Genomic DNA, 55,350 nt, shown 5'->3' with positions numbered 1-55,350 from the left:
CCAGCTTCCAGATTGCCAATATCCAGGCCGGCACCGGCGCCTCCAACGTCATTCCGGGGGAGTTGCAGGTTCAATTCAACTTCCGCTTCAGTACACAACTGACCGACATGGATATTCGTGAACGCGTCAAGGCCCTGCTCGACAAGCACGGTCTGGACTACGAGCTGACATGGACCCTCTCAGGCCAGCCCTTCCTGACCGATACCGGCGCCCTGCTGGAGGCCACAGTGGCGGCGGTAGCGGCGGTCAACGGCCAGCAACCGGCCCTGCTCACCACGGGCGGTACCTCGGATGGGCGCTTTATTGCCCCCACAGGGGCCGAAGTCATTGAACTCGGCCCCGTCAATGCCACCATCCACAAGGTGAACGAGTGCGTGAAGGCCGAGGATCTGGATCTGCTGGCAGAGATGTACCAAGGGGTACTCGAGAGATTGCTGGCATGACCCAGGAACAACTGCTGGGGCTCGACGAGAGTCACCTTGTTCTGGTGGGACGCGGGCCTCATCGCCTGACCGCTGCCACTGCAGCGGCCTTCAACGACATGCAGGTGGCCGCCGCCCATGAAGGGCACAACCTGCAGGCGGCCTCCAGCTGGCGCAGCTTCGAGCGTCAGCTCGCCATCTGGAATGGCAAGTGGCGCGGTGAGCGCCCCCTGCTGGATGCCAACAACCAGCCTATGGATACGCTGCAACTGAGCGAGTGCGAACGGCTGCACGCCATATTACGCTGGAGCGCCCTGCCCGGTACCAGCCGCCATCACTGGGGCACGGATCTGGACATCTATGATCCCGACTGCCTGCCTGCCGGTACCAAGCTGGCGCTGGAGCCCTGGGAGTATGAAGCCGGGGGCTGGTTTAGCGACCTCGGCGACTGGCTGACCGACCACATGAATGACTTCGGCTTCTTCCTGCCTTATGCCAGACCCGTGGGTAGCGGCAGCGGTGTCGCCTACGAACCCTGGCATATCAGCTTCGCGCTGGAATCCAGAGAGCAGCGGCTGGATCCGGATGCGCTGGCGCTTTGCCTGCAACAGGCGGATATTGAAGGCAAGTCGACCATATTGGCCCATCTTGACGAGATTTTGGCCCGTTATGTCACCACCTGTCCTGACGAAAGGAAAACCCCATGAACCTCTGGCTGTGGATTGGTCTGCCACTGCTCTTCCTGCTTGGCATGTTTCTCAATGCCATCAAGGACATGAAGCGGCTGGAGAAACAGCTGCCCAAATACAAGGACAAGATACGGGAAGTCAAGGATGACGAGGACAACTGATCGCCCTCTCAGCCCGCCAGGGGCGCCACTATGGCGCCCCTGCTGCTTTTCACGAGGGCGGAATTCCCCCTCCCCATACTGATGCAGGCTCAGTGATCCCGTTCACATAGAACAGGACTTCCTTCTCCCTTCCTTCCCGCCATCTTCAAGGTAAAAACCCAGTTCCTGGCAGCACTGAAAATGTAAAAAACTGCAAATAAATGCACAATTAAGCCACACTGCGCCCAACAAACTGCATATAATGTGCCTGTTTTGCATTTTGACAGAAGGAGTTCGCCATTGGATGCCGTCGCCATCAACAGTTTCTTTTTAGTCGCGGCCTTGTTGGTGGGAGCCAGTGTCCTGTTGAGCGCGCTCTCCTCTCGTCTGGGCATCCCCATCCTGGTGATATTTCTCGCGGTCGGCATGCTGGCTGGGGAAGATGGTCCTGGCGGCATTCACTTCGCTGACTACTCGGTCGCCTATCTGGTAGGCAACCTGGCGCTCGCCATCATATTGCTCGACGGCGGCATGCGTACCCGGGTTTCTTCTTTTCGGGTCGCACTTTGGCCCGCGCTCTCGCTGGCAACCGTCGGCGTAGCCATCACCACAGGGCTGACCGGTCTGGCCGCCGCCTGGTTGTTCGACCTCAACCTGATGCAGGGCATGCTGATCGGCGCCATCGTCGGTTCTACCGATGCGGCGGCTGTCTTCTCCCTGCTCGGCGGGCGCAGCCTCAACGAGCGGGTCAGTGCCACCCTGGAGATAGAGTCCGGCAGCAACGATCCCATGGCAGTGTTTCTCACCGTCACCCTGATCGAAATTCTTGCCACCAACCAACAGGGGCTGGACTGGTTCTTCCTGCTGCTGCAGCTGGGCAAGCAGTTTGGCCTCGGTGCCGGCATAGGTCTGGGCGGCGGCTGGCTGTTGTGGAAACTCATCAACAGCGCCAGGCTGGCTCCGGGCCTCTATCCCCTGCTGACCGTCAGTGGTGGCCTGCTCATCTTCGCCCTCACCACGGCCATCGGAGGCAGCGGCATCCTCGCCATCTATCTCACCGGCCTGCTGCTCGGCAACCTCTCCCTGCGCAGTCGCAGTACCACGCTGTCGGTACTCGATGGCCTGACCTGGCTCAGCCAGATCGGCATGTTCCTGGTGCTGGGGCTGCTGGCCTCCCCCCACAAGCTGCTGCCCATCGCCCTGCCGGCGCTGGCACTCGCCGCCTGGATGATACTGTTCGCCCGTCCCGTCTCTGTCTGGATTGGCCTCTTGCCGTTCAAGAACTTCGCCCCCCGCGAGCGCTGGTTCATCTCCTGGGTGGGGCTGCGCGGCGCCGTGCCCATCATACTGGCGGTCTTCCCCATGATGGCCGGGCTGCCCAACGCCCAGCTCTACTTCAATGTCGCCTTCTTCGTGGTACTGGTCTCTCTCATACTGCAAGGCAGCTCGCTGCCGCTGGCATCAAAGCTGGCCAGGGTTGAGGTACCGGCACCGCCGTCACCCATCAACCGATCCGGGCTTGAGATAGATCTGGACAGCCAGTGGGAGACCTTCGTCTACCGCCTCAGCGCCGAGAAGTGGTGCATCGGCTCGCCCCTGCGGGATCTGCGCATGCCCAAGGGTACCCGCATCTGCGCCCTGTTCCGGGATCAGGAGTTGCTGCACCCCTCGGGCAGTACCTGCCTGCAATCCAATGACATCCTCTGCGTCATAGGACACGAGCGAGATCTGCCGGCTCTCGGCCAGCTGTTCAGTCAGGCTCCTGAGCAGGATCTGGGTCCGCGCTTCTTCGGTGACTTCCTGCTGGAGGCGGCCGCCAATATGGTGGACCTGGCACCGCTCTACGGGCTGGATGTGAGCGAGGTGGCGGATCAGACACTTGGCGATTTTCTTGCCGACCAGTTGGGCGATAATCTGGTCGTCGGCGACCAAGTCGAATGGCAGGGCCTGATCTGGACAGTGGCCGAAATGGAAGAGGGCAAGCCCCGCAAGATAGGGGTGCGCTTTCAGGAAGAAGACCCGGTCTGACGCACATCGTCTGACCCGCCTTTGCGAGCAGGGAGTTCATTATGCCTTACCAAACCGAGTTGTCTGGCCTGCACCCCCCGTTTCCCAACCTGGGATTGATAGAGGGATTCTTTGGCAAGGGCTGGAGCTGGGAAGCCCGCGCCCACTACGCTCAATGGCTGCCACGCCACGGCTACGGCTTCTACATCTATGCCCCGAAAGAAGATGGCTATCTGCGCAAGCACTGGGCCCTGCCCTGGCCTGAAGCCGAGCTCGAGGCTCTGCGCCAGCTGGCCCGCCAGTGCCGCGACAACGGCCTCGCCTTCGGGGTGGGCTTGAGCCCCATGGGTGCCCACCACGACTATGAACGCAAGCGCCCGGCCCTGTTGGAGAAGGTGCGCCTCATCGACGAAGCGCTGCAGCCTGACATACTGGCTGTGCTGTTCGACGACATGAAGGGGGATACCCCGGATCTGGCCCACCACCAGCTCACCATAGCCCACGACATTGCGGCCCACAGCAAGGCCGGCCGTCTCATCTTCTGCCCCAGCTACTACTCCACGGATCCCGTGCTGGAAAAGGTATTCGGCGCCATGCCCCCCCGCTATCTGGAGGATATAGGCCAGCAACTCGACCGCCGTTTCGAGATCTTCTGGACAGGCCCCAGGGTCTGCTCCAGCGAATACCCGGCCCCCCACCTCAAACAGGTGACCGAGCTGCTCGGGCGCAAACCCTTTTTGTGGGACAACTACCCGGTCAACGATGGCAGCAAGGCCAGCAGCTTCTTGCACCTGCGCGCCTTCGAGAATCGTCCGGCAGAACTTGTGGATCTGGTCGCGGGCCACGCAGTCAACCCCATGAAGCAGGCGGCGCTCTCTGTGCTCCCGCTCGCCACCCTGCCCATGAGCTACCGGCTCGGCAAGCAGTATGATGCTGACAAGGCGCTGCACGCCTCCCTCAATGCCACCTGCGGGCCGCAGATTTCGGCGATGATAGAGGCAGACCTGCCGCTGTTTCAGGACATAGGGCTGGCCCTGCTCACCCAGGAGCAGATCGCCCATCTCAAGCGCCGTTACCTGCCATTTCAGGATCAGGTGTGTGTAAACGAAATCTTGCGCTGGCTGGCCGGTGAATATGTGTTTGATCCTGACTGCCTGACCGACTGAGACAAGCCACGCCAGATGCCACAGGAGGCTGCATGGACGCATCCCTGATCTACCAGAACCTGGCGGTGTTTGCCGCCTTCTTGCTGATCTACAGTCTGATCGCAGGTCGCTTCGAATCCCGACTGATCAATGGCCCCTTGCTGTTCCTGCTGATGGGCTGGCTGCTGGGACCTGGCGGGCTCGGTCTGCTGTCACTCTCGGTCAATAGCGAGGGGATCAAGCTGCTGGCAGAGCTCACCCTGGTCATAGTGCTGTTCAATGACGCCGCCAACACCAACTGGCAGGTATTGGCGGCCAACCGCGCCCTCCCCATACGATTGCTGCTCATCGGCCTGCCACTCACACTGCTGGGGGGCACCCTGTTCGGCCTCTGGCTCTACCCGGATCTGCCGCTGCTGGAGCTGGCCATCCTCTCCACCATTCTCGCCCCCACAGATGCGGCGCTCGGCAAGGCCGTGGTCAGCAATCCGGCCGTGCCCGCCCCCATCAGGGAGGGGCTCAATCAGGAGAGCGGCCTCAACGACGGCATCTGCGTGCCTGTACTCTTGCTCCTGCTCGCCCTCATCGCCCCCACCGAACAGCACACAGGCACGGGCATGCTGGCCATGACCTTGCTGCTGGAAGAGATAGGCATAGGCCTGCTGGTGGCCCTGGTGCTCACCAGCCTCACCATACGGCTGCTGAAAACCTCCTACCTCAACGGCTGGCAACTGCCGCTCTGGCGCCAGCTCACCATGCCGGGGCTGGCCCTGCTCTGCTTTGCGCTTGCCCAGACCCTGGGGGGCAGCGGTTTTATCGCCGCCTTCGTCGGGGGGCTCTTGATGGGCCGCAGACTGGGGGAGCACAAACACGCTTACATGGATAGCTGCGAAGGGTATGGGGACCTGCTCTCCGTGGTGATCTGGATGGTGTTCGGCGCCACCCTGATGCCCATGCTGCCGATACTGCTGCACTGGCAATACTGGCTCTATGCCGCCGCCAGCCTGACCCTGCTGCGCATGCTGCCGGTCTGGCTGAGCCTGCTGGGCACGGGTCAATCCTTTGAGCTCAAGCTCTTTATCGGCTGGTTCGGACCAAGGGGGCTCGCCAGCATTGTCTTTGCCGTCATGGTGTTGCAACACGAGCCCGCGCTGCTGGGACAAGAACCCATCATAGCCACTGTGCTCTGCACCATCATACTGAGCGTCATCTTGCACGGTATCAGTGCCAACCCCTGGGTCAGGCGCTTCAAGACGGCGTAAATACCCGACAGTGGCCAAAGGTATGGCAGAGGGGATAAACAACCTCATCGCCATTGCGGTATAAAACAATACCCCCAGTCAGGACCGGGGGTATTGTGGATAGACCAAGACATGTATGAGCGGCGTATTTCAAGGTGCCATGGCAATCAAGGCTGACTTGGTCCCCTTGTAGCCGCCCCCATCATGACCGGATATTGCCCTCTGTTGCGCGGTAAACCAGAATGCCTGGCTTGTTTTTCACATAGTCAATAAAAGGCGAATCCACTACCTTCATATTCGTCGAAACAGAAGAAGCATTGCGAAGTACGGGGCCATTTTCACCCCGAATGAAAATACCGGTATGGGTCACATCCAGACCGGCAATATTGGTATAGATACCGATATAATCGCCATCTTCCAGCAAGCTCAGCATGTCTTCGTCCACGCGATCACCAGGAATATAAGTGATGTCGCGGTTCTTCACCGCCAGCCCCGGAATATAGTGACTGCCATCCTCTTTTTGATTCAATACTTTGGCGGCGGTCACCACATAGTTGCCGACCAGATGGGTCACATCCTTCACCTGATTGCCACCATGGACCCAATCAGAGAAAAAATGCTTTCTGGTCAGGTAGTTGACTTCACCATTTACATAACGAGTGTACATGACATTCTCGATGAAATTATGCACACTCGTTGAGTGTCGCAGTGACTCAACGTAATCCAGATAGGTGAAGCAATCCAGCTCACCAAAATCCACCACCAGTTTTTCCTGCCGGTCGCTCGATCCCACCAGCCGATTGGCAACATAAGGATTCTCGAGAAACAGTTGCGAGAAATCCTTTATTGACTGACCCGGTGCCACATTCTGATGTTGAGCAAACATCCTGGTGAGTTGCTGCTCCTTTATATTGTAAAAATCCAGGTTTTTCCCGTTGCCGGCCGCAACCCCACCAGAAAAAGCGAGCAAAGCGGCGCCTATTACCTTCACCATTGAGTACCATCCTTGACCATAAAAACGAGCAGCAGGGGGTACCCCTGTCGCGAACAGCGTCGACAATATGCATCTAATGCCATTCGAGACTGATGAATTAAGGGCCAATTGAAAACAAAAAAAATGTAAGTAAATGTACCCGGCTTGCCAGATATTGGCCTGATACAAACTCACGCTGGTATGAATACCCGCTGGTGGAAAATAACCTCGATGGCGACCAAACAGAGAAGCCCCGACACGGCCGGGGCTTCTCTGTTGGCTTTCGTTTTGGGTTTTCGTTGCTCGTCATGGCCTTGCTGTCACTGTCTGACGAGACACGTTACCCGCCCCATCACGGGACTGCGTTCACTGGGCAACAAGCACTCAGCCGAGCGCCAGCCAGACACCGACACCGAACATCAGGGAACCGGCGATCCGGTTCATCAGGGTCACGTTGCCGCTCTTGGCGAGGAAGTGGCGCAGGGTACGGCCACCGCCCGCGTAGAGCAGCAGACAGGAGAACTCGATCACCAGGATCAGGGCAACCAAGGCACTGATCTGGGGCGTCATCGGCTTGGCTGCATTGATGAAAGGAGGCAGCAGGGAGACCATGAAGGCCCACCCCTTGGGATTGGCGATGGCAGTGACAAAACCCTGCATGGCCAGACCAAGGGGGCGTGTCTCCTGTCCGGCCGACAGATCCGCCGGTATGGCCATCTTGCCTTTGGCCTGCCACATCTGGATGCCGAGCCAGATGAGATAGGCGCCACCCACGTATTTGAAGGCAGAGAAGAGCGCCGGATAGTTGAGCATGACGGCCGCCACCCCGATCACCGACAGCACAGAGACCAGCGCGACCCCGACCAGTTCACCCCACATCATGTGGAGGGTACGGCGCACCCCCAGACTCATGCCGAGGGTCATCGCCAGCGTCATGCACATGCCGGGGGTAACAGAGACAAAAAAGAACGTAGGCACAAACAGCGCCAGAATCGCGGGATCAATCCAGTCGGACACACTACACCTCCATGGTAACAAGCTTGAGATCTTGCCTATCACACTCTTTTAACACAAGAAAAAACCTTTTCGGCCAGCATGATTTCAGCAATAAAACCTTGTGACAATAGTTGTCGCGCCTGTGTAATATGCCGCCTCACTCCTCTTTTGGGTTAGGACCTGCCATGTCGTTGAGTAACCTGTCCATCCGTCTTCAAGTGCTTGTTCCGCTTCTGCTCGCCAGCCTCTTGATGGTCCTGATGGCCGGGATCAGCAAGCAGGAGATAGACAGCGCCATTGCGGACATGAACCAGACCACCACCAGCGTGACGCGCCACAAGGACGACATCGCTGCCCTGATCCACGCCACCTACCGGATGCGCACCAACGCCATCTATGGCCTGTACGATCCGGCGCGCTTCGCCCAATTGCCAAACGATCTCAATGCGGCGGAACAGGAAATTGGGACCATCTTGTCCCGACTGGTGATCACGGGTGCCGAGCAGGACAACAGCCAGGTGGCCGCCGGCCTGCAGGCTTATCTCGGCCACACCCGCAACAACATGCTGCCGCTGCTGGCCCAGAAACATCAGGGAGGTGGCGATGCCGCCACCTACGAACAGTCACGGTTGCGTTTTCGTGAGCTGGGGGAGCAGTTGATCAAGCAGATCGACACCATGTCAGCGCGCATCAACCAGCTGATCCAGACCGAAATCGCCGAGGAAGAGGCGCACTACAACGCCACCCTGTTGCGAACCCTGCTGATGATGAGTGCCACCCTGATAGCGGCGCTGCTCGGTGGCTGGTGGTTGTCCGGCCAGATAGTACGCCCCATAGGCCAGTTGCAGGAGGTGATGCGCGCCGTCGCCCAGGGGCGCTTCAACGTGCGGGCCAACGCCGATGGCAGCAATGAACTGAGCCAGCTGGCCAAAGACATCAACCAGACACTGACCCAGCTTGGCAGCACAATCCATACCCTGACCGGTATCAGCGGCAACGTGGCCTCTGCCGCCACCGAGCTCGCCGCCGTCATGACCCAGTCCGAGACCAATGCCCAGCAGCAGCGCAGCGAGACAGAACAGGTGGCCTCCGCCGTGACCGAGCTGGCCAGCACGGCCGACAACGTCAACCACAACGCCGCCCTGGCAGATGGGCTGGCGCGGGATGCCAATAGCCGGGTCGAACAGGGGCTGGCTCTGTTTGCGGAGAGTATCGCTGCCAACAGCCGCATGGCGGGCAGCCTGGAGAGCGCCGCTGCCGTGGTGGCGTGCCTCAAGTCCCAGTCCGAGCAGATCGGCAAGGTGATCGAAGTGATCCAGAGCATCTCGGAGCAGACCAACCTGCTGGCCCTGAATGCCGCCATCGAGGCTGCTCGCGCCGGTGAAACCGGTCGCGGCTTCGCGGTCGTGGCCGACGAGGTACGCCTGCTGGCGGCCCGCACGCAGGACTCCACCAAGGAGATCCAGACCATCATAGAGCAGTTGCAGAGCCAGTCCCAATCCGCCAACAACGGCATGCAGGAGACCCTCACCATCCTTGAGCACAACCAGCAGCTCTCCGGCGAGGTGCAGGCGCTGCTCGGTGGCATCACGGAGGCGGTCAACCAGATCAATGGGGCCAATGCCCAGGTGGCCACCGCCGCCGAAGAGCAGTCGTGCGTCACCGCCGACATCAACCGCAACATCACCAATATTTACGAAATAGTGAACCAGAGTGTGGCCGGCATCAGCCAGAGTGCCGCCGCCAGTCACGAACTGTCACAGCTCGCCGAGCAGCAGCGTAAACAGCTGGCCCAGTTCCAGTTGTGACATCCGCTTGCGCGATCGACACAAAGGCCCCACAAGCGGGGCCTTTGTGTTAATGAATGGACACATTTGTTATTGTTTTAAACGGCTTTTTTATAATGTGGCTTCATTGGGGGCTGGGCTGTCGCACCAAATGTGAGTATGGTAGAGGCACGTCACTTCCCCTCACATGAGATCACCATGAAGCTGCATTTCAAGAAACCGGCCTTCATCGGCCTGGGCCTCATCGCCCTCGTCTCCGCCATCTGGCTCGACTACTACCTGCCGGAGCACACCATAGCCACCATCACAGGGGTGGAAGTGAAGCGCACCGACAAGGATGGCCCCATCAGCCAGAAAAACCCGGCAGACGGTCCCACCACGGATGTCTACTACATCTATACCGAACGCCCGGGCGAACAGATCCGGGTATTTCGCAATGAAGATACCGGCTGGGGCTGGCCTTTCTACTTCAAGTTCAACGCGGCCGATGTGCAGGCAAAAGCCAAGTCCATGGAGTTCGAGAAGCGTCTGGCCATCATTACCTCCTACGGCTGGCGCGTGAACATGTTCACCATGTTCCCCAACGTCACCAAGATAGAGAGTACGGGTCCTGAGGCCTCCACCTGGAGTTTCTTCCGCTGGTTCTGGTTCGGTATCTGGGCACTGGTGATGGGTAAAGCCGCCATCGCGACCTGGCGCTACTTCGACCGGCTCGAGGACGAGATATGACAGAGCCGAGCAAGACTCGCACCAGTTTCTACCGACGGCTTTACGTTGCCTGGCTGATAAGCAGCGGCACGGACACAATCCCGGCCATCATGGCGGCCACCGGCATGCCGCGGCGCACCGCCCAGGATACGCTGGCGGCACTGGCTGATCTCGATATCAGCTGCGGCTTCGAGCAGACGGAAGGGGCGCGCCACCTGCAGGGGCACTATCGCATCAGCGACTGGGGTCCCATCAATCCGGCCTGGATCAAGGCCCGGTTGCCCGTAATCAAGCAAACACTGGGTTATCCATAGCACTATCGCACTGCTGACTGGGGGGTCTATCCAATCCAGCCTGGATCAAGGCCCAGCTGCCTGCCATCAAGCAAACACTGGGTTATCCATAACGACTGACGGGGCACTATCGCACCGGTGACGATCAACAGAGGCCAGCCGCAAGGCTGGCCTCTTTTTATATTGCCCGGGCAGACACAGGTTTCGGCACGCGGAAACGACTTACTCCGGGAAGGGCTCTTCCGGCAGCGGTTCCTGGGTCTCAGCCTGGGTGCAGTCGATGATGGAACGCTTGGGGTTGTTGGGGTCGCGCAGCAGCAAGGGGGCCAATCCCTCATTGTGCTTCTGCTCGTCGGCAAACTCGCTGCCATAGGCATTGTGGGTCAGCCTGCGTGCATTGGCGATGGGGGTATCCACAAACAGGGCGTGCACTTCGAAAGTGGACGAGGGGATGAGAAAGCCACTGATGGGCAGACCATGCAACTCTTCATGGGTCTTGTACCAGGCAAACCCGTCCGTCACCTTGTAGGGGGTGAAGTGCTTGAGCTGAGGGTGGGCCGGCTCGCCGGTCTCGCTGTCGAGGTAGAGATGGTCGAGATCGCAGGTCGCCAACCCCTGCCACATGGATTCGAACGGCGTGGAGCAGGCCGTCAATTGCAACCCGGCCAGCAGTGCCAGCGACGCTTTGTACATTTCCCGTCCCTTCTCTCAATAGTGCAATGGCCGTCAGCCAAAAAACCGCAGTCGCTCGACCAGCAAGTCGATAAAACCCGGGCGATCCAGTCCCAGCAACACCAGCGCATTGGCCGGTTTTCCGGTGAGCTGATAGCGATCCACCACCGTCATCCCTGTGGTATGCAACCCCCGGGTCTCGATATCGACCCGGCACTCGACCCCGTGAAACAGACCGGGAGCCAGCAACCAGGCAATGGTACAGGGGTCGTGCAGCGGCGCACCAGCAAATCCCCACTTGGGATCCCTATGGTAGATCATGAAAAAGTCGAGCAGACCGGCCACGCAACGGGCCACCGGATTAGCAATGGCGCGCACCCGCGCTATGTCCTCGTCCATTACCTGCGCTTCGTGGGTCACATCGAGGCCACACATTGTGATGGGAATACCTGACTTGAAGACCATATCGGCTGCTTCAGGGTCCACATAAATGTTGAATTCCGCCGCCGGGGTCCAGTTGCCCGCCCCCGCGGCGCCGCCCATCTGTACGATACGGGCGATGTTGGGCTTGAGTTCGGGATTAGCCGCCAGCAGCAGGGCGATATTGGTGAGCGGGCCGGTCGGCACCAGGGTGACCGGCTCCGGACTCTCGCGCAAGCACTTGACCATCAGCTCAAGCGCCGTCATGGCCTGGGGCGCAAAGGCGGGATCCGGCAGCGTGGGGCCATCGAGGCCAGACTCGCCGTGGACGTTGTCGGCGATGATAAGCTCGCGGGCCAGTGGTTTGGGCGCCCCTGCCGCCACCGGAATGTCGTCACGCCCCAGCAGGGTGAGAATGCGCAGGGCATTGTTGAGGGTCTTCTCCTGTGTCTGATTGCCAGCACTGGTGGTGACCGCCAACACCTTGAGTTCGGGACTCGCCAGCGCCAGTATGAGGGCGATGGCATCATCGTGGCCGGGATCACAATCGAGAATAACGGGCAACGCCATGGACAGACTCCTTGCAACATGACAGGGAACCATACCTTAACAACCCGTGATGAGATTAACTCGGGAGGGAGTCACAAAACGGACTCAGCCCATCTTATCAAGCAGTTGCTGTCAAACTCGCCGTAATGGACGTCATCGGCTCACCCTCGATTCGCCCCGCGCAGCCGGTTCGAGTATGATCGCCCCCCGTTTCCAGCCCGTGCGCCCTATGTCCGTCATCGTCGATACCTTCATTGCCCCGCCCTGCGAGGCTGCCATCGAAATCCTGTTTGAAGATGAGCACCTGCTGCTCATCAACAAGCCGAGCGGCCTGCTCAGCCTGTCGGGCAAAAATCCGCAGAATCTCGACTCTGTCCATTACCGGCTGGTGCAGGATTATCCCGGCTGCACCCTGGTGCACCGGCTCGACTTTGGTACGTCCGGCATCATGGTGGTGGCCAGAAACAAGGCCATCAACGCCCTGCTCTGCCAGCAATTCAGCCAGCGGGCTGTGAGCAAGGCCTACAGTGCCCTGCTGTGCGATCATCTGACCGACGATGAGGGGGTGATCGATGCCCCCATCGCCAAGGATCCGGCGCTGTTTCCCCTGATGAAGATCTGCGCCGCCAGCGGCAAACCTGCTCGCTCCCGCTATGAGGTGGAAGATCGCCTCTGTCGTGAAAGTGAACAGGGGGAAACCCAGCGACTGACTCGGGTCAGACTGGTACCGGAGACCGGCCGTACTCATCAACTGCGGATCCACTGCCAGCTGCTGGGTCACCCCATCCTCGGCTGCGATCTCTACGGCGGTCTTGTACTGCCAGGTACTGAGCTGACGCCACGGCTGATGCTGCATGCCAGCGAGCTGGATTTGGTGCATCCGGTGAGCGGCAAGCCGATGCAGATCCGCTGTGCTGCGCCTTTTTAGGGGCAATGAGTAGAGGCCGTAAGCGTGAGTGTGGCGGGATCAGTGAAAGGCGTGACGGGAGAGGAAAGGTGCGAACGACAGATAAAAGATAGGGGCCGTGCTTTCGCAACGGCCCCCACCCCCCACTCGGTGTGGCTATCAGATCAGCTTGCGGGCAGCGCCCAGCACGATCTTGATGGCATCAGATTCGGTCTTCGCCATGGTCTCGGCGTTCGGGATTTCCTGCTGGGTACGGTTGACGATAACACCAGCCACCATACCGGCACGCAGGCCCTGGCTGGTGCACATGGTCAGCAGGGTGGCAGATTCCATCTCATAGTTCAGCACGCCCATGGCTTGCCACTCTTTCATGGAACCCTGGAAACGGCTCACTACGCGGCCGGATACGGTGTCGTAACGCTCCTGACCCGGGTAGAAGGTATCAGAAGAGGCAGTCACACCGATGTGCAGCTTGGAGCCCATCTCTTTGGCAGTGTTGACCAGTGCCGTGGTGCAATCGAAGTCGGCCACAGCCGGGAACTCCATAGGAGCAAAGTGCAGGCTGGCACCGTCAAGGCGCACGGAACCGGTGGTCACGATCACGTCACCCACGTTAAGGTGCGGCTGGATAGCGCCTGTGGTGCCGATACGCAGGAAGGTATTGATACCCAGCTGGGCCAGCTCTTCTACCGCGATGGAGGTGGACGGGCCACCGATACCGGTAGAGCAGATGATCACGGCCTTGCCGTCCATCTCGCCGCGCCAGGTAGTGAATTCACGATGGCTGGCCAGGTGCACCGGGTTATCCAACAGCTCTGCGATACGCTTCACGCGCTCGGGGTCACCGGGGACGATCGCCAGGGTGGCGCCTTGCAGATCAGCTTTCTTCAAACCCAAGTGAAAAACATCAGACATAGTGGACTCCTGGTTGCTCCCGGCCGACATGGTCAGGGCGCAAGTTAAGATGATTCTTGATGGTACTTTCAAACCCTCACTCCCCTCTCTGGGGAGGCGCCAACTATGGTCGAAAGCGCTTTCCAATTCCTTGAAGCACCTCACACTTCCACGCATTGAAAGTGACAAATCCAGCGCAAAACGTTTGCTAACTTGATGAATTTCTTGAAAAACGTTTTTCTGCCAAGAAAGGGGCAAGCGGCCTTGTCAATCCCTGTCTCGCCCCGGTTTATCGGTACGTGATCGAGTCCATAAAGTTGCAAACAGGATACCATTGACCCCTTCTCATCCCCACTGACGATGCTATTTTGACGTCCGCATACCACTTAATGGCTAATCATACGGAGTCCATCATGGCGACATTCAAGTTCTATATTCCCGCAATCAACCTGATGGGAGCGGGCTGTCTGCAAGAGGCAGCGGCCGATATCAAGGGTTATGGCTATCGCAAGGCGCTAATCGTCACCGATCGTGTTGTAGCCCGCCGCGAAAAATGAAAAATCTGTCTGCCTAAAACGAAAAACGTGCCCTTGGCACTTTTATCAAACTTGATGGCACAGGAATCGCCGAGTTTGATAAGCCCGTTAAACCGGTATTAAACCTCTATCTCATAGGTCGGTAAATCCGGCGCCTCTCCTGCCAGCTCCCCTCCCCTGTAAAAAGCCTTCTTGCCGATGGCTACCCCAACGCCGCGCACTGTAACGGTGCCCCCTGCCAGCGTATCCAGGGTGGTCGTGGTACTACTCATGGCTGTCACGGTACCGACCAGCAGCGGGTCGGCACCGGGTACCAGCTCCAGGAATCGCTTGAACAGGTTCATACAAATCGCTCCACGCTCAGTTGCTGGCGTACCGTCATGGCCTTGTTCTGCAAAGCAGCAGAGACCCTGACGCCCTGGTTGTACCCCTTCCAGCCATCCACTGCGAGCAGAGCCCCCGGCAGGATCAAGCCCGTATCGTCCGAGAGCGGCAGCTCGATAGTCTGGGTGCGCTTGGGCATGGTCTTGGCCAGCCCCACCACGCCCTGGGCGCGGGCCGCCACCACATCGCACACCAGCGGATGGGTGATGCTCTGGGCCAGTTGCTCGCCAGAGGTACCGTGCCGCATGACCCGCGCACTGATCCCCTGATGCCCACCGCTGACCCAGATACCGTTCGCCGCCAGCCCTGGCTGGAAGTCACTGCCCAGAGTGGTGATGATGGCGCGGGGGATCGCCACATCGGCCAGCGCCGTCTCAAGCTGCCAGGGCACAGTGGGATAGCGCGGCTTGATGACCAGATGTCGGTTGCGTTGGTGTGGCAGCACAAAGCCACCGGCCGCCTCGGCCAGGTACTTGACCACCTCGATTGGGGTCTGGTTGTCCAGGCTGAAGAAGCCGGCCGGTACCAGCCAATCCGCCGCCTGCCACTCCAATGTCCAGCCAAACGGCAGCACGGCCGCCGCCAACTGGGCCATGGTGGCCGCCGCACTCTCGCTCACCGCTTGCGCCAATATATGGGTCGGCGACAGGTAGGCAGTGCGAGAGCGGCCGGTCAGAGTGGCCGACTCGCGGGCAAAGCTCTGGCTCGACTGCCAACCATCACACACGCACTCCCATTGCTGGCCGTTGATGTGGATGCTCACCTCTTCCTCATCGGTCAGGGCCGCCGCCGCGATGCGCGGGATCTGGGCGCTGAACTGCCAGGCCCAGGAGTCGGTGTCGAGCTCGATATTCACGGCAGTGGCCGGGATGTCGAGGCCATCGCGCACGCGCACAATGCTTGCTGTGTTACTCACCAGATAAACCCTCCGGGTCGGGATAACGATGCGGGCGTCTTGCCCATGCCAGACAAACTCCAGTCTGGCATCGCCACGCTTGCGGCCGAACGCCAGTGTCTTGGTGCGCTTGTCCGGGCGCTCCGGGGTGATCGGCGGCTTGGGTGGCGGGCTTGTGCCCCACGGGGGCAGCATGGCCTCGTCCCAACCATCCAGCCAGTGCAGGTGCAGCGAGGCCCCCAACTGCCAGCGCTGGCCACCGATGACCTTGCCCAGCTTGGCCCCTTCCTGCCACTGGTCGGCCTGCCACACCTGATCAAAGCGCGGCGGGTTGCGATAGCCGCTTAACTGCCAGCGGCCGACCTGTTCCCCCTCCACCCACAGCGAACGGATAGCAGCATGGCCAGGGGGCAGGTTGTCAACCTGTTGACCATGGGCATGTCCCAGCGGCGCCCCTTCCTCAAACACCCCTCGGTTCAGCTCATAGCGGGGTGGCATCAGATCCCCGTGCTCGACAACGGCGGCCTCTAACGGCGCGGCTTCCTGCCAGTCAGCGGCACAGGTGGCGCGCTCAATGGCGGGACGTTGCCAATCACTGGCCACCCCACCGCTCACCAGATCCGCCCGCCCCCAATCACTGGCGCTGGCATGGCTCGGCCCCCGGAACACGTTCACGTCATAACCGGCATCAAAGTCGTGGATCACCGGCTCGGTGGTCACGGCCATGGCGCACTCGATGACGATGGTGCCCCGGAACTCGGCCACGGCAGCCGGGAGTTGGCTTGCCAGCGCCCCCTGGAAGATGAGCCCCACATCGACAGCCAGCGCGGGAGCGGCTATCTGGCCCGCCAGCACAGCGGGCAACACCAGCCCGGGCGAACAGGCCAGCACAGGCGGCAAGGAGGTGCTCTGCAGCACCGCCTCATAGCGCACCACCTCGGCCTGGTTCAGCTCCAGATTGCCGTTGTTCTGGCGCGCCTTGCGCAGTTCAAGCGCCGCATCCTTTCTGGCCATAGGTGGCTCCGGTGGTTAGGTCTTGGCTTACGGTTCGGTGACGGTGGCGGTGTTGATGCGCACCAGGGCTCCGGTAAACAGCTCGTTGGTGGGGATCTCCAGATCGGCGCCACTACCGGGTGGCCCCACGTCGAGATCCGCCACAAAGTCACCATCCCGATTGGCAAAGCGCCCCCAGGTGGGGGCACCGGATCCGGTAGCCATCTGCTCGGCCAGCGGCTTGAGGGTCAGCACCCCACCGGTCACCGACTGGGCACATGGCAGCTGGAACTGCAGCGTGACCAGCAACGGCTGGTCGGTGATGGCGGCACCGACTGCGGGGCGGCTGCCACCGTAGATCTTGAAGGTGGCCGGGGCGACACTGCCCTGGTCAATGGCGTCCGCCAATATCTGGGCGCGGGCGGTGCGCACCGAGTCGTGGAACGTGAGCATGGAAACCTCGCTAGACGATGTAAGGAGTGGGGGCTTGGTAATCAGCCGCCACGGCGTTGTAATCGGCCGGGCCAAAGGCGGGGTCGTCCTGGGCGACCAGCATGTAACGCCGGTTCAACCAGAGGTGATCGAACCGGTAGACCCCATCGACGGCACTGCTGTAGGTTTCCGCCACCAGATACCCATCCTGACTAAAGCAGAGTACCCGGCGCCTGACCCCCTCCCCGTTGATGGTAACCCGGTTGCTGATGTAGCCCTGGTCCACGTTCTGCACCCCATCACGGACCCAGAAATAGTCATGTCCCTTGCAGACAATGGACTGGCTCATCTGTTGCACGTTAACTGGCCCGGCATAGAGCGGCGGGGTGCCACTCCAGGCCACATCCTGCGGCTGAAAAACAGCTCTGGGCTCCTGGTTGGCGGGGGTGACGGTAAGGCTGGCCGGCTTGATGACCGGCTCGCCCAGAGCGTAGGTCTGGCGCTCGGCGATCTCACTGGCCGTCAGGATGCGGTCATAGATGGCCACATGTGATAACTGGCAACGGCCACTTGTGGCACCATTGTAGTAATAACCGCCAAGCACCAGGTAGGTGTTGGCCAGCTGCAAGAACACATCAAACGGCACCGTCATACCCACATCCAACACACCGTCTATATAAATCCGGGTGCTGTCGCTGGTCTGTTCGTACTGGATGACAACATGGTGAGCGCCATATGATAGATCTTCCCAAGTACGGGCAGATGGATAGGTGGTGGTGCCGCCGAGGGGATTCATATTTTGGTATGAACAGACTTGCACTGAGTCATGGTAAATCATGATGTAGCGGTTATTAAATCCAGTGATTGGCTGGTTGATGCCGAATACGGCATTCCATTCACCGATCTTATCCCCTGCCAACCTGAACCATCCTTCAATGGCCACTATCTTGGGCAAGGAGTTTTGTGCAATCCGTAGCACCGAGGTGTTGGATTGCATGGACGGCAGCAAGTCCGTATTCATCGGGCTTTGACCAAACATGACCGTACCCTGAACGGTCAAATGGCGAGCATTACCACTGTGATCCTGATTATCCATTAGTGGCCAGAATGCAATGGGATTGGTCGCTTTGATGGTGTCATAGAGCGTCGTCATGACTACCTCCAGGGGCCGGTCAAATCAAACCCCATCAGACCGCGCTGGCCTGCTGTTTGCTGCGACTCTGCATACCCCACCAGAATAAAGCGGATCACCTTGCCCGGCAGGGCTGGCAAATCCCGGAAGTTCTTTCTATCCCATACCGCCGGCGAACCATATGGCACGATCAAGCCAGGCTGATAACCCCGGAGATGGCTGCCCGACTCCAGCACCATGGGGGGGTCGTTGGAGACATAAAAGCCGTTGTCTGGGCCGTTGGGAATCGGTAGCCCCGCGCCAAACACACCAAACAAGCCTTTCTGCCACCAGGTCGTTGGGCCAAACAGCTGATGGTAGGGGCGAGCGATAAATTTGTGTGAGTTGTTATCGAACGCCGGATAGGGATTGCCGTAACTGGTTGTGCTGCCGGATCCAGTTGCCCAGTTCCTGGTCGCATCGCTGGCTGATGAGGTGGGATACCAGTTCAACACGGCGTGATAGCGATCCCCCGGCCGCACCGACTTGAGGTAGCCAAAGCTATACAAAAACTGGTAGTTGGCAGCGGCATAGGCTGGCAAGAAATAGAATATCTGGCTGTCACCGATGAGATCCCAGCGGCCGTTGGAGTAACGCTTGGTCGCTGGCCAACGGGCCTCCACGATGTTGGTATAGGTGTTGATGTCCGCCACATCCTCGACCATGGCCACCTTGGCCAGATAGGCGTTGCTGGTACCGGTCCAGCCGCTGAATGCAGTGTTGTCGATGCGAAAAGAGACATTGCCCGACTCGCTGACGTTGGTCGGCCGGATGATAAGCACCTTGCCGTCACCGCTCTCGTGGCTGATGGTCCAACCGAGCGGCGCCACCTTCATCGTCATGGCCGCGCCAGACCCCGACGCACCCGGGTCACCGGCATCCAGCTCGAACCACACCTGAGTGCTGCTGACCTGCATCACTCGATGCTCGCCGTTGTAGGCAGCCGGGCTCACGCCGGCAACCTCAACCACAGAGTCTTGCAGGTAGGCATGGCCACCGGAGAAGGTCGCCACCGCCCAGCCCTTGGCCGCATCCCAGGCCAGGGTGTTGATGGTGAGGGTGCCAAAGCCGGTCACCATGACCGCCTTGAGCAGCGCAGCCAGCGCCCCATCAGCGGTATCCCCCAGGCTCGGGGCGCCCTGCATTTCACTCGCGTACCATTTCACGGGATAAGCCATTGCGTCAGTCTCCATGGCGGGGCCGGCCTGTCAGGAACGGCCCCACGGCAAAAATAAGGGGTGGGGCGCGCTCTGCAAAAGAGTGCCCCACCTATTAGCGGTTAACGTTGCCGCGCAGTTGCAGCTCGAACTTGTCGCTTTCACTGGCCGCCACCGACTGCAAAATGGTGCGGATAACCCAAATCGGGAAGTTGGCCGATTTGGTGTTGAACCGCAGCACGTTGCCGGTGGCCCAACCTGTGCCCCAGCCCCGCTTGTCCAGCCGAAAATAGGGCTGGCCATTGTTGGGGTTGACCGGGGCAAAGTCGGTGTTCACGTCACCCAGCGCTATCTGGCCCACGTTCTCCCCGACCAGCACAAAGGAGGTGCTGGACTGGAAGATGATCGCCCAGCGCTCCTCTATGGTGGCCCGGTTGGTCACCACCAGAGGAAAGTCGGTGTCGTTGTACTGGGCCGTTGACTGGTCGCCGTCCACGTAGTCCTGCCATTTATTCGTCCATACCTTCTGGTCGAACAGACTGGTGTAACGGGACCACAGATCCCCCATGATGAGCGCGCTCGACACATGGGTGTCACTGGCGTCATAGGCATGGGACAAGGGCCGGGCCAGAGTGAGACGGCCGGAGATCTCCACATCGGTGACCAGGCTCATGTCCTCGATGCGATGCTCCACCGCCAACGGCTCCAGATAACCGGTCAGGTCTAATGGACTGCTAAGCGCGACGATCCCGCTGTCCAGGTTGACGCTGTAAAGCGCCTGCGCCAGTTGCTTGCCGTCCTTGTCCTCCACATGGGCATAAGCCAGCCGCTCACGGTTGGTATTGAGCTGCTGCCCCGCAGTGACCCCCATCGGAAAGGCACTGCGGCGGGTGGAATGCACCACAGCGATATTGCCCTTGCGGATAAACGGCACCCGGCCGTCAGACGGCAGCCGCACCGGATCCAGCCCTATGATGTCGGCATCGAGCGGCAGATAGCTGAACACCACGCAGTTGAACCGGATGGTGTCAGCCACCACGCTGATGGGCTTCCAGATCTTGCCATCTTCCCCCACGGCCTCGGCGTCATACCAGGGCTGGCTTTCGTTGCCGGCGGCCGTGACCTTACGGCCAAAGCGCACCTGCACGATGCCGGTCTGGTAGCTCACCCGGCCATCCATGTCGGTGGTGGTGAAATAGCCGTCCCCGTCTGCCGTGGCCTCGATACGGCGCCCGCTCGCGGTGTTGGCGCTGATGTAGAGGCTACCCGGGGCCAATGGGGCGCCCGGGGTGCGGAAGGTCACCGCATCCACCGACTGGGCGCTGAACGAGGTGGCCAGCGACAGCAGCGCAGGCTGGGCCGCCTGCCCTGCTGCCCAGTCAGCCAGCACCGCCAACCCGTTGGAATAGTCGATGGTGCCTGCCTGAATGCCAGAGCCGGTTTCAGGGTCGGGGTTGCGATAGAGCAGGCCTTGGCGGTCAACGTAGGTGCTTCCCCCTAAGGTAAAGCGCATCGAGCCCTCCAGGATCGCCTCGGCAAAGCCGGGGGTCACGTCGATACGCAGCGCCTGCGCGGTCAGGGTGGCATTCTGGGCCTGCGCACTGTTGTTGTTGCGGTAGGTCACATCCACCCAGCCCTGCTCACCATCGGGGAAGGTGTACGCCGTGGTGTGGTACTCGATCCCGGTCATGGTCCAGCGCTGCACCGCCAGCAGGTTGTTGCCATCCCAGCGGGTGCCCACCGTCACCCAGGCATAGGTCGGCTTGGGCAAGGGGGCGCTGCCGTCCGGCATGAAATGCAGGGTGCCGGCCGTGTAGTCGATGGCACCCAGCTCCACCCCGCTGGCATCGCGCAGCTTGCCCTGACCGTCATCGCGCAAGGTGATGATGGGGTCGCGGGTCTCAATCACCAGCTCCTGATCGTCCACGTCAAACTTGTGGTACAGGGCATTGAACTTGACGAACACCGAGCCCGGGGTGAGGTTGGTCGCCCCACCGCCCGAGCCGTCCAGGGTGATGGAGAGGTGCCCCACCTGCCCCGGTGTGCTCAACCGCCCCGGTTCGATATGGCGCTCGGTCACCGGCTCACCGTACTGATATTGGGCCGCATACTCCTGGCCAAGGGCTGGCAGGGTGATGTGCTCCAGATCGATGATGCCCTCGGCATAGTTGATGGTGCCGGTGATGTCGCCCCGGATCTTGCCATCCCCCACCGAATCGTTGGCGGTCAGGCCGGCGCCCCAGGTCAGGATCAGGCTCTTTGGGGTGATCCCGGTGTGGGGCAGTTGCCAGGCGCTCTTGCTGATGCTGATCGCCTGGCCGCTGCGGTTGGTGTAGTTCACCGGGGTGGCCCAGCTGAACATGATGGAGGTGTCCACATCCGGCAGCGCCCCCAGGGTCAGCATGACCGAGCCGGTGGCCAGATTGATGGTGCCCGAGCCATAGGAGAGATCCGCACCGCGCAGCTCCCCTCGCCCGTTATCCTTCAGGTCGTACCATTTCCCCTGCGCCATGAATGACACAGTGGTGGTGCCCGGTGCCGGGGTCGGCATCAGGGTGATGGTGTAGGCATAACCGCGGTTGTTCGCCTTGACCTCGATCCGCGCCGTGTCGGCAATCCGTGATGGACGGGCGGCTGGCCAGAAGCTCACCGTTTTGCTGGCCGCGCCGTAGTTCGGGCACTGGGCATTGAACTCACATTGACCACGGCCATAGTCGATGGCACCGATTATCGTGCCGGCCACCACCAGGTCGCCGCCCCGGTCGGTGATCACCGCCGCCCCGATAGTGATGGTCACTGTGCCGGGCTTGGCGCCGCTGCCAAGGAACAGGCCCCGGCTCGGGGCGATATTGGCGGCCGTGTTGAAGCTCACCAGCCCCTGGCCAGAATCCACCAGACTGGCCAGCTCACCGGCGGCGGTGAGATCCACGGCCGGGGTTTCGCTGCGGGCCGCCGGCACCAGCTGGGTAAAAATGGTCTTGGCCTTCACCTGCAGGGCGCCGAACGCCGCATCTTCCGCCATCTTGGTGCTGGTATAGTAGTTGGCCGCATCGGCCACCACGGTTTCGCGCAGGCTGGTCTTGACGTTGGTCACCACGTCATAGGGGGTCGGCTGTTCCCCCTCGAAGGTGAAGCGCAGGGGATCGGCCAGGGTGCAGGTGATGACGTTGCGGGTGAACTCTGGCACCCCCTGCACCTGGAACTTGGCCAGCTGCTGATTCACTTCAAGGACGCGCACATACTGCTCGAACTCGCCGGCCTTGTCCTCGTTGCCGACCAGCACCAGGGTCTCGCCAATCTCTGGCAGGCGCACCTCGACCCGCTGGAAGAAGCGGATCGCCCGCTGCCCTTCCAACTGGGTATCGTAGAGGAATCCCCGCCACTTGGGCCCACGCGCCAGATAGCGCTCCAGCACGTCGCGAGCGGTAGCCCGGGTGTCGTGGTGGTCTTTGGTGCTCATCAGGCACAGGCCCACGTTGGGATCGCTCGGGGGCAGCAGCACGGTGGCGTTAGCACCAAAGTAGGTATCCACGTTGTCGGTCTGGGTGGCTAGGAATACCTTGCGCAGGTTGACCACCCCATAGGCGCGGTCCAGATCTGACACGTCAGGGAAAATCGAATTGTGCTCGCCGCTGACTACCTCCTTGCCAGTGATACGGCCACCGCCATCCGGGGTGTCCGTCATCCGCTGGCTGGTCATCAGCTTGATATCTCCAGAAAGAATGGTCATGTGGTTACCTCGGTGAAATTCAGGGTCAGGGCATAGGGCTCACCCGCCTCGGGGTCAGCCATCTCGATCAAGGCCGTTACCACGACGCCGGGGCGGCGCCAGATGACGGTGCGGGCCACCCCGTCCAGCAGGGTCAGGGTCAGCAACTGACCTGGCATCGCTTCCAACGCCTTGAGGCGCTGCACGGTGGCGCGGGCGCAATGGCCCACTAGGGTAATGGGGCGCCCCTCTGGCCTTGGGGTCTCCTCCACCAGCAGCGCCCCGGAGAGGGTTGGCGTTACCACCTGTTCGACGGGAGACCAGTCAAACTCGTCGCGCCAGACCAGATCATCGGGCAGCCGCTCGCTGTTTAAGGTCACGTTCATGAGCGCAATCCCTGCTGTTTGAGAAGCTTGATAAAAGCATGGGCGTTGGCTTCATCGGCCTGCAGTTCGGCCGAGCCCCCCACCCCTTTGAGTTCTATGGTGATCCGCTCGGCCAAGGGGCGGCGTCCATCCCCAGGGGATGAGCTCGTTGGGGATGGGGGTTGAGCCGGTGGCAGGGTTTCCACCGGGGCCTTGCTGGCCACCTCCTTGGCCTGGGCCTTGCTGAGCTCCGCCTTGAGCTGGGCCCGCATGGCCTCCATCTCCTTTTGGAACTTCTCGCCGTAATACTTGCTCCACTCGCTATAGGCCGGAATGTCTTTGACCTTCTGGCTGTAGCGGGCCAGCTCCTCTTCCACGCCTGCAAGCGTGTTGGCCAGGCCATCGGCATTGCCGCGCAGGCTGTTGATATCCACGCTCTTGTAATAGAAAGATCCGGCATTGACGGTGCGGGTGTTGCCGTTGCCACCTCCACCGCCAGAGAGGCTGGTGTTGGTCTGCTCGGCCTCGTCCTGCACGCCCTTGAGCCCGGCCCGCATGGCATCGGTCGCCCCCTTGGCTCGCGCGGCGGCCTCATCAAAACCATCGCCAATCGCCGCCACTGCCTTTTTGGCCTCACCGCTGCCCCCTTTCACTTTGCTCATGGCATCGCTTGCGATGGCCATGGAGCGGGCCAGCGCATCGCCGGTGATCTTGCCTTGGGCGGCCAGCTGCTGCTGGCGCTCGATCACCGCATCGAGCTCGGCCTTGGTCTTGGCGCTGTTGTAGGCACTGGCCAGCGCCTCCTCGATGGCGGCTGCGCTGGTGCCGGTGTGCTGTACCAGCACATCCAACGCGCCCAAGGTCTTCTGAAAGCCCGCACCGATACGGCCATTGGCCCGCTCGAAGTCCAGCCCCAGCACCTCGAAGGCCTTGGCCAGCTTGGCCGGGCCATCCGCCGCCGTCTGCTTGGCCACGGCATTGATTTCGCCTAGGTAGTCGCGAGTAGCCTTGGCCTCATCCCCCAGGGCTTTGACGGCGGCGGCACCCTGTCGCCAGCTGCCGGTGGCCTCGTCGTAATGCACCTTGCCATCACGCACAGCGCGATCGAGGTCCGCCATGCTGGTGATGGCCACCCCCAGCTCAGCCGACAGTGCCGCAAACTGGCCGTTGAGACGGGCCTGAGTTTCCGAGCGCAGGGTCTGCGCCTCTCTGAGGGCAAGCTCGGCCTGCACCAGTTGGCGCAGGGCTGCGGCGAACTGGGTGATCTGGATGATGGCCTCCACCGTCACGGCGGCCAGTAACCCTTTGACCGCCGCCCCCAAGGCCCTGACGCCGATGGCCGCACCTGCCGCCACGGTACCGGCCGTGGTCATGCCACCTGCCGCCGTGGGTAGAGCGATAAACTGGGCATAGAGGCTGCGCAGATCCCCGATCCAGCCGACAATCTTGAGCCCCACCCACGCCTGAGCCAGCACGGTCAGCGCGGTGCGCCACTCAGAGAGGGTCTGGATCAGGGACTTGAGAGTTTCCCCCAGGGTGATAAAGCCATCGGAAAGACGCTGCGCCCAGGCTTGCAGGCGGCCATCCCTGGCCATCGCTTCAAACTCGGCATTGAGGGTGGCCAGCTGGCCCTTGAGCCAATCCAGCGCACCGGACTCGCTCACCAGGCGATAGAACTTGGCCAGGTTGTCCTGGGCGTTGGAGATAAGCCCGGAGAGCAGGCTCATGTTGTCACGGGCGGCCCCGGAGGATTGGGCCGCAATCTCGTTCATCAGGGCCGCAATGGTGTCGCGGCCGAGCTTGCCGGCTTCCGAGAGCTTCTGCAGCTCGGCGGTATTCTTGCCGGTGACCTGCTCCAGCAGTTGCCACACCGGCACTCCCCGTTCGATGAGTTGCAGGATCTCCTCCCCCTGCAGCTTCTGTTTGGCCCATGCCTGGCCTAGCGCCAGGGAAATGCCCTGCACCTCTTCAAAGCCACCACCGAGCTTGTAGGCTTGATCGACGATGCCCAGCATGGCCCCCGCCATGGGGTCGATGCCGAAGGCTTTCAGGCGGACAAACACCTGAGTCACTTCATCGAGCTGCAGCGGGGTATTCTTGGCGAAATCCTGGATCCAAGCGCTGGCCTCGGCCCCACCGGCAATAGAGCCCATCACCGCCTTGAGCTGCACGTCGAGACGCTCTGCCTGATCACCGGTCTTGAACATAGACACCAGCTGGGTGGTCAAGGTCTGCAGCCCGAACCAGGTACCCGCCAAGGCCAGCAAGCGGCCCGTCAGGCTACCGATCGCCCCCTGAAAGCCATTGGCCCGCTGGCTGCACTGGCTAAGTTCGCGCCCCAGCCGCTCGGTCTGGGCGACCGTCTGGACCAGTTCACGCTGCAGGCGCTGCTGCTCTTGGCCCAAGTTGCGGGTATCTAGCCCGGATTGGGTGAGGCCTGCGTGCAAGCGGGTATGGCTGGCGGCCTGAGCGACCAGCTGGCGCTCCAGCTGGCGCTCCAGCTGCTTGACCTCGGAGGCCAGCAGCCGTTCCTGGTCAGCCAGCGCCTTTGCGTCCCCCGTGCCCGCCTGTTGCTCGGCACGCAACTGCGCCAGCTTGTCACGGCTCAGCACTGTCGCCAGCTCAAGCTGGGTCAGAGCGGCTTTGGCATCATTGAACTGCTGGATCAGCGCCTGCTGCTGGCTTAAGTCTTCCAGGGTACTGGCAAGGCGGGCGGTCTCAGCGGCAGTCTCGTCAGAAATGGGGCCCAGTTCCCGCACCTCTCCCGCCAACGCAACCAGATCCTCGCGGCCGGTAACCTTGGCCGCCAGCTCAAGCGCGAGTTTCAGGGTAGAGGACGTGGGCATGAGGCATTCCTGAGAGATTCAGATATGCCTTATTGTGAAGAAGTTGGAAAATCTAGGGATTTATTGCCCATTACTAAAATCATCTTTACAACATAAAAACAACACCCTTCATGGGCTCGCTATAGAAAATCAATTGGATCCATTTTTTGATGAATTAATTTTCAATTGATGATATTATTGTCAAAAGCAATTTGATAGATAGGTCTTTGAAATGTATAGAATAGCTTCATTTTTTTTAATCTACATTATAACTGCCAACATTTCCTATGCTGTTGACATATCAAAGCCATTCATTTGCCCTGATATTAGTCCAAACACGATCCAATTAGACAGTGGAAAACTGAAGATTGGTGCATCAATTTATTATATGTCAAATGAAAATCTGTCATCTCTTGATTGGCTTACTAACTCTGAGTTCATTAGCCCTGATCGAAAAAACATCATTTATATTATGCAGGATCAGAGATCTGGGAATATCGACGTTTCATATATGAAACTATCAAATACTATCGACTCCATCATGCCAGGAATCGACATAGATAAATTCAAGGTGATAGAAAAAATAAGTTATGATATCGGCAGAGAAAAACCAAGTTATTTAAAAGGTAATAACTTGGGATGTATAAACATAAAATAAATGGTATCTACAATGAAACAAGCAATTATTTTACTCTTGCTCTTTCCCTTATCAATATTCGCTATGGAATCAGATTGGACTGTAGGGAAAGATAACTGCACTGCTTATAGCAGACCTACATATATTGATGACAATGCAATATATTTAGCAGCATCGATAACTGAATCCGGATCTTTGCGCGGTTTTTTCTTATATACAATGACTAATGGTGTTAACCCTATTGATGGGGCCCAGGCAGTTCGAATAAATGGTAACGATATGCGATTTGCAGTAACTACGCCCACAGCTAAAACAATTTTACTTGAGCCTCAAGAACCCAAAGACACTATGTATCTATTGCAGTCAGCTACAACGGGTTCACTCAAGTTCAACGACGCTGTCATTAAAACTGCAGGAGCAAAAAGTACAATTGATTATCTGTTTGAAAACTGTAGCAACTAACATGGTTTTAACTTTGTAGACATCAACATTTAAAATTAAGAATATTTCCTATAGTTCACACACGCCAACGACTCCCGACTGGTGACTTTGGCCACCGACTCAAAGGCAAGTGTCAGTGTGTTATAGATAGATTCTATTTGTACACAATTTTAATGAGGTATTCGTGCATATTTTAATTTCAACTTTCATAGCTGCTCTAATTGGAGCTATCTATTCACTAGCAGTGTACTGTTTAAAACCAGATAAATTCTGGGACTGGTTAAATGTACTTATAAGCTCTGGGCTATCATTTTTTCTTGCTGTGCTCTGTGGTATGTATCTATTCAAATTGCAGGGTACTGCCAGAGATCTCGCTGAACGTAAAGCACTACAAAACCTACTATCCGCTGAATTCTCTGATTTACTTAGAATTCTTGGTGATTCATCGAGAATGGAAATAACTCTCCCAAGTGGCAATAAAAGGAAAATTCTTATTGCTTTGGTTCATCCTCTAGCTATTGATAAATCCGCTCTTAGCAGTCTATTTTCGAAATTGGAAAGTGAGAACCTTCTCCATCTTGCTCGTAAATTAAAGATGCTTAATTTTAAATCCGAATATTTAATGAGTACTATTCAGGCTGGAGCGGATGAACAGTTTATTCTTCACGCAGCTGACAATCTTGATGAAACTCGTATTGCGATTATTAGCGACTTAGGCCATCTTGCATTACAGCTGAAACTATCCATAAACAACAACTATCCTGACTAGGATCAGTTGATCTTACAAGAACTGCTGGATTGATTAGCTCCACATATTTAAAGCTACTAACCAGATAAACGGCGGATTTCCCCGCCGTTTTTCATTTCACTATCGTCAAACAGTCTCCGGCCGGTCCACATAGAAGGGGGCGGTCTCGCCATCCAAGGCCAGCAGCTCCCCTTCCAGCTCGATCTCAATAGGTTTGTCACTGAGGAAATCCACCGCCTTCTTGGGGGCCAGACTGGCGCGGGGCACCGTCAGAATGATGGACTCCCCGCCGATCACGCTGCGCCCATCCAGAGTCAGCTTGGCCTTCACCTCAGGCTGCACGTTGCCGGCGATGCGCGAACCTGTGACGGCGTTATAGCTGCCGCTCAACGTCACCGGTCCGCCATCTGCCACGGCGCCCGCCTTGGTGGCCCGCAGCAACCCCAGGGCATAGTTGATCTCGAAGTCAGTGCCGAGCACCAAGGCAGTGGCCCCCTCCTTCACCACCAGGCCGGTGGCCGAGAGGTTGGTCTTGCCAAGCGACAACCATTTCGGATGGGCCGGCAGGGTCAGCGGCACATCAGCCAAGGTTCCCGCCCCCTGATTGATAGGGCTCTCCAGTCCCATAAAGGCAGCGGCCAGCAGGACCGGCGGGATCTCGCTGGTCTTGATAGTGACAGTGGCGGGCTTGGGCACGAAGTAGGTCTCCCGCGCCTGACCCAGCTTGCCCTTGCGCTTGCTCGGAATGCTGATCTTCTCGCTGTCCGGTTTGACCTCCAGGCTGTTGACGTCCACCGGGCCTATCACCCCGTTCGACACGTTGTTGGTGAAGGTCTCGATATAGAGATCCCCTTCCAGGTGCAATGTTTCGCTCATCAGCGTTCTCCCTTGAACTTCACTGTCGTCTTGAAGGCAAGGGGCAAATACGCCACCCCTCCCTTGTAGCTCGGCCGAACCGGTGCGGTTTCACGCCGAAAGGTACTGTCTCCGCAGGCCCGTCCGGCAACGGCCTGCAGCATCCGCCCCATCCACACACCCGCGCCGGCCTCCTTCGGGCTGGCGCGATGCACCAGCACCAACAGCCAGACCTGATCGAACGCGCTTTGCCGCCCGGATTGGGTGGTGTCGTTCTCCCGCTCGCCCTGGTAAATCACATGAATGGCAGGGGTATGCTGACCCAGGTTGGCCACCGCATCTAGGTCGGTGGCCACAAACACCTCCTTGATCCCTTTCGCCTTCAATGGCAGCAGCAGTTCGCGCAGCCGCTCACCAGCCGCCAGATAGTCGAGCTCAGGGGATGGAGTGCTGGCTTGAGTGCTCATAGAAAGCCCCCACTGCTTCGGCCAAAGACCCGGCCATCAGACTGCAACTGGGCCAGGTTCTGGCTCTCCACCTGCTCGCCATCGGCCGTCAGGCCAAGCGCCAGCTCCCCCTTGCCCACCAACTTGAGGAAGACCAGGGCGGCCTCATTGCGCTTGGCGATCTGCTCCGGCGCCTGTTCACCATAGAGGCGGTGACGAGCGATATCGGCGCAGATGGGGACCAGGGCACTCGGAATATGCGCCAGCGGCAAGGGGTAGCGCCCTGCCAGGTAGCCATCGATCAAGGCTCTGGCATCTTGCAGGGCGATGGTGATGGCGGACTGATCCAGCTCGCCGGCCGGCGTCATGGCGAGGCGCAGCAGCTCCGCCTCACCAAACCGGATCACCATGTCATTGACGCTGGCGTAGCTCATTTGCCCTTATCCTTACCACTGGCGGGCTTGGCGACAGACGCCTGGCTTTCGGGCTCTGTGCTCAGACCACCCACTGCTGCGTCCAGATCCCCGCTCGTCTGCGGTGGGTCAGCTGGCGAAAGCTCGGCGTCCTCAACCAACCGCACGACCACCAGACGCGGATCGGCCTCCAGGGTCTCGCACTGCAGAGGCGACACAGCCATCTCAGACTTGCCTGGATCAATCGGCAGGCCCGCTCGGAAATAGACCTGACGAAGCGTAGATGTAATGCCAACTCGAATAGCCTGTTCCATCTCGTGTTCCATCTCATGTTTCCCTCTTTCATATCTGGTCGAGGCCTGTTTAAACGGGGAGTTAAACGCCAATCCTGTGGCCGTTTAACCCCCGTTCAAGCAGGGAGTGACAGCCCTGGGTTACAAATAATCCGCCACTACCAGCTTCAACTTGCCCTTGAGCTCGTTGCTGCTGCTATCGGACAGCTCCCGCTCCAGCATCTTGGTCGCCAGCTTCTCCAGCGACGGCGGTACCACCAGCAGAGTCGGCTTCACACCGAGCTTGCGGCCGCCATCCGCCTGGAATTCCCGCATCCTGGAGAAGGCATCCCACAAGTTGTCTGGGGTGAGTGCCCGTTTGTTGGCGAACGCCAGCTGCCAGAAACCAAAGCCGGCGGCATCGCGGCAATCCACCCCGTAGCGGAACTCCTTGCGGGTGAACACGGCTTCATCGTCGATCTTGGTCATGGCGATGAGCTGCGGCGCCTTGCGTTCCTGGAAGATGATGGGTTTGAGGGCGCGGCTGGTATCGAGCAGGAACCAGGGCTCGCCGGCATATGCGCCATCCACCACCAGGTTAGCACTCAGTACCGGAGTCCCTGTGCCATCGGCCTTGGGATAGACAGGGTGATCGGTGTCGAAGAAATACTGGGAGTCATAGCAGGGCGTGGTGAAGCCAGCCCCGAGCAGGCCAAAGCAGAGCTCGTCGGGATGTACCCCTGCCGCCAGACCCATCTCCTGGAACAAGGGGGCATAGATACCCAGCTCATCGTCCTCGATATCGTTGCGATCGACCCCCACTGTGGCCTCGAAGTCTTCGTTGACGATCTGGTAACCGTGCGCCTTCATCGACTCGATCACCCGATCCCCGACCCACTTGCGCAGGCTGGGAAACTTGCCGAGCCAGCCATAGGTGTTGGATTTGGTGGTCGATTTGATCACAGTCGCGATCTCGGTGTACTGGGTCGGCGCCTCCCCCTTGGCGTCTTCAAAGTTCTTCTTGAAGCCGGTGAACAGGGCCTGCAGCAACGCGGGTGTAATGATGGCCATAGCTGTGTTCCTTCTCTGGATAAACGAGGTGGTGAGTCGCGCGCTTAAGCCTGCTTGGCCTTGGCGAACGCCTCATGGGTAATACCGAGCTGATCGGCGGCGTAACGGTCCTCGGCCGAGAGCACGGCGTCACCCTTCTTCTCGGGCAGGGTGACGGCGGTGGTCTGGCTGGCGGCCAACGCTGCTATGGCCGGACGCGGATCCAGCAGCGCCTTGAGGGCGGCCACCCCTTTCTGTGCGGCGTAGGCGGTCAGATACTCCTCTTCGGCGGCCACCACCTTGCCCTGGGTGCGGGCATCCTTGATCAGAGTCGCCGCATCTGTGGTATCCACCTGGGCAGTCAGGGCCGCTACCTGGGTGACCAGGGCGTTATAGGTCGCCACCGGCACGTATTGGGCCAGGTCAATCTGGCCATCCGCTTGGGTGCCCGAGGCGGTCGCCTTGAGGGCTGCCAGCGATGCCTTCTCTGCTGAGAGAGCAGCCTCCAGCTCCGGCGCCTTCTTGGCACTGGCCTGCAGGGTATCGAGGGCCGCCAGTGCGGCTGTGCCCTGCTCGGCGGTCAGCTGACCATCGGCTCCCGGCTGGATGCCGAGTTTGCCGAGCAGCGCGATCAAGTGCTCGTTCATGGATTTCTCCTTTTGTACAACATGGGATGGAGTGGCCAGCTGGCCGGGTTGGGTAGACATAAGGCTTGAAGCGGGTAGCGCACTCAGGGCCGCCAGTGCCTGCATCCCCACCACACCCGGGTCGTTGGTGATGGCAGTCATGCGCAGCTCCAGCGGGCGACCCAGGGCGTCATAGGGGAAAACGGCAGACAGGAAGCGGTACTCTTTGGCCGCCACCAGGGCGGCAGCGCGATCTGTCCAGCGCGGCTTGATAAAGAGGCCCGCCCCTTCGCGCCACTCGATTTCGTCGGCGTTGTACCAGCCAGCCGCAGGGGCAGGCTGGCCGTTCTGGTCGGTCTTGAGGGTCTGGTGGTCGTAGTCGATGAGGATGTCTTGCCCCAGCCCTTTGGCGCGGGCAATCAGGGCGGCGGCGATCTGCCCGTCCAGTTGCCAGTGGCCACTCGCCACATCGAACGGGCGACCGTCACGGGCCTTGAAGGGGCCGACCGGCAGCAGCTGGTACCAGCCATCGCCTTGGGGAGTGAGTTGCGCATCAAGCACCGCCAGCCGCTCCCCGCTGACGGGGTTGGCTTGGAGGATGGCCACGAAAGGCACCGAGTATGGGGTCTTGGATATGTTCATGCCGCCATAGTGCGGCGGCATGAAGGGGGATGGGGTTTATGGTGGGTTAGAGATATGACGACACAGGCATTCGCCGCACTTCTAGCTATCAGAAGTTATTCATATTGCCCAGAAACCGGTTAAGACAGTTACATCAACCTCAACGAAACAGCATTTTTTTCAAGGTGTTATCTTTGAAATAGTAGTGGTGAAGCAAGGCAGCAAAGGCATGTACACCCACTAGGGTAATAAACACATTACCTATCGTCTGGTGGAAATTGCCCAACTCATGCAGCAGGGGGCCCGGTTTTCCCATCAAGGGTAGATCGAACAGAATGGCGTCAAAGTAAGTAACTTTACCAGAGAGTTTCAGCCAACCAGTCACTGGTGTCAGTAGCATGAGAAGATAGAGCACGCCGTGACCTACCCTGGCGACCAGGGTCAGCCATGGGGTATGAGCCGTCACTTCCGGCACCGTCATAAGACGACGGACAAACAAACGACATAGCACCAAAACGAACAATAAACTGCCACTCAATACATGGACTTGGCCGACGAGGAAGTCCATGTAAGTAGCCCCCCGAGTCGGATCACCACTCGTAGCATAGGCAGTCAACACAAGAATCACTGTCATCCAATGGATGACGATCAGAGGGGACGGGTATTTGTCCATGATTATTCCTTAATAGCACTACTATAAATAGTAAAGTCCGTTCGAGTACCCAATGAATGTAGTCAGACTCAATTAAGCGAGACTTAAGCCGCATTGAATAATAAAGGGACCATTTGGTCCCTTTATTGATTAACCACATTTACCACAGATGCAGCAGGTTTCGCCCCGTCAGTGCACCCCATGCCACCAGGTTCATCATCAGCGTGATGAAGACGGCGGCAGAGCCGAGATCCTTGGCCCGGCCGGAGAGTTCATGATGCTCATGACCAATGCGATCCACAACTGCCTCAATGGCAGAGTTGAGGATCTCGAGTACAACAATGGACCAGGCCAGAACAAGCAAGAACAGTGTCTGTAGCAACTCGTTGCCCACCACAAAGGCCAGCGGTGTCAGCAAGAGGATCAGAAGTAACTCTTGGCGAAATGCAGCCTCATGCCGCCAGGCCGAGCTCAATCCTTTCATGCTGTAGCCCGTGGCGTGGATCACCCGGATCAATCCGGTGGCTCCTGGTTTAGCCATTCACGACCCCCTATCAACGTATTGGTTATTGTGTTGCCCTGCACGGTTGGAACATGTCCAACTGCGGGTTGTAAACTTGGCTATTCACCTCCCACAACCCCAGCACAGACGAGAAAAGGTTATCGTGGGAGTAACGCTTGCTCTCCGCGTTGGTACGCAGACAACCGATGTCCATGCCCTTCTCCTGTATGAAGCCGGGAGACATCCAGACCTGCATAGGAACCCGAGTCTGATCATCCGGGGCGAACTTGTAGGGGGTACCATGCAAATACAGCCCCATAGCACCCAGAGACTCTCCGTGATCCGACAGGTAGATAAGGGCCGTGTTGTAGTTCGACTCGTACTGCTTGAGGCGTTCGATCAACTGGGCGATCACATGGTCCGTATAACGGATGGTATTGTCATAGGTGTTTTCAAGCTCCTGATCTGTACAGTTCTCAATGTCACTTCGCGGGCAATCAGGCATGAAATGGCGGAAATTCTCAGGATAGCGCTTGTAGTAAGTGGGGCCATGGCTACCGATAAGGTGCAAGGCAACCAGCTTGTCACCCTGCATGCTGGCCACTTCTGCTTTTAGATTCTCCAGCATCACTTCGTCATGACAGCTTTGCTTGTCACACAAACTGGGGTAATCACTAGGGTTGATCTCAATAGTGGGCACCCGACTACAGACGCCCTTGCAACCTCCATCATTCTCCTTCCACAGCACACTTACCTGAGTGTGCTGAAGTACATCAAGCAGGTTATCGCTGTTACGCGCCTTGTTACCGTCGAACTCATTGCGTCCCATATTAGAGAACATGCAGGGTACCGATACGGCTGTGGCGGTCCCGCAGGAACGTATGTCGTGAAACGACACCAGCCCTTCTTCTTTGGCCGTGAAGGGATTGGTGTCCTTGTGGTAGCCGTTGAGGGAGAAGTTCTTGCCGCGTGCGGTTTCGCCCACCACTAAGAACATCAGAGTCGGCTTCCCCTTATTTGGTGCGCGTGTTGCATCGGCGCCAAGTTGCTCGAACGGGATCGGAGCTTGCAAATAGCGTTTGTACACGTATCTGGCGGTGGCATAGACGAAATTGGCCGGAACCACTTCTCTATTAAGCGTAGGATTGTTGCGTCCGACCGAGGCGTAATCCTGATAGTAGAAAGCCAACACCAGCCCGACAATGGCCAGAGAAGCCAACATCGAAGCGGCACGACCTAGCAGTCCCTTGTACCAACGTACCGGGTATTCGATCTTGATAAAAAAGATCAACACGGCGGGTAATATCCCAAGGAGAATCACCCAGAGAATGGAAGACGTATTCAGATAAGAACCTGCTTCGCCACTGTTGGTTTCAAGCACGTTCTGCACCATGTCACGATCAAAGATCACCCGATATTTCATCATGGCGTAACTCGCCATTGAGCCCACGATGAACAGGAACGCGAAGAAAGGTTTGACGAAATACCGAATCGAGAACGGCATCAATACGAAATTCAGTGCTGCTACCAGGACGATAGGGATGGAGATTGCGAAACCAATTTTGAAGTGATCAAGCCCGAGCAAAATATTGGCAAAATGTAGTAACACCGGCCAGTTATGCAATATGGAAAAACCAAATGCCACTAAAAAAACAAAGGGAACGATTCTTATTTTCATTTATAAAGGTGTCCATTTACCTGTTAATAAAACATGACGCTATAGATAGATGAATAATATTCTCAACCGGACATAACAAAACTGTCACTTTTACAGTTGTACTTGTCACCTTTCCGTTGTAGCCATGCTAGTGAGGAACTCTTAAGGAAAACTTAAGACTGATGTCTGAGGATGATTTTCAGTGATGTGAACTCAAGTAATGGATGACTCTTCTCCTGGCTGTCGTGATGCCGCTAGGAAGAAGGTTGCTTGGATCAGATTAGGAAGGGGGATACTGTTTAAAGGTGTTTAAACGCCTTTTTCTTGCATTTAACGGGGGCCAGGCATACCAGTGTGGCGCTCTGCCCCTCATAAACGCGCCCACAGGCTTAGGGCTAGTCCGCCGTCAGATAGCCTTCCAGCGTCTCCATCACACTTTGCTGGTCTGCTTCCGACAACCCCAGATAGGGGCGCTCGGGCAGGTTGATCTCGGGGCGGCCGAACTGGTGAGCAGCACCATATTCCAGCGGGGTACCGAAGTAGAGGGTCTGTGGCTCGGCCTGATAGTTGAGGGTATCGCGCAGGTCATCGTTGAGGCGCAGCACGTCATCGGCATGGCGCGGCTTGTGGGCGTGGTACTTCTCCGAGAGCGGGGCCCAGGGATCCCCTTCCGGGCTCTCTTGCGCATCCCAGCGATCCCGATGGGACAGCTGCAACCCTTCCCCGACATCGGCCAGTGGCTCGCTGAGATCGCCGGTGCGCTGGTAGAGGCGAGCCAACAATTCGTGGGCATCGGCCACGCCATGGTGGCTAATGGCGATAAAGCTACCCGCCATCAGATCTCATCCTCAAAGGTGGTCATGTAGTGCAAGGCTTCCTCATCCGCATTCGCCATGGCGGCCTCCCAGAGATCCCCCATCAGGTCGGCTTCCGCATCACGGGCTTGCTCGCATAGCGCATCCAACGCCTTGGCTTGCGCCAGGGTAAAGGGGCCATCCTTTGCCAGCAGGGCACTGGCTTGTTCCAACAAGGTCATCCTCTCTCTCCTTTGCCACTGGCTGCCGTGGCCTGGGCCAACATGGCCTCCACCCGTTTGGCCAGCTCGGGGAAATGCGCCACCATGGCGTCCCTGGCCAATACCCAGGCGGCAAACGCCTCGGCGGCGGCCTCCATCCTGGTCTTGCCGGCATACTCGGTCAGCAAGCCAACCCCCGTCAAATTCGGTTCACCGGCCCAAAAGTGGACCTGATGTCCCAGTTCGTGCAGCCAGGTCGATACCCGTTGTGCCGACTCACCTTGCCTGGCCCCCACGTTGGCCGAGACGCTCCAATGGCGGCGCAGGGTCTCACCACTGGTCCCTCTTGGCTGCCATTGCCGGGGACCGCTGTTGCTCTTGGCATCCGCCACCACCTCGGTGGCAGCCGCTTGCACCGCCTTGATATCGACCGTCTTTAAAGTATCGCCCCCCTTTACCTTGATAACCAGATGATCCCAACTTTTGGCGGTAAAGCCATTGGTCATGCTGGCGCGGCGAGAATGGTAGAAGGAGCGCACCAGGTAAGCATCCTTGCCCAGATACTCGGCAATGGCCGGGGCAACCTTGAGCCCGGCGGCCCCCTTGCCCATCTCGGCCTGCTTGATAAACAAAGTCTTGACCGGGTGCACCTTGAGGAAGGCCGCCAAGGGCTCGCGCTGAGGGGCTGGCAACTGGGCCAGCAGGTCACTCAAGCCCTGCGCACTCACCCCCTTGGCACTGGAATAGGCACTCTCCACCATCCGTTCGGGCAGCCGCTCGGCCAGCGCTGGCTTGGCTGCCTCTCGCTTGGCCACGGCCTTGGTCAGGTCTGCAGGGGTCTGGGGCCGGTAATCAAAGCCGGGGTCGATACCTCTGGGGATCTTGTGTAGCTCCCCGGTCGCCTTATCCACCCACTCATAATCGCCGTCATCCGGCGCCTTGCCGACTTCAAGGCCCCGCCGCTTGAGGTCGGCGGCCGAGAGCAGGAGTTTCTTGCACTTGCAGCCATAACCGTTGCTCGGGGAATGGGTATTCCACCAGGGGTGCTCCACCGGCAGCACCAGGTTGTTCCACTTGAGGTGCAACTCCCTCGGGTGCTCGGAGTCCCCATGGCGATAAAGGGCATAGGGGCGCTGGTGTTTGATACGCTCAATCTGATCTTCGCGCCCGGCGTTATAACTCTGGCGCAGGTTGGTCTCGAAGATGACCCGAGAACGCCACGACGCCGGGCCGGTATGATCCCAGCCGTGACGGGCCACGATCTCCTTGAATGCCTTCTGAAACGCGCCGATGGATTGGCCTTCACTGATCGCCTTGTCCACCGCCCCACGCAGATCAGCCAGCAAATCTGTCTTGGTAGCTCCCGCCACCATAAAGGCGCGGTTATGGGCATCGCGCCACACATCAGCCCAGCGCTCGCTCGGTATATCGAGCTTCTGGCGAAGGAAGGCGATCGCCTCGGCAAAGGGGAGCGAGCCATATCTGACTGGTGAAGAGCGAACCGGCATCAGCGACCCTCCTCCACTTCCAGCATGCCGAGCAGCTCGCTGGCGGCGATGGCCTGGGCCAGCAGGGCGCCCAGCTCGTCATGACTGAGTGCTGGCTCCAGTGCCAACAGGCCATCCCGGATCTCCTCCAGGGTGGTGGCCTGCATCACCAACGCCTGGATGGCATCTGTCATGCCTGCCAGCAAGGGCGCCACCTCGGCCTGCAGCCGGGCCAGTTGGGCGTCGTTGTTGTCCCCTCGCGGCTGAGCCTTGCTGGCCACAAGCGCAGCCAGCCCAGGGGGGGCAGCCTGAGCGGCGAGCTGCGCCTTGAGGGCTGCTTCCCCCGGCGCGGCTTGCTTATCGACGATAATCAGCACCTCTTCCCCCTCCTTGGGAGCCGGGATCTGCAGCTTGTCGCGCACCCACTGCGCCGGGATCTGCATCCCCATCCCCACCAGGGCACGCAGCGGATAGGCCAGATCGCGCATATCCTCCGGCTCGGTCACGTCGAACTCCAGCCGTGGGCAGCGGCGCGGCCCCTGATAGCTCTTGCCGTTCAGGGCATAGAGGGGATAGACCAGATCCCGGGTCAGGCTCGCGGCCAACTGGCGCAAGTCGGCATCTCGCACCTCCTGGCGCACCTCGTTATGGACGTTGCCCAGCGCATTGGTCGAACTCTTGCCATCAGCCTGGGAAGTCAGGGTGCCACCCAGCACGGCCTTGCTGATGGAGCGCTCGCACCACTCCATCATCACCACGAAGGGATCGGCCTGACCGCTGGCAGCGTTCTGGAACTCGATCTCCATCCCCCTCGGGATAATGCCCCCGGCGTTATGACCGATTGAGAGTACCGCCTGCAGCAGGGTTGTTTTCTCTTTCTCGGTGGCCCCCTCCGGGTATTTGCCCAGACGCACCGGCAAACCGTAGATCTCCAGAAACTCGGCCAAGTCGCGCACGCTGTAGTTCTTGAACAGGAAGGGCCAGACCAGGGTGCGGATAAGGCCGGTGCGGGCCAGATAGCCCGATTTGGATTTGGCCTTGTGAACCAGCCAACCGAACGGGTTTAGGCCTGCCCCCTCCTTGCTGCCATCGCGCAGCCGCAACTGATTCCAGTCGTCCGGGTGGGTCTGAAACCAGGCGGGATCACGCCAGACGATGCCCTTGGGCAGTTGCAGCCCCTCCACCAGCTCCCAGCCGCTGAACTCCTGGGCACTGAACCCCTTGAGCACAGCATCGGTGGCGTCAAAGATGGCATCGTCGAACCAGGTGAAGTCTTCAATCAGCTCGCGGATCATCTCGCTGTCGCGCTTCTCGGCCGGGGTAGCGTTGCGGGGTGGCTCTATGATCCAGCTCACCCCCAGCAGGGAGCGACGGCGCTTGCCAAGCTCGCTCTGCAGATGGGCATCTTTCTCCTCCATGTCTTCGGCCAATTCGCACTGAGCGATAAGGCTCCCCTCCTCCGCCTCTTTCAACGCCGCAGCAGCCTTGCCCGGCGTCAGCCCCACGGTCGGGTGCTCACTGTAGTGGCGGCGCAGCTGAGCCAGCTTGGCATCGTTCTCGCTCTGCGGCTCTTTCTGCAGGCGCAGCGGATTGCCGTGTATGTCTATGATCCCGCTCATTACCAAGCCCCCCTCTCGAATCGGTGATAATCGTCATTGCGCTTTTCGTCACGCTTGCCAGGCAAAGGGGTGAACTCGATGGCGCCCCCTTCCATCCAGCTGGCCCGTACCGCCATGGCCAACGCCACCGCAAAGTCACCGTGACGCTGCTGGCCGCCCTGGCCGGTGTTTTTGCCCTTGTCTATCTTGGGGATGCCGTTGATGACCTGGATCTTGCCCAGATCGTCCTGCACGTCCGCATGGCGCGGGATTGTCAGGTTGCCATCCTCAAACTCGGCCTTGAGCTTGGGCATCCACTCCCGATACCAGGGGTCATTGAGCATCACGCATTCGATCATCCCAGCCCCCCAGCGTAGCCGGGCAGCCTCCGCCAGATAGCCGCCGTTGCCGGTGGCATCGAAGGCCGCCGCCGTGAAGCGGTACAACCCATGCAACAGGTAAAACAGGATCTGGCGTTGGGTCTCATAGGGGGCGTTGACCAGCTCCACCACGAAGGGCACCCGTTTGCGCAAGTTGGTCGCGATGGAGAGCGGCACAAACACAGAGAGATCCCCCTTGCGGGCGAAGTCCTCCCCCAGCACATGGCGGCAACTGCGATCGAGCGCCTCCAGGCAGGGCTTGAGGTGCTCCTCGCACCAGAGCTCGGCCACTGCCTTGCGGGTCTCCTCGCTTTGCAACTCGAAGTCCTTGGGGGCGGTAAAGCGCAGAATAGGAATATCCGGCTGCATTGCCCGCTCAATCAGCACCCGCTTGATATAGGCGCCGCTGCTCTGCTTGGGCACGCAGAAATACTCCTCCAGGGCGTCTTCTTCGGTGGCGGTGTCCTTGAGCAGGCCCGCCTTCCAGGCTTCCTCTGCCTCCGGCGTCCAGGACGTTCCCTTGACCTGGCAGATCCGGCGATAGAGCCCCTGCCGGCAGGCGTCGTCCAGGGTGATGGTGTGGATGGAGTAGCGTTTCTTGCCGGCACGGCTGTCGTTGATGAGCTGGTTGAACAGGTTATCCACCCCGTTGTGGGTGCTGATGAGGCGCACCTTGGCCCCCCACATGGTCAGCGCCAGCGCGGCTTTCAGCACCTCGGCCAGCCGGTCGTGGAAAGCGGCCTCGTCAATGGTCACATTGCCCTGCATCCCCCGCAGGTTGGAGGGGTTACTGGAGAGCGCCTGCACCTTGAAACCGGAGGCGAAATAGACCACGAAGGTGAGGATGGCTTTATCCTCATCGTCGGTGAATACCTCCTCCTGGATCTCACCGGCAGCCTTGTTGAACGCCTTGGCCCACATGGCCACGGCGTCGATAAACTCGCGAGCCATCTCTTTGTTGCTGCCCACGTAGAAGTGATGACCACCGCCAGCCGCTTTTGCCTTGGAGGCCGTGAGCGTGGCATCGGCGGCCTCGGCCCAGGTGATGCCGGTACGGCGGCTCTTCTCGGCAATCTTGAGCGGGCTCTCGTCAGCGATCCAAATCTTCTGATACGGCAGCAGCACCTCGTCGGGGCTGTATTCGGTGCCGAGCTCTTGCGCCAACTGCTGGGAACGGGCAACGGCGGTCTGCGCCATAGGGCTCTCGCTCATCAGGCAATCCCCAGAATTTCACGGCGAATGGCTGCGGCAGCCTCACCGCTCAATCCCGCCTGGGTGACGATCGCCTCTGTCTTGGCGGCCACCTCTTCAGCGAAGGCCTGGCGGATCTCCTTCTCCCGCTTGTGACTCTGCATGGCGGTGGATTCGAGCCGCTGGGCCGCCAGCATGGCGTTTTTCAGCATGTCGATATCCACCGCCTCCTCCGGGTTCTGCACCTGGGCCAGCATCGCCTTGAACAGCTGGGAGCGGCCGAGCTCCAGGATGAGCTTGGTGGTCTCCCCCATCGGCTTGTCACCAAGCTGGGAAGTCAGTGCCGCCGTGGTCTCTCGCAAGTCGCGCAGGTGCTGACCCACCTGCTCCACCTGGCTGGCATGGCGACTGAGCCCCGAACGGGAGAGCTTGAGATCCTCAGGCAACCCGGCCTCTTCGATGAGACCATTTATCTCGTCCAGAATGGCGGCCTGGCTGTTGCCCTTGTCGCGCAGCAGGGCGTTGAGGGCATCGCGGATAGGCTCGGGCAGCAGCCACACCTTGCTGGCGCGGCCCCGGGTCGGTTTCTCGGCCATGGCTAATCCTCCGCCCTGGGCTTCTTGATGCCCGGCACGGTTGCCCGCCCTTCTGCCACGTCCTGGCCACGACCGGTGAGGTGGGCCACCTGCACCTGGGCGAGGTGCTCGATGCGCACCAGCCCCTGCTCTTCCAGCCAGGCCAGCAGGGTCTTTACCCGATCCCGCGTCACCCGGCCGGTACCCAGCTGATCGAGGCAGTCATTGAGGATCGACTCGTTGGCCGCGCCACCGATATCCAGCAGGGAGCGCAAGATCACCAGGCGCTGCTGGGAATCCAATATCGCTTGAATGCTCATGCTTTCTCCTTCTGTGCCGCTGCGAGTTCATTCTCCAGCAGCATGTCGGCGAGTCGGCGGGCTTGGCGCAGCTCCGGCTTGACCTCTCGCAGCTCACCGCGCAGCTCGCTTATCTCCAGCTGCAGCTTGTGCAGCTCCCGCTCGCTCGGCAGATCGATCAGCGCCTGCTCCACCCGTTGCACCCGCGCCACCAGGGCGGTGAGATCTTCCCGTTTGGCGTAGGTTTTGGAGAGCAGGATGATCACCACCAACCCCACCAAACTGGCCAGGGCATACAAGGGCCCCCAGTTCTTAACGATGAATTCCCACACGGACTGCCTCCTTGCGCTCATACAGGGTCTGGCACTCGATGCAGCGCTCGGCACCCGGTTCTGCAGCAAGGCGCGAGGGCGGGATGGCGTCATCGCAATCGCAACAGATGCCATCCCCCTGTGGCCTTGACCTTGTTTGATGGGATTGAATAAGGCGCCCGGTTCGCTCGGCATCGAGCTGCTGGGCGCGGTCTATGGGGTCGCTCAAGGTCGTCTCCTTGCAGGCCAGTTACTTGACCACATGGGTCGCTTTGAGGCGGCCCCAGATAGCAACCAGACCACCGACTGCGCTAGCCAGATCCACTATGGTGGTGGCAAGACTGGCTTGGGTGCCAACATCGACCGGCACACCGAACAGGCCGGCAATACCTGCACCGACAGCAATCAGGCCGCCAATCACGGTGCGGCTCTTGAACGCCGACTTTGCTTGGGGTAACAGAGAATCAGCCATGTTGAGGCTCCTTATGTGGGGGTTGGAACTGACAGGGGGAAAAACGGGCACGGGCCCGCAGGCGATCCAGCTCGGTGACCGAACGCCACCCCTGAGCAAACAGGGATTGACGGGTGGCGTGGTGGCTGTAAAGCGGGATCGTCTCCAGGTCTGCACTGGTGGTGTTCGGGTTGGCCAGGTACGCCTTGAGGTGGGCGCGGCGCCCATCCTTGAAGCAGGCCAGATAACGGGGGTTCTTGAGTTCAGGAATGCCAAAGCAGCCAGCGGCCTGGATCCCTTGCAGCGCCTGGCGGCGCTTCTTGATGAGGTTGGTGCTAACCAAGCTGGGTTTGCTCATGCCACCTCCCCGAACCGGGTCGAGAGCAGATAGCTTTGCAGGCGCAGCAGGCGGTTGACCCAGCCCCAGGCGTTGGCCCATTGACTCGGATCTTTGCGCACTATGCCCAGCATGTAGCTGGCGCGGATTTCCAGTAAGCCAAGCAACAGGGCGCGGCCACCATCCCGACCCGTCTTGGCGGCCAGTACCCGCAAGGTTTGCGGGCCCAGTACCCCATCGGCCAGGATGCCGAGCGCTTGCTGCAGCTGGCGCACCGAACGGCCAGGGCCGTGGTGGACTGCCCCATCGAATAGCGCAATGGCAATCAGCGGGCAGACGCTATCGACCCGATCACAGCGGGCAGGTAACCAGTAGTTGGCTCGGTAAAACAATTCGGTGTGAGCAGGTGTCAGATCGCGAATGGCGATATCCGGTTGGCCGTCTCGATCGAGGTCGGCCATGCCGTCTTTCTTGCCATCGGCGGCATCGGCGATGCCGTATTTGGTGTGGCCGCCCCGGTCGGCCGGGTGATTGGCCTCACCCCCTTCCACATCGGGACGAAGCAACCAGGCAAGTGCGGAAGAAAAGGTATCAGGCAACATAAAGGCCCCTCGATTAACTGCGTTATCCGCAGCGTACCGAGGGGCCTTATAGGCGGGGGTTTATGGTGGGTTAGTGGCAATTCAGGACCTTATCAACCTTCTTCAAGCTCAATAGAACTTGTTGGCCGTCTTGCTTTCTGGCGGAGACAGAGTGTGGTAACGTTATTCACATACCCATATGACCACTTCAAGAGATATTATCGTGGATTGGAATGTATTTTTTAGTACCATCAGCCAGACGTCCGGCGCTATTGTCGGTATATTTTCTGCATTCCTAATAACTAAAATCGTATCCAACCAAGCTGATTTCGCAAAACTTAAAAATGAGACCATTCATAATCTTATAGATTCAAGGACATTGGAAGCAGAACTTAACCTACATGATTTTCCTTGGTACAATGATGAGATTAGAGATATAGAGCTTCGAAAAATGGAGAGAGACTTCAAAGACTCTCTCGATGATAACATTTGGAATGATAACTTTATTCTCACCCCAAAAGAGTACATGTCAAAATATAATTTCTCTCCTTTTGAAAACCCCAGTGAATTATTAGATGCAGTTCGTATGAAAAGATATGAACTAAAGTTACAATTACAAAAAAGAAAGGAAAGGGAACAAAATCCTCAACCTACCCATCCTTTCGCCGCATCCATGTTAGAAAACGGATTCGTTCACGATATATTTCATCCAGTTCCATATGCACTGTTAGAAACAGAAAAAAATAAAATAGAAGCGTTAATAATAAAAGTTGAGCGTCAAGCAAGAAGGAACATTGTATTAGGCATTGAATTACGCGATGGTATAGATTCAATTAATTTAGTCACCTATTCAATCATCGCCGCTCTTATGCTTTTCTTCTCTGGCGTAATTTACCCATTAAGTTTCCTACCTTGGGAAGCTGGACGTGAGATTCATCTCTCTATTTCATCATTCTGGGGTATTTTATTTTCTCTGCAGGGATTAATGCTAACTATAATATCTATAACTTTCTCTGGGCTGATGCTCGTGTTTTTAATCATCAATCGCCGACTAAAACACAACCCAGAACTACTTTCAGATGTAGCACATTACAGTGACATATCAAATTACTCACCATTCCTGTCTAACTATATGAAACAAAAAAGAAAGCCCTAGAGGGAAGTTTTCTATTTTACAGTTTCGAATTTACGTTATAAATATGAAAACCCTATTTTGCAGGGCTTTCATATTTAGGTGAATCTCTTCATGCTTGTTAACCAAACAAGTCAGGCTGGTGCCGACGCCGAGTCAGTTGCCGCTGCTCTGCTACCACTGCATAGACCTGCGGTACAGAGAGCCCGTGCTTGCGGGCCAGCTGATCGATATTGCGGCCGTTGAACTCATCCCAGATGGCCCGGTCACGCAGGGCTGCCTTGAGGTGATCCCCGGTCGGGATGTAGTAGGCGCGGCCACCCATGTAATGAGCCTGCACCAGTGCCAGTTTGCGGGCTTGAGCACGGGCAAGGTCGGGTGTCATTCCACCTCGACCCAATTCGCAGGCCAGCACATCCACCAGTTCGGCCAGCGCCTTGGGCCATTTGGCTGTCAGTTCAGTTACCGGGATCTGGTCGAGCCGGTCCACCAGCAGCCCCAGTGACTCATGATCATCGGCAAACAAGTCGAGGTTCTTATCCATGCTGTATCTCCTCAAACGCCGCGAGGATGGCCTGATAGCCTGCCACTCGTCCGGTCTTCTCATTGATGGGGACAGTTTTCTTGGCCGTCTGCAACACCTTGACCATCTCCCGCTTGTGCCAGTTTTTGAGGGATTCCAGCACCCGGTACGCCAGCGCATCACTGAGCCAGGCCACCTCTGCGACCCCGATCCCTTTGTTTATCCGCACCGTCTGGCGCTCGACGTAATGATTGAGCGCTGTCTCGCTGCCATCGCGCAGCAGGCCATGGCGGTGCATGGTGATCCAGACTGCCCGGATAACACCTATCTCGCCCGTCCTGACCAGTGCACCGCTGACGGGACTTAAACGCTGGCTGACAGCCCCTTTAACAGGACGTTTAGCGGTCGGTTTAAAGCCTGCTGCCTTCATGGCCACCAGCACCTTGTCCAGCTCTTGCAGGGTCAGCTCGGCTGCCGAACGCTTGCCGCTCTGCTGCGTCAGCAGCTCACGATAGGTCTCTTCATCAAGCCCCAGAGCGCGCCTGCCAACCTGGACCAGCCGGATCAGACGAGTGCGGTCACTGCTTGGCTTATTGTTCTGCTCATCGCTCTTGATTGCGCTCACCTTTCCCTCCTGCCTTTGCCGTCCAGATTTGTCCTGCCGCCATCACGTCCGGCCCGCTGCGCCACTGAGGGCAACGGCTATAGAGCCACTGCTCTGCCTGCTGCTGACTCAGGGGGCCGAACTTCATCACATAGGCCAGTAGTTGCGACCAGTTAGACATGGCCATGACTGACCTCCCCCACAATAGTTCTATCCCGCTGCAGCTCGGCCACCAGTTGCCAGCGCATCTGGCAGGCTTCCCCTGCCAGAGCGAAGAGCCCTTGTGCGCGGGCCTCTTTATCAAACTGCTTGAGCTGTTTGCACACAGCTCGTTTATCAGGGGCCGCCTGTGCAATGGCTGCCGCGCTGAAAATCTTGGTAAGCCGAATATCCATCTCTGTTTTGGTCATCGCCGTGCTCCTTTATCGAGGCGGTGCAGACCTGGGCCCAGATCGTTCGGTTGCTCATCAGTACCCAGCCACCACGCTGGATAGACGGGGCAAGCCCCCGTTTCGCTTAATTGGTCAGGTGTTTGCGGGCCTTGTTCACGATGATGGTCAGCATGGCCATCCTGGATTTCTGGTTGGCGGGATGACCGTAACGATTGATGAAATCAACGGCCAGTTGCGCCTCCTCCAGAGCCTGCTGTGGATTGCTCATCAGCAGGCATTCCAGCGAGCTTTTCGCATCGGCCACACTGGTGCTCAGAAGTGCTTTCACGTTTTCCATTCTTCCTCCGGCTACTCATCAGTACCCGGCCACCACGCCGGGCAGACAAGGCGGCAGAGCCGCCCTGTTTCGCATGGGATTAGCGCTCGAACTGTAGCGGCTTTACCCCTTCATACTCGTCGGCATTGAGGGGGACGGGTCCCAGCCCCAACGCCCAGAGCAAGGCGGCTTTGATACCATCCTCATAGGTATCGTCGGGATAGCAGGTGCCTTCGGTTTCTGTGATCTGCTCACAGAGCAACAGTTGCTCTTCGGCTTTTTCCACGTTGATTTCCATTGCGCACACCTCCCTTACAACTTGGCCAGATCCAGGCTCATCTGGATGTAACGGCCCTGGCCATCCCGCTCGTAGAGCCGCAGATATTGGCTGGTACCGGTCACCTGAATGGCATCGACAGCGGCTTGCATAGCCAGCAGCCAATCCGGGTCATCGATATTGAGCTGGCGCAGGGAGAGCACCTGATTGACGTCGATATGACCGCTTTTGGATACCCGGAATGCATGGTCTACCAGGGCGCGGATCTCACTGCTGGCGCCATCGCTCCAGCGTTCAATGCACTGGTCAATCAGTGCTTTGGCAGCCTGGATCCGTTCATCAAATTTGCGGTGCTCCCCCACTGCCCGAATGAGCTTGTAACGACCATCAAAACTGAGCAGGGTGACATTGCCCTTGGTACCGCCCCACGCCACGCCGTACTGCTCGGCGGAGAGGTCTACAAAGTCGGCAATCTGCTGCATGGCGTTTATCTTGAACGCCGCAAGGCGGGAGCGCTCTTCATGGGCGGCCGCGATGATGGCCATCACCACTTCATCACGCAGCTTGTCAGCCGGAGCGATCAGGTTTTCCGGTACCCAGTGCCCCTGGGCGTTCTGACGCATCGGGGTTGTGCTGGCGGTCTGTGCTTCTTGCATGGGCTTCTCCTTAGTGGATCTTGTTACTGCCAGGCATCTGATGGCCCACATAGGCCGCCTGATCCGGGGCTGATGCGCTCGCCTGTTCTTCCTGGTGAGTCGCGCCGCAAAAGTCGAGGAACTTGGGTAACTGGCGCAGCACCACTTTGGCCAGCTCTTCGTCCTCTATGTCGATCTGGATCTTGACCATTTCCGACTCCTTACTGGCGCCAATGCAGCACGCAGCCACCAAAGCGCACCAAGGCAACCTCCCGCACCACCCCCGCCAGACACTCGCGGCTCAACACGGCACGCGCTTTCATCTCGCTGGGCAGTGGCCCCGTCACCGCCAGCAGCGGGGTATGGCAGATCTGGCTGGTGCGAACTTCACAGCCTTTCGCGGTCAGCCAATGACGCAGTTGCTCGGCGGTATTTTGCAGATTCTTCTTCATCCCATTCTCCTTGTGATCTCAATCACTGGGCCCACCGCACACCCCGAGCCCGCTGGTTTACTGGTTGTTCTTCTCGGTTCGATCGAGCAGTCGGTTGTACTTGATGCCCATGATCTTGAGCTCCTCCGCCAACAGCTCGGTCAGGATGCGCAGGGACGAACTGGCATTCTCTCCATCGCTTTTTGCCTGTCGGCGCAGCCGGGAGAGGGTGGCCTCAGCGTCATAACGGGCGCTCTTCTCTATGCCTCTGCCGCCTTGTTCGACGGCAAGGCGCATCGGTCGGCGCAGTTGCTGATCCTCACTGAGCTGGCTATGGGGACAGCCGCTATGACAGGCCTTCCAGAGCTTGATATCCATCGGTCTGGTCCCTACCTCGTCCGCTCTTCGGCGCTGAAATGCCAAGCACTGATGCACCGGTATTTCGCCCAGAATCGGGCACATCACCTTGCTGCCCATCAGCGCCCCTTCCACCAGGGTTTGCACCCTTGCCATATCGCCGGGATATTTCTGGTTACAGACCTGGCTGATAGTGGTTCTGGATAAACCAAGCTTGTCGGCCACCACGGCCAGCGAACTGGCTGCGACTTCGGCCTGTAACACCTCAAGCCACGTGTCCATGTTTTTCCTCCTCAACCAGGAACGGATAGAGCCGCTGCTGGTTCTGATCCCAACAACCGTTTTTGCGGACAATTGGGGCAAAACGACCGGTATCTTTCAGCAACTGGTACTTGGCGACCTCTCCACAATGAGGCATGGCTCTGGCTTGTACTTTTACGTAGCCGGCTTTAGTCAGTGCCTTGGCATATATCCCTGCATGGTTACTGGTTGAATCCGAGGTCATCGCTAACTCAGCCAGCGTAAACACACGACTAATTTTCATGGTGTTCCACATCTTCTGCTGGCTGGTTTTGCGCCGGCTTTTCCTCTTCTTCCGAGGGGCATAAGGTCCTTGGTTGGTGCCAAATTTTGGTGGTTCATTCACATCCGAAACTTGATACCGATTGCAGCCAAATACCTCTCTCTGACGTAAGGTCCCTTCCACTACGCAATGGAGATGTCCGCTCGCCAGCCAACGACGCATCAGCGCATATAAATTTGCTTGCTTAACGCCTGTCGCTGCGAGTAACTCAATCATGTCGAACGAGTCCTGTTTACACATCCACAACCAAGCCTCTTCCGTCTTGGACTTATCGCTGATATCAACCACTGGTATCCCTCCCGTGCTTTGTTGTTATTTGCTGGCCCTCGCGGCTACCGGTTGCGGCGCACGTCATGCAGCAGTTCGCTGGCGTCGACATCCTCCAACCGGATAATCCGGGCGTCAGAGGCCATGGCCATCTTCTCGATCTTGTCCAGCGCCGAGACGATGGTGCGCACGACACCGTTTGAGCGCTTGCGGATGAGATCCAGCAGGGCATCGTCGATCTCCACGTCTACCTCCAGCATTTCGCTGGCTATCAGGGAGACGTCCTCCAGATCGGCGGGTTTGAATTCGATCCACTGGGAGATGCGGTTAAACAGCTGCTTGCGCTGGCTGATGCGGCGGGCAATCTCTTCCATGCCCACCAGGATCAGGGGCTGCTCGGTGGCATCGTAGATATCGCGCAGGGTCTCCATGATGCGGGCATTGCCGACCACGTAATCCGCCTCATCCACGAAGATGGCCAGCTCTTCGGCCCGCACGGATTCGACGATGCTATCGACCTGAGCACGCAGGTTATGGCGCTGGGGAATGCCTATCTCTTTGGCGATCTGCTCCAGCAAACTGGTCACTGTGTCGGCCTTGTAGCAGCGCACATAGATACCGTTTACTTCGTCCTGGTTGAACAGCCACTCGACTGCCGTAGTCTTGCCAAACCCGGAGGGGCCGTGGATCAGACCAATCCCCGGCACTATGCTGGAGCGGTTGAGCAAGTTATCGAGCAGCTGCTCGGTCTTGATCATGTTTTTGACTTCAACAATCTTGTGTTTCATAGTGGTTTTGTCCTTTGTTTCTGGTTTAACGGGGCCGCACGCTAACCTTTTGCCTGGGCGCTGCGTGTGGCCCTGACTTCATCGAGATGGCGGTGAATCCGTTTCGCCATCAGCTTGTGGCTGTAGAGGTATCGGGTCAGCCACTCCTTCTCCCGCTCCGTCAGCGGGGCATCCAACTCCTTCTCTGCCAGGTAGATGGCCTGTTCGTACTCGGTCTTGAGTGCTCTGGACTCTTGCCCTGCCGTTGCTTGCTGGCGGGCGGCTTTCTCTTCTCGCCTGGCCTCAATGGCGGCAAGTTCTGCAGCACTGAACTGAGCCGGTTCAGCGGGTGCAGCAATGCCCGATAGCGCGGCCAGAGCCGGGTTATCGAGGGTGAGATCGCTGCGTTGAAACTGGGCGATATCCCGCGCCTGGGAAACGAAGTGGCGCACTACATCCTGATGGAGCTGGTCGATGCCAAAGGTCTTGGCCACATTGCGCATCTCGCGGCGAAAGCCGGCCAGCGCCTTGGCATCGGCACGCTTGGCGGCGCGGAAGGCATCTGGGCTGACACCATTGCCCAGCAGTTCGATGTTCACGGCCTCGATCCGCTCGTTCCAATCCCCTGTGCGATACAAGATGGCGCGGCCCACATCGCTGGGGTCGAGGAACACGCTGACCCGCTGGCTCTTCCAGTTGTGCTCCAGCAGCTCAGGGGCCGTGTATTTGAGCCCGCCCGCTTTGATGAAGCCCTTGGAGACGGTGGCCTCACCGACATGGTTGAGCAGCAGATCCAGCGCCGACTCGTCGCCAATGGCCCGCCGCTGATAGCGGGCATGACCATATTTCTCGTTGGGAGTCATCCCCAGGGAGCCGTGTTTGCGGTTGTGGTAGCGGGCATCGAGCCAGTTATCGAGCAAGCTCTGCAGCTCACAGGCCGTCATGGCCAGCTCGAAGATCTCCTTTTCAGCATCCGGTTTGCGTTTCTCTTCCAGACGCTGAGCAAAGCTCTTGCGCGCCTCGATCACCTGCCGGTCGGCCACGCAGTGCCCGATATAGGAGGGCAGCAACTCGATAAGGCCGTGGCTCATGGTGCGAAAGAAGCGCTCTATGTGCGGTTTCTCCCACCCGGAATAGGCGTTGGAGCGGCTGACGTTCATCCCCAGCAGGGTGCAGATGGACATGACCCGCTGGCTCACGTAATCAGAGCCGTTATCGGTGCGCATCACGCCGTTATCGTTTAGGGTGCCCCAGGCCAGCAGGGTCTTGCGCAGCAGCAGGCAGATCCCCTCGCTTGATGAGGTCTTGGCCACCAGCAGGCGCACCCGGCGGGTAAACACGTCGATCACTGCGATAATGCTGTGACGACCATCCACCAACATGGCATCTACCGGCGTACTGTCGAACTCCCACACGTCGTTGGGCTGAGCCATCCAGGGATACATCTCCTCGATCGCGCTGCGGTATTTGTTGTTGTAGGCATCGGGGTTGGTGGCATAGGTAAAGGCCACCTTGTTGTCACTCAGCCATTTGACCATCCAGCGGCGCAAGGAGGATTGGCTGGGGATGTGCCATCCCAACTGGTTCATCTCGCTGTATTGGCTGGCGAGCTCGTGCAGGGCGCCCCACTTGTTGGCCAGATGGGGTTTGGCAGTGACCAGGGCCGTCAGGAACTGGGCCAGATCCGGGCTCTGCTCCACGGTCGATGGCCGCTCCCGCTGATAGTTGCCGGCCAAGGCTGCGGGGCCTTCATCAGCCAACGCCCCCTGCCAACGGCGCAAGGTGATCAGGCTGAACGGTTTTTGCCGGTCATAGACGCTCGCAGGGAGTGACAGGCTGCGGGCACGGTAAGCCTCGATAAACGCCCGGCGCCCCACCTCCCCTTGCTGGCAAGCTTGATAAGGCGCCAGAAAAATATCGGCGGCCTGCAGGATCAGCAGCCTGGCATCAACCTTCTGACGCGCCCCCTCCCCCAGCGTCAGCAACTTGCGACCCGCATCCGGTTTGACCGGCACCTCACGCGCCAGCAACTTGGCCATGGCCTTGCCGCCAGCAGCGTGATCGGTCACGGCTTGACCTTGTTCAGCCACGGCTCTCTCAGCCAGATAGCGGCGGGTTTCTATCGGCAGCGAGCCGATGTGGTATTCGGCCCCTTTGCCTTTCTCGCGCCTGCGGCTTTGCCACTCTTCTCGCTCGGCCTTTTTGCGTACACCATCGGGGTAAGCAGGCATGCCGACCAACCCGGCCAGCGCCTGGGCGGTGTACCAAGTGCTCATTGGTCACCTCCCAGCAGATCGATCTCCAGCGACTCGGAAAGCAGCGTCATGATGGTGCGGCTTTCTCGCCGTTTGGGGCTGACCCCCATGGCTGGGGCATAGTGTTTGATGCAGCGCTGTACGGCTCTGGGGTGCAGCCCTTTGGCGCGGGCCCAAGCAGCTTGGGAATATCCGCGTTTTATGAGCTCAGCCCTGATCCACTCTGGTGTTTTCCCTGACATACTCACCCCGTTTCGGTATCATCAAGTGTCGCGGCGCGTATCTTTATCATTCATAAAAGAATGATCTTATGTCGCAATGCGTCACATATGAATGATTGATCACCCCAAAAAGATTGACAAGTCTTTTTGTGCGGAATTTTTTGTCTATCGACTCACCAGCATTAGCCACTAGCCGAGAATTCCTTGTATGTCAGAGCGTTATGAAGAAAAACCACAAGCAGTACAAAAAGACGGTGAGGTATCTTTTCTGACGACGGGAATGGATACTCTGAGCGCTCGTCTGGATGCGCTGCGAGGAAATCTGAGTTACAAGGCATTTGCCGAACTGGTGGGGATGAGTGAGTCGGGGATGCGTAAATACTTCCCTCCGTTCAATTCACTGCCCACCATCGACAAGGCGCTACGCATCGCGCGGGTGTTCAATGTGAATCTGGAGTGGCTGGCCACCGGCCAAGGCCCCAAGCATCCAGATGTAGATGCCGAGCAGATGGTGCGACGTGATGAGTTTGATGAGGAGTACGCGCTGATCGATGGCTACCATGTCACCGTCAGTACCGGCCATGGTGCGTTTAATGATGATCACGAGGTTAAACGCAAGCTGGCCTTTCGCCGCAAGTGGCTCACGTTTCGCAAGCTAAACCCGGATAACCTGGTGGTAGTCTTCGCCAAAGGCGACAGCATGGAGCCCACCATCCACTCTGGTGACTCTATCCTGGTCGATATCAGCAAGAATCAGATCGAAGATGGATCCATCTTCGTGTTGCGCCTTGGCGAAGAGCTCTATGCCAAGCGCCTGCAGAAAAACTTCGATGGCGGGATCACTATCATCAGCGATAACCGTGATGATTACCCGCTGCAGGTAGTTCCTGCGAATCAACTGGAGAACCTGGCCGTGATCGGCAAGGTAGTCTGGGCCGGACACGACTTTTTTTAAACTGTCGCGCTTCAAAACGGGCTCTAAACAGTAGCTTTAACCCCGTTTTGAAGCGCCAGCTCCTGTTTTTCATTTCCAGCGCATTCACGCCAAGAGTCACGTACCGTCTTTCATTTTGGTACCGCGCGCACCTGGCGCCTTCCGTTCCCCCTCCAAGCCTTGTCAGCCTTGAGTTTGTCCCGCGATCTCCCACTTACTTTCGGTTGCTCCCGGCTTTTTCATTCTTAGTGGTCGGTTACACGTGTCCTCAACCAGATAGGCGTGGTCGCCAAGCTCACCACCCTCTTGGCGGAACATGGCATTGAAAGCCTGGTTTTCGATGAAACCAAGCCAAACCCCACCATGACCAACGTCGAGTCGGGTCTGGCCATGATCAGGGCCAACGGCTGCGACTGCGTCATCTCACTGGGGGGCGGCTCACCCCACGACTGCGCCAAGGGCATCGCCCTGGTGGCCGCCAACGGCGGCAGCATCCAGGACTACGAAGGGGTGGATCGCTCCGCCAAACCGCAGCTGCCGCTCATCGCCATCAACACCACAGCCGGCACTGCCTCTGAGATGACCCGCTTTTGCATCATCACGGACGAGGCGCGCCAGGTGAAAATGGCCATCATCGACAAGCACGTCACCCCGCTGATGTCGGTCAACGATCCCGAGCTGATGCTGGCCAAACCGGCCGGCCTCACTGCCGCCACCGGCATGGATGCCCTGACCCACGCCATCGAGGCCTATGTCTCCACCATCGCCACCCCTGTGACCGATGCCAGCGCCATCATGGCGATCCAGCTCATCGCCAAACACCTGCGCACCGCGGTCAATCAGGGCGATGACCTGCACGCCCGCGAGCAGATGGCCTATGCCCAGTTCCTGGCCGGCATGGCGTTCAACAACGCAAGCCTGGGTTATGTGCACGCCATGGCGCACCAGCTGGGGGGCTTTTATGACCTGCCCCACGGGGTCTGCAACGCCGTGCTGCTGCCCCACGTTCAGGCCTACAACGCCCAGGTAAGCGCCACCCGCCTGAAAGATGTGGCACGCCATATGGGGGTGGATGTGAGCACCATGAACGACGAACAGGGCGCTGCTGCGGCGATTGCCGCCATCAAGCAGCTGGCGCTGGACGTGAAGATCCCGGCCGGTCTGGAGCAGCTCGGCGTCAAGGCCGATGATTTCGACGTGCTGGCCAGCAACGCCCTGAAAGATGCCTGCGGCTTCACCAACCCGAAACAGGCGAGCCACGAAGAGATAGTCGCCATCTTCCGCGCCGCCATGTAAACCGCATTGCCAATGGATAGGAAAAGGGGCCTGATCTGGCCTAATGCCGATCAGTTAAGGATCCATTGACCGATCCTGCTGATGTGTAAAAATCCGAAACCTATTGATTTGGTTTCGGATTTTTTATGCGTATCGAACAGGCCCTCGACTTCCTTCACGCCAGCAATACTGCCCAGTTTGAGTCACTATCTGACCTCATTCCCCCTGCGCTCATCACTACCCTGCTCGCCGAGGAGGATGTCGTGACCCTGCGCCGTCGCCGCATGCCCATGGAGCGTCTGGTCTGGGCTATCATCGGCATGGCCATCTTCCGCCACGTCCCCATGACTCAGCTGGTCAATCAGCTCGATATCCTCTTGCCCGGTGACCGCCCCTTTGTCGCCCCCAGCGCCTTCCTGCAAGCTCGCCAAAAGCTTGGCCACAAGAGCATTGAGCGGCTGTTTCACGAGACCGCCACAGGCTGGCACCAGCAGGCCAATCACCCCGGTTGGGCCGGGCTGCAACTGCTCGCCGTCGATGGCGTGATGTGGCGCACGCCTGATACCCCGGACAATGCCGCCGCGTTTGCCAAGCCTGGCACTCAGCATGGGGAGACTGCTTATCCGCAAGTGCGCATGCTTTGCCAGATGGAGCTGACCAGCCACCTGCTCACGCAAGCCGTCATGGAAAGTTGCGCCGTCAACGAGATGGTGCTGGCCGAGCAGCTTATCGCGCGCACGCCGGACCACTCGCTCACCCTGTTCGACAAGGGGTTTTACTCCCTCGGTCTGCTCCACGTCTGGCAAACTGCTGGCAGCGAGCGTCACTGGCTGCTGCCGCTCAAAAAGGGCACGCAATACGAGGTGGTACGCAAGCTGGGGCGCCAGGATGCATTGGTGCAGCTCAAGACCAGTCCACAGGCACGC

62 protein-coding genes, 2 other RNA genes and 2 pseudogenes (1 of these 66 only partly in view) are annotated in these 55,350 nt (G+C 58.8%); 17 read left to right on the top strand and 49 right to left on the bottom strand.

The genetic code is table 11. The annotated features are described in order from the left end of the window. From dapE to GWQ29_RS17585, 6 genes are all read left to right on the top strand, one after another. Positions 1-443 carry the end of a succinyl-diaminopimelate desuccinylase gene (gene dapE, locus GWQ29_RS17610; RefSeq protein ID WP_275919960.1) on the top strand. The gene continues 685 nt to the left of window position 1, outside the view, so only the last 443 of its 1,128 coding nucleotides appear in the window; its start codon lies off the left edge, out of view; its stop codon occupies positions 441-443. Then, positions 440-1,129 carry a M15 family metallopeptidase gene (locus tag GWQ29_RS17605; protein WP_275919959.1) on the top strand — a complete coding sequence of 230 codons (690 nt, stop codon included), beginning with the start codon at positions 440-442 and terminating at the stop codon, positions 1,127-1,129. Before dapE ends, GWQ29_RS17605 begins: the two co-directional genes overlap by 4 nt. Next, entirely contained in the window at positions 1,126-1,272 is a 147-nt protein-coding gene (locus GWQ29_RS17600; protein WP_275919958.1) for a hypothetical protein, read from the top strand. Before GWQ29_RS17605 ends, GWQ29_RS17600 begins: the two co-directional genes overlap by 4 nt. A 279-nt stretch (positions 1,273-1,551) precedes the next feature. Continuing rightward, positions 1,552-3,279 (top strand): potassium/proton antiporter, encoded by a 1,728-nt coding sequence (locus tag GWQ29_RS17595; RefSeq protein ID WP_096119210.1) that lies wholly within the window; start codon positions 1,552-1,554, stop codon positions 3,277-3,279. 41 nt (positions 3,280-3,320) lie between these two features. Next, complete coding sequence (locus tag GWQ29_RS17590) at positions 3,321-4,424, top strand: beta-N-acetylglucosaminidase domain-containing protein (protein WP_275919957.1); 1,104 nt, start codon at positions 3,321-3,323, stop codon at positions 4,422-4,424. 32 nt (positions 4,425-4,456) lie between these two features. Continuing rightward, positions 4,457-5,665, top strand: a complete 1,209-nt coding sequence (locus tag GWQ29_RS17585; protein ID WP_265422446.1) for a cation:proton antiporter — start codon at positions 4,457-4,459, stop codon at positions 5,663-5,665. 181 nt (positions 5,666-5,846) lie between these two features. On the opposite strand, the gene GWQ29_RS17580 is transcribed toward GWQ29_RS17585, so the two are convergent. Together GWQ29_RS17580 and GWQ29_RS17575 are read right to left on the bottom strand one after the other, a co-directional pair. After that, positions 5,847-6,638, bottom strand: a complete 792-nt coding sequence (locus GWQ29_RS17580) for a DUF1460 domain-containing protein (RefSeq protein WP_058395060.1) — start codon at positions 6,636-6,638, stop codon at positions 5,847-5,849. A 363-nt stretch (positions 6,639-7,001) separates the two neighbouring features. Next, complete coding sequence (locus GWQ29_RS17575; RefSeq protein WP_021137956.1) at positions 7,002-7,634, bottom strand: LysE family translocator; 633 nt, start codon at positions 7,632-7,634, stop codon at positions 7,002-7,004. 164 nt (positions 7,635-7,798) lie between these two features. Here GWQ29_RS17575 and GWQ29_RS17570 point away from each other — a divergent pair, with 164 nt between their 5' ends. The 3 genes from GWQ29_RS17570 (at position 7,799) to GWQ29_RS17560 (ending at position 10,422) form a co-directional block, all read left to right on the top strand. After that, positions 7,799-9,421, top strand: coding sequence for a methyl-accepting chemotaxis protein (locus tag GWQ29_RS17570; protein WP_265422447.1), 1,623 nt, complete (start codon positions 7,799-7,801; stop codon positions 9,419-9,421). A gap of 177 nt (positions 9,422-9,598) precedes the next feature. Next, positions 9,599-10,129 carry a DUF1523 family protein gene (locus GWQ29_RS17565; RefSeq protein WP_005312938.1) on the top strand — a complete coding sequence of 177 codons (531 nt, stop codon included), beginning with the start codon at positions 9,599-9,601 and terminating at the stop codon, positions 10,127-10,129. Next, a complete protein-coding gene (locus GWQ29_RS17560) occupies positions 10,126-10,422 on the top strand; it encodes a winged helix-turn-helix domain-containing protein (RefSeq protein ID WP_265434624.1) in 297 nt (98 codons plus the stop codon). Before GWQ29_RS17565 ends, GWQ29_RS17560 begins: the two co-directional genes overlap by 4 nt. A 201-nt stretch (positions 10,423-10,623) precedes the next feature. Here the strand turns inward: GWQ29_RS17560 and GWQ29_RS17555 are convergent, their stop codons facing one another. Beyond that, positions 10,624-11,094 carry a hypothetical protein gene (locus tag GWQ29_RS17555; protein WP_021137959.1) on the bottom strand — a complete coding sequence of 157 codons (471 nt, stop codon included), beginning with the start codon at positions 11,092-11,094 and terminating at the stop codon, positions 10,624-10,626. A 33-nt stretch (positions 11,095-11,127) separates the two neighbouring features. After that, entirely contained in the window at positions 11,128-12,063 is a 936-nt protein-coding gene (gene rihA, locus GWQ29_RS17550; protein ID WP_275919956.1) for a pyrimidine-specific ribonucleoside hydrolase RihA, read from the bottom strand. 175 nt (positions 12,064-12,238) lie between these two features. Between rihA and GWQ29_RS17545 the strand changes: the two genes are divergently transcribed. Continuing rightward, positions 12,239-12,970, top strand: a complete 732-nt coding sequence (locus tag GWQ29_RS17545) for an RluA family pseudouridine synthase (RefSeq protein WP_275919955.1) — start codon at positions 12,239-12,241, stop codon at positions 12,968-12,970. Positions 12,971-13,108: 138 nt separating this feature from the next. Here GWQ29_RS17545 and udp read toward each other — a convergent pair whose 3' ends face one another. Next, on the bottom strand, positions 13,109-13,864 hold the full coding sequence (gene udp, locus GWQ29_RS17540) for a uridine phosphorylase (RefSeq protein ID WP_042657049.1): 756 nt from the start codon (positions 13,862-13,864) through the stop codon (positions 13,109-13,111). Positions 13,865-14,256: 392 nt separating this feature from the next. On the opposite strand from udp, the pseudogene GWQ29_RS17535 reads away from it, so the two are divergent. Then, positions 14,257-14,382 (top strand): annotated as a pseudogene (locus GWQ29_RS17535) (L-threonine dehydrogenase); the annotation flags it as partial. A 116-nt stretch (positions 14,383-14,498) separates the two neighbouring features. Here the strand turns inward: GWQ29_RS17535 and GWQ29_RS17530 are convergent. From GWQ29_RS17530 to GWQ29_RS17495, 8 genes are all read right to left on the bottom strand, one after another. Beyond that, entirely contained in the window at positions 14,499-14,723 is a 225-nt protein-coding gene (locus GWQ29_RS17530; protein WP_256684027.1) for a hypothetical protein, read from the bottom strand. Further along, positions 14,720-16,672, bottom strand: a complete 1,953-nt coding sequence (locus GWQ29_RS17525; protein WP_275919954.1) for a hypothetical protein — start codon at positions 16,670-16,672, stop codon at positions 14,720-14,722. The genes GWQ29_RS17530 and GWQ29_RS17525 overlap by 4 nt, the downstream gene beginning before the upstream one ends. A gap of 27 nt (positions 16,673-16,699) precedes the next feature. After that, a complete protein-coding gene (locus GWQ29_RS17520) occupies positions 16,700-17,104 on the bottom strand; it encodes a hypothetical protein (RefSeq protein WP_275919953.1) in 405 nt (134 codons plus the stop codon). 10 nt (positions 17,105-17,114) lie between these two features. Continuing rightward, positions 17,115-18,236, bottom strand: coding sequence for a LamG-like jellyroll fold domain-containing protein (locus GWQ29_RS17515; RefSeq protein ID WP_275919952.1), 1,122 nt, complete (start codon positions 18,234-18,236; stop codon positions 17,115-17,117). A 2-nt stretch (positions 18,237-18,238) separates the two neighbouring features. Next, complete coding sequence (locus GWQ29_RS17510) at positions 18,239-19,432, bottom strand: hypothetical protein (RefSeq protein WP_275919951.1); 1,194 nt, start codon at positions 19,430-19,432, stop codon at positions 18,239-18,241. A 94-nt stretch (positions 19,433-19,526) separates the two neighbouring features. Continuing rightward, entirely contained in the window at positions 19,527-23,141 is a 3,615-nt protein-coding gene (locus GWQ29_RS17505; RefSeq protein ID WP_275919950.1) for a curculin (mannose-binding) lectin protein, read from the bottom strand. Beyond that, on the bottom strand, positions 23,138-23,506 hold the full coding sequence (locus GWQ29_RS17500) for a hypothetical protein (protein WP_275919949.1): 369 nt from the start codon (positions 23,504-23,506) through the stop codon (positions 23,138-23,140). Before GWQ29_RS17500 ends, GWQ29_RS17505 begins: the two co-directional genes overlap by 4 nt. Then, positions 23,503-26,331 carry a tape measure protein gene (locus GWQ29_RS17495; RefSeq protein WP_275919948.1) on the bottom strand — a complete coding sequence of 943 codons (2,829 nt, stop codon included), beginning with the start codon at positions 26,329-26,331 and terminating at the stop codon, positions 23,503-23,505. The genes GWQ29_RS17500 and GWQ29_RS17495 overlap by 4 nt, the downstream gene beginning before the upstream one ends. Positions 26,332-26,980: 649 nt before the next feature. Here GWQ29_RS17495 and GWQ29_RS17490 point away from each other — a divergent pair. After that, the gene (locus GWQ29_RS17490; RefSeq protein WP_275919947.1) at positions 26,981-27,409 is read left to right on the top strand and encodes a hypothetical protein; all 429 of its coding nucleotides are present in this window, start codon (positions 26,981-26,983) and stop codon (positions 27,407-27,409) included. Between the two features lie 163 nt (positions 27,410-27,572). Then, a complete protein-coding gene (locus GWQ29_RS17485) occupies positions 27,573-28,157 on the top strand; it encodes a hypothetical protein (RefSeq protein ID WP_275919946.1) in 585 nt (194 codons plus the stop codon). Between the two features lie 105 nt (positions 28,158-28,262). On the opposite strand, the gene GWQ29_RS17480 is transcribed toward GWQ29_RS17485, so the two are convergent. The 21 genes from GWQ29_RS17480 to GWQ29_RS17380 all read right to left on the bottom strand — a co-directional run bounded on the left by GWQ29_RS17480 (position 28,263) and on the right by GWQ29_RS17380 (position 43,476). Further along, positions 28,263-29,012 carry a hypothetical protein gene (locus tag GWQ29_RS17480; protein ID WP_275919945.1) on the bottom strand — a complete coding sequence of 250 codons (750 nt, stop codon included), beginning with the start codon at positions 29,010-29,012 and terminating at the stop codon, positions 28,263-28,265. Next, positions 29,012-29,458, bottom strand: coding sequence for a hypothetical protein (locus GWQ29_RS17475; protein WP_234593669.1), 447 nt, complete (start codon positions 29,456-29,458; stop codon positions 29,012-29,014). Before GWQ29_RS17475 ends, GWQ29_RS17480 begins: the two co-directional genes overlap by 1 nt. After that, positions 29,455-29,871, bottom strand: coding sequence for a phage protein Gp36 family protein (locus GWQ29_RS17470; RefSeq protein WP_275919944.1), 417 nt, complete (start codon positions 29,869-29,871; stop codon positions 29,455-29,457). The genes GWQ29_RS17475 and GWQ29_RS17470 overlap by 4 nt, the downstream gene beginning before the upstream one ends. Continuing rightward, complete coding sequence (locus tag GWQ29_RS17465) at positions 29,868-30,176, bottom strand: hypothetical protein (protein ID WP_275919943.1); 309 nt, start codon at positions 30,174-30,176, stop codon at positions 29,868-29,870. Before GWQ29_RS17465 ends, GWQ29_RS17470 begins: the two co-directional genes overlap by 4 nt. Before the next feature lie 108 nt (positions 30,177-30,284). After that, positions 30,285-31,193 (bottom strand): Mu-like prophage major head subunit gpT family protein, encoded by a 909-nt coding sequence (locus tag GWQ29_RS17460; RefSeq protein ID WP_234578044.1) that lies wholly within the window; start codon positions 31,191-31,193, stop codon positions 30,285-30,287. Positions 31,194-31,237: 44 nt separating this feature from the next. Next, the gene (locus GWQ29_RS17455; protein WP_345893364.1) at positions 31,238-32,461 is read right to left on the bottom strand and encodes a phage protease; all 1,224 of its coding nucleotides are present in this window, start codon (positions 32,459-32,461) and stop codon (positions 31,238-31,240) included. A gap of 118 nt (positions 32,462-32,579) precedes the next feature. Beyond that, the gene (locus GWQ29_RS17450; protein WP_275919941.1) at positions 32,580-33,092 is read right to left on the bottom strand and encodes a cytochrome b/b6 domain-containing protein; all 513 of its coding nucleotides are present in this window, start codon (positions 33,090-33,092) and stop codon (positions 32,580-32,582) included. A 139-nt stretch (positions 33,093-33,231) separates the two neighbouring features. Next, positions 33,232-33,612, bottom strand: coding sequence for a diacylglycerol kinase (locus GWQ29_RS17445; protein ID WP_275919940.1), 381 nt, complete (start codon positions 33,610-33,612; stop codon positions 33,232-33,234). A 25-nt stretch (positions 33,613-33,637) separates the two neighbouring features. Beyond that, entirely contained in the window at positions 33,638-35,251 is a 1,614-nt protein-coding gene (locus GWQ29_RS17440) for a phosphoethanolamine--lipid A transferase (protein ID WP_275919939.1), read from the bottom strand. Positions 35,252-35,625: 374 nt separating this feature from the next. Further along, positions 35,626-36,066 (bottom strand): phage virion morphogenesis protein, encoded by a 441-nt coding sequence (locus tag GWQ29_RS17435; RefSeq protein WP_275919938.1) that lies wholly within the window; start codon positions 36,064-36,066, stop codon positions 35,626-35,628. Beyond that, positions 36,066-36,266, bottom strand: a complete 201-nt coding sequence (locus tag GWQ29_RS17430; protein ID WP_275919937.1) for a hypothetical protein — start codon at positions 36,264-36,266, stop codon at positions 36,066-36,068. The genes GWQ29_RS17435 and GWQ29_RS17430 overlap by 1 nt, the downstream gene beginning before the upstream one ends. After that, the gene (locus GWQ29_RS17425; RefSeq protein ID WP_275919936.1) at positions 36,263-37,753 is read right to left on the bottom strand and encodes a phage minor head protein; all 1,491 of its coding nucleotides are present in this window, start codon (positions 37,751-37,753) and stop codon (positions 36,263-36,265) included. The genes GWQ29_RS17430 and GWQ29_RS17425 overlap by 4 nt, the downstream gene beginning before the upstream one ends. Continuing rightward, complete coding sequence (locus tag GWQ29_RS17420) at positions 37,753-39,351, bottom strand: DUF935 domain-containing protein (RefSeq protein WP_275919935.1); 1,599 nt, start codon at positions 39,349-39,351, stop codon at positions 37,753-37,755. Before GWQ29_RS17420 ends, GWQ29_RS17425 begins: the two co-directional genes overlap by 1 nt. After that, complete coding sequence (locus GWQ29_RS17415) at positions 39,351-40,922, bottom strand: terminase family protein (protein WP_275919934.1); 1,572 nt, start codon at positions 40,920-40,922, stop codon at positions 39,351-39,353. Before GWQ29_RS17415 ends, GWQ29_RS17420 begins: the two co-directional genes overlap by 1 nt. Further along, positions 40,922-41,497: a DUF3486 family protein gene (locus GWQ29_RS17410; RefSeq protein ID WP_275919933.1), complete on the bottom strand. Its 576-nt coding sequence runs from the start codon at positions 41,495-41,497 to the stop codon at positions 40,922-40,924. Before GWQ29_RS17410 ends, GWQ29_RS17415 begins: the two co-directional genes overlap by 1 nt. Before the next feature lie 2 nt (positions 41,498-41,499). Beyond that, entirely contained in the window at positions 41,500-41,796 is a 297-nt protein-coding gene (locus GWQ29_RS17405; RefSeq protein WP_275919932.1) for an ArsR family transcriptional regulator, read from the bottom strand. Continuing rightward, positions 41,793-42,107, bottom strand: coding sequence for a DUF2730 family protein (locus tag GWQ29_RS17400; protein WP_083195382.1), 315 nt, complete (start codon positions 42,105-42,107; stop codon positions 41,793-41,795). Before GWQ29_RS17400 ends, GWQ29_RS17405 begins: the two co-directional genes overlap by 4 nt. Next, positions 42,088-42,315 (bottom strand): TraR/DksA C4-type zinc finger protein, encoded by a 228-nt coding sequence (locus GWQ29_RS17395; protein ID WP_083195381.1) that lies wholly within the window; start codon positions 42,313-42,315, stop codon positions 42,088-42,090. The genes GWQ29_RS17400 and GWQ29_RS17395 overlap by 20 nt, the downstream gene beginning before the upstream one ends. Before the next feature lie 21 nt (positions 42,316-42,336). Further along, positions 42,337-42,558, bottom strand: coding sequence for a hypothetical protein (locus GWQ29_RS17390; protein ID WP_065402776.1), 222 nt, complete (start codon positions 42,556-42,558; stop codon positions 42,337-42,339). Next, on the bottom strand, positions 42,551-42,895 hold the full coding sequence (locus tag GWQ29_RS17385; protein WP_275919931.1) for a hypothetical protein: 345 nt from the start codon (positions 42,893-42,895) through the stop codon (positions 42,551-42,553). Before GWQ29_RS17385 ends, GWQ29_RS17390 begins: the two co-directional genes overlap by 8 nt. Further along, on the bottom strand, positions 42,892-43,476 hold the full coding sequence (locus GWQ29_RS17380; protein ID WP_275919930.1) for a glycosyl hydrolase 108 family protein: 585 nt from the start codon (positions 43,474-43,476) through the stop codon (positions 42,892-42,894). Before GWQ29_RS17380 ends, GWQ29_RS17385 begins: the two co-directional genes overlap by 4 nt. A gap of 202 nt (positions 43,477-43,678) precedes the next feature. Here GWQ29_RS17380 and GWQ29_RS17375 point away from each other — a divergent pair, with 202 nt between their 5' ends. Then, positions 43,679-44,611: a hypothetical protein gene (locus GWQ29_RS17375; RefSeq protein ID WP_275919929.1), complete on the top strand. Its 933-nt coding sequence runs from the start codon at positions 43,679-43,681 to the stop codon at positions 44,609-44,611. A gap of 97 nt (positions 44,612-44,708) precedes the next feature. On the opposite strand, the gene GWQ29_RS17370 is transcribed toward GWQ29_RS17375, so the two are convergent. The 15 genes from GWQ29_RS17370 to GWQ29_RS17300 all read right to left on the bottom strand — a co-directional run bounded on the left by GWQ29_RS17370 (position 44,709) and on the right by GWQ29_RS17300 (position 52,015). Beyond that, the gene (locus tag GWQ29_RS17370) at positions 44,709-45,131 is read right to left on the bottom strand and encodes a Mor transcription activator family protein (protein ID WP_275919928.1); all 423 of its coding nucleotides are present in this window, start codon (positions 45,129-45,131) and stop codon (positions 44,709-44,711) included. Next, positions 45,124-45,735, bottom strand: a complete 612-nt coding sequence (locus tag GWQ29_RS17365; RefSeq protein ID WP_275919927.1) for a regulatory protein GemA — start codon at positions 45,733-45,735, stop codon at positions 45,124-45,126. Before GWQ29_RS17365 ends, GWQ29_RS17370 begins: the two co-directional genes overlap by 8 nt. Beyond that, positions 45,713-45,901, bottom strand: coding sequence for a hypothetical protein (locus tag GWQ29_RS17360; protein ID WP_275919926.1), 189 nt, complete (start codon positions 45,899-45,901; stop codon positions 45,713-45,715). Before GWQ29_RS17360 ends, GWQ29_RS17365 begins: the two co-directional genes overlap by 23 nt. Further along, entirely contained in the window at positions 45,888-46,124 is a 237-nt protein-coding gene (locus tag GWQ29_RS17355; RefSeq protein WP_275919925.1) for a hypothetical protein, read from the bottom strand. The genes GWQ29_RS17360 and GWQ29_RS17355 overlap by 14 nt, the downstream gene beginning before the upstream one ends. A gap of 44 nt (positions 46,125-46,168) precedes the next feature. Beyond that, positions 46,169-46,232: hammerhead ribozyme type II (locus GWQ29_RS17350), an RNA gene on the bottom strand. Next, the gene (locus tag GWQ29_RS17345) at positions 46,231-46,443 is read right to left on the bottom strand and encodes a hypothetical protein (protein WP_275919924.1); all 213 of its coding nucleotides are present in this window, start codon (positions 46,441-46,443) and stop codon (positions 46,231-46,233) included. Before GWQ29_RS17345 ends, GWQ29_RS17350 begins: the two co-directional genes overlap by 2 nt. 5 nt (positions 46,444-46,448) lie before the next feature. Further along, an RNA gene (locus tag GWQ29_RS17340) (hammerhead ribozyme type II) lies at positions 46,449-46,518 on the bottom strand. Between the two features lie 4 nt (positions 46,519-46,522). Then, on the bottom strand, positions 46,523-46,720 hold the full coding sequence (locus GWQ29_RS17335; RefSeq protein ID WP_125729407.1) for a hypothetical protein: 198 nt from the start codon (positions 46,718-46,720) through the stop codon (positions 46,523-46,525). A 14-nt stretch (positions 46,721-46,734) separates the two neighbouring features. Then, positions 46,735-47,355: a DUF3164 family protein gene (locus GWQ29_RS17330; RefSeq protein WP_125598313.1), complete on the bottom strand. Its 621-nt coding sequence runs from the start codon at positions 47,353-47,355 to the stop codon at positions 46,735-46,737. Positions 47,356-47,365: 10 nt separating this feature from the next. After that, a complete protein-coding gene (locus GWQ29_RS17325) occupies positions 47,366-47,545 on the bottom strand; it encodes a hypothetical protein (protein ID WP_275919923.1) in 180 nt (59 codons plus the stop codon). A 10-nt stretch (positions 47,546-47,555) separates the two neighbouring features. Continuing rightward, positions 47,556-47,786: a hypothetical protein gene (locus tag GWQ29_RS17320; RefSeq protein ID WP_125729406.1), complete on the bottom strand. Its 231-nt coding sequence runs from the start codon at positions 47,784-47,786 to the stop codon at positions 47,556-47,558. Between the two features lie 57 nt (positions 47,787-47,843). Beyond that, complete coding sequence (locus GWQ29_RS17315; RefSeq protein ID WP_265461182.1) at positions 47,844-48,404, bottom strand: transcriptional regulator; 561 nt, start codon at positions 48,402-48,404, stop codon at positions 47,844-47,846. After that, a complete protein-coding gene (locus GWQ29_RS17310) occupies positions 48,388-48,993 on the bottom strand; it encodes a hypothetical protein (protein ID WP_265461181.1) in 606 nt (201 codons plus the stop codon). Before GWQ29_RS17310 ends, GWQ29_RS17315 begins: the two co-directional genes overlap by 17 nt. A 44-nt stretch (positions 48,994-49,037) precedes the next feature. After that, the gene (locus tag GWQ29_RS17305) at positions 49,038-49,760 is read right to left on the bottom strand and encodes an ATP-binding protein (RefSeq protein WP_125598302.1); all 723 of its coding nucleotides are present in this window, start codon (positions 49,758-49,760) and stop codon (positions 49,038-49,040) included. A 41-nt stretch (positions 49,761-49,801) separates the two neighbouring features. After that, a complete protein-coding gene (locus tag GWQ29_RS17300; RefSeq protein WP_275919922.1) occupies positions 49,802-52,015 on the bottom strand; it encodes a DNA-binding protein in 2,214 nt (737 codons plus the stop codon). Positions 52,016-52,423: 408 nt separating this feature from the next. Here GWQ29_RS17300 and GWQ29_RS17295 point away from each other — a divergent pair, with 408 nt between their 5' ends. From GWQ29_RS17295 to GWQ29_RS17285, 3 genes and pseudogenes are all read left to right on the top strand, one after another. Continuing rightward, positions 52,424-53,170: a helix-turn-helix transcriptional regulator gene (locus tag GWQ29_RS17295; RefSeq protein ID WP_256684104.1), complete on the top strand. Its 747-nt coding sequence runs from the start codon at positions 52,424-52,426 to the stop codon at positions 53,168-53,170. A 240-nt stretch (positions 53,171-53,410) separates the two neighbouring features. Next, a pseudogene (gene yiaY, locus GWQ29_RS17290) lies at positions 53,411-54,445 on the top strand (L-threonine dehydrogenase); the annotation flags it as partial. Positions 54,446-54,570: 125 nt separating this feature from the next. Beyond that, the coding region (locus GWQ29_RS17285; RefSeq protein WP_275919921.1) for an IS4 family transposase at positions 54,571-55,350 on the top strand (780 nt) is incomplete at its 3' end.

The organism is Aeromonas sp. 2HA2 (assembly GCF_029237345.1).
Classification (GTDB): Bacteria; Pseudomonadota; Gammaproteobacteria; order Enterobacterales; family Aeromonadaceae; genus Aeromonas; species Aeromonas salmonicida.
This window is presented reverse-complemented; position numbering and strand designations above follow the sequence as displayed.

Coding starts and splice junctions, on each gene's coding strand:
- GWQ29_RS17605 (WP_275919959.1), top strand. CDS start 440: ATGACCCAGGAACAACTGCTGGGGCTCGACGAGAGTCACCTTGTTCTG.
- GWQ29_RS17600 (WP_275919958.1), top strand. CDS start 1,126: ATGAACCTCTGGCTGTGGATTGGTCTGCCACTGCTCTTCCTGCTTGGC.
- GWQ29_RS17590 (WP_275919957.1), top strand. CDS start 3,321: ATGCCTTACCAAACCGAGTTGTCTGGCCTGCACCCCCCGTTTCCCAAC.
- GWQ29_RS17585 (WP_265422446.1), top strand. CDS start 4,457: ATGGACGCATCCCTGATCTACCAGAACCTGGCGGTGTTTGCCGCCTTC.
- GWQ29_RS17580 (WP_058395060.1), bottom strand. CDS start 6,638: ATGGTGAAGGTAATAGGCGCCGCTTTGCTCGCTTTTTCTGGTGGGGTT.
- GWQ29_RS17570 (WP_265422447.1), top strand. CDS start 7,799: ATGTCGTTGAGTAACCTGTCCATCCGTCTTCAAGTGCTTGTTCCGCTT.
- GWQ29_RS17565 (WP_005312938.1), top strand. CDS start 9,599: ATGAAGCTGCATTTCAAGAAACCGGCCTTCATCGGCCTGGGCCTCATC.
- GWQ29_RS17560 (WP_265434624.1), top strand. CDS start 10,126: ATGACAGAGCCGAGCAAGACTCGCACCAGTTTCTACCGACGGCTTTAC.
- GWQ29_RS17555 (WP_021137959.1), bottom strand. CDS start 11,094: ATGTACAAAGCGTCGCTGGCACTGCTGGCCGGGTTGCAATTGACGGCC.
- rihA (WP_275919956.1), bottom strand. CDS start 12,063: ATGGCGTTGCCCGTTATTCTCGATTGTGATCCCGGCCACGATGATGCC.
- GWQ29_RS17545 (WP_275919955.1), top strand. CDS start 12,239: ATGATCGCCCCCCGTTTCCAGCCCGTGCGCCCTATGTCCGTCATCGTC.
- udp (WP_042657049.1), bottom strand. CDS start 13,864: ATGTCTGATGTTTTTCACTTGGGTTTGAAGAAAGCTGATCTGCAAGGC.
- GWQ29_RS17530 (WP_256684027.1), bottom strand. CDS start 14,723: ATGAACCTGTTCAAGCGATTCCTGGAGCTGGTACCCGGTGCCGACCCG.
- GWQ29_RS17525 (WP_275919954.1), bottom strand. CDS start 16,672: ATGGCCAGAAAGGATGCGGCGCTTGAACTGCGCAAGGCGCGCCAGAAC.
- GWQ29_RS17520 (WP_275919953.1), bottom strand. CDS start 17,104: ATGCTCACGTTCCACGACTCGGTGCGCACCGCCCGCGCCCAGATATTG.
- GWQ29_RS17515 (WP_275919952.1), bottom strand. CDS start 18,236: ATGACGACGCTCTATGACACCATCAAAGCGACCAATCCCATTGCATTC.
- GWQ29_RS17510 (WP_275919951.1), bottom strand. CDS start 19,432: ATGGCTTATCCCGTGAAATGGTACGCGAGTGAAATGCAGGGCGCCCCG.
- GWQ29_RS17505 (WP_275919950.1), bottom strand. CDS start 23,141: ATGACCATTCTTTCTGGAGATATCAAGCTGATGACCAGCCAGCGGATG.
- GWQ29_RS17500 (WP_275919949.1), bottom strand. CDS start 23,506: ATGAACGTGACCTTAAACAGCGAGCGGCTGCCCGATGATCTGGTCTGG.
- GWQ29_RS17495 (WP_275919948.1), bottom strand. CDS start 26,331: ATGCCCACGTCCTCTACCCTGAAACTCGCGCTTGAGCTGGCGGCCAAG.
- GWQ29_RS17490 (WP_275919947.1), top strand. CDS start 26,981: ATGAAACAAGCAATTATTTTACTCTTGCTCTTTCCCTTATCAATATTC.
- GWQ29_RS17480 (WP_275919945.1), bottom strand. CDS start 29,012: ATGAGCGAAACATTGCACCTGGAAGGGGATCTCTATATCGAGACCTTC.
- GWQ29_RS17475 (WP_234593669.1), bottom strand. CDS start 29,458: ATGAGCACTCAAGCCAGCACTCCATCCCCTGAGCTCGACTATCTGGCG.
- GWQ29_RS17470 (WP_275919944.1), bottom strand. CDS start 29,871: ATGAGCTACGCCAGCGTCAATGACATGGTGATCCGGTTTGGTGAGGCG.
- GWQ29_RS17465 (WP_275919943.1), bottom strand. CDS start 30,176: ATGGAACACGAGATGGAACAGGCTATTCGAGTTGGCATTACATCTACG.
- GWQ29_RS17460 (WP_234578044.1), bottom strand. CDS start 31,193: ATGGCCATCATTACACCCGCGTTGCTGCAGGCCCTGTTCACCGGCTTC.
- GWQ29_RS17455 (WP_345893364.1), bottom strand. CDS start 32,461: ATGCCGCCGCACTATGGCGGCATGAACATATCCAAGACCCCATACTCG.
- GWQ29_RS17450 (WP_275919941.1), bottom strand. CDS start 33,092: ATGGACAAATACCCGTCCCCTCTGATCGTCATCCATTGGATGACAGTG.
- GWQ29_RS17445 (WP_275919940.1), bottom strand. CDS start 33,612: ATGGCTAAACCAGGAGCCACCGGATTGATCCGGGTGATCCACGCCACG.
- GWQ29_RS17440 (WP_275919939.1), bottom strand. CDS start 35,251: ATGAAAATAAGAATCGTTCCCTTTGTTTTTTTAGTGGCATTTGGTTTT.
- GWQ29_RS17435 (WP_275919938.1), bottom strand. CDS start 36,066: ATGGCGGGTAGCTTTATCGCCATTAGCCACCATGGCGTGGCCGATGCC.
- GWQ29_RS17430 (WP_275919937.1), bottom strand. CDS start 36,266: ATGACCTTGTTGGAACAAGCCAGTGCCCTGCTGGCAAAGGATGGCCCC.
- GWQ29_RS17425 (WP_275919936.1), bottom strand. CDS start 37,753: ATGCCGGTTCGCTCTTCACCAGTCAGATATGGCTCGCTCCCCTTTGCC.
- GWQ29_RS17420 (WP_275919935.1), bottom strand. CDS start 39,351: ATGAGCGGGATCATAGACATACACGGCAATCCGCTGCGCCTGCAGAAA.
- GWQ29_RS17415 (WP_275919934.1), bottom strand. CDS start 40,922: ATGAGCGAGAGCCCTATGGCGCAGACCGCCGTTGCCCGTTCCCAGCAG.
- GWQ29_RS17410 (WP_275919933.1), bottom strand. CDS start 41,497: ATGGCCGAGAAACCGACCCGGGGCCGCGCCAGCAAGGTGTGGCTGCTG.
- GWQ29_RS17405 (WP_275919932.1), bottom strand. CDS start 41,796: ATGAGCATTCAAGCGATATTGGATTCCCAGCAGCGCCTGGTGATCTTG.
- GWQ29_RS17390 (WP_065402776.1), bottom strand. CDS start 42,558: ATGGCTGATTCTCTGTTACCCCAAGCAAAGTCGGCGTTCAAGAGCCGC.
- GWQ29_RS17385 (WP_275919931.1), bottom strand. CDS start 42,895: ATGAGCAAACCCAGCTTGGTTAGCACCAACCTCATCAAGAAGCGCCGC.
- GWQ29_RS17380 (WP_275919930.1), bottom strand. CDS start 43,476: ATGTTGCCTGATACCTTTTCTTCCGCACTTGCCTGGTTGCTTCGTCCC.
- GWQ29_RS17370 (WP_275919928.1), bottom strand. CDS start 45,131: ATGGATAAGAACCTCGACTTGTTTGCCGATGATCATGAGTCACTGGGG.
- GWQ29_RS17360 (WP_275919926.1), bottom strand. CDS start 45,901: ATGGCCATGTCTAACTGGTCGCAACTACTGGCCTATGTGATGAAGTTC.
- GWQ29_RS17355 (WP_275919925.1), bottom strand. CDS start 46,124: ATGACCAAAACAGAGATGGATATTCGGCTTACCAAGATTTTCAGCGCG.
- GWQ29_RS17345 (WP_275919924.1), bottom strand. CDS start 46,443: ATGGAAAACGTGAAAGCACTTCTGAGCACCAGTGTGGCCGATGCGAAA.
- GWQ29_RS17335 (WP_125729407.1), bottom strand. CDS start 46,720: ATGGAAATCAACGTGGAAAAAGCCGAAGAGCAACTGTTGCTCTGTGAG.
- GWQ29_RS17330 (WP_125598313.1), bottom strand. CDS start 47,355: ATGCAAGAAGCACAGACCGCCAGCACAACCCCGATGCGTCAGAACGCC.
- GWQ29_RS17325 (WP_275919923.1), bottom strand. CDS start 47,545: ATGGTCAAGATCCAGATCGACATAGAGGACGAAGAGCTGGCCAAAGTG.
- GWQ29_RS17320 (WP_125729406.1), bottom strand. CDS start 47,786: ATGAAGAAGAATCTGCAAAATACCGCCGAGCAACTGCGTCATTGGCTG.
- GWQ29_RS17315 (WP_265461182.1), bottom strand. CDS start 48,404: ATGGACACGTGGCTTGAGGTGTTACAGGCCGAAGTCGCAGCCAGTTCG.
- GWQ29_RS17305 (WP_125598302.1), bottom strand. CDS start 49,760: ATGAAACACAAGATTGTTGAAGTCAAAAACATGATCAAGACCGAGCAG.
- GWQ29_RS17300 (WP_275919922.1), bottom strand. CDS start 52,015: ATGAGCACTTGGTACACCGCCCAGGCGCTGGCCGGGTTGGTCGGCATG.
- GWQ29_RS17295 (WP_256684104.1), top strand. CDS start 52,424: ATGTCAGAGCGTTATGAAGAAAAACCACAAGCAGTACAAAAAGACGGT.